The 40873-nt window shown below is 54.2% G+C and carries 38 protein-coding genes and 1 tRNA gene; 26 read left to right on the top strand and 13 right to left on the bottom strand.

Going from position 1 to position 40873, the window contains the following annotated elements; all coding sequences use genetic code 11:
* The coding region (locus tag D5S03_RS06115; RefSeq protein WP_287043027.1) for a nitroreductase family protein at positions 1–547 on the top strand (547 nt) is incomplete at its 5' end.
* Here D5S03_RS06115 and D5S03_RS06120 read toward each other — a convergent pair.
* A complete protein-coding gene (locus tag D5S03_RS06120) occupies positions 534–986 on the bottom strand; it encodes a GNAT family N-acetyltransferase (protein WP_287043029.1) in 453 nt (150 codons plus the stop codon). The two genes, D5S03_RS06115 and D5S03_RS06120, sit on opposite strands and share 14 nt — an antisense overlap.
* Positions 987–1794: 808 nt before the next feature.
* On the opposite strand from D5S03_RS06120, the gene D5S03_RS06125 reads away from it, so the two are divergent.
* The 8 genes from D5S03_RS06125 (at position 1795) to D5S03_RS06160 (ending at position 8395) form a co-directional block, all read left to right on the top strand.
* On the top strand, positions 1795–3051 hold the full coding sequence (locus D5S03_RS06125; protein WP_008869927.1) for an ammonium transporter AmtB: 1257 nt from the start codon (positions 1795–1797) through the stop codon (positions 3049–3051).
* A 141-nt stretch (positions 3052–3192) separates the two neighbouring features.
* Positions 3193–3531, top strand: coding sequence for a P-II family nitrogen regulator (locus D5S03_RS06130; protein ID WP_008869926.1), 339 nt, complete (start codon positions 3193–3195; stop codon positions 3529–3531).
* Between the two features lie 403 nt (positions 3532–3934).
* Positions 3935–4630, top strand: coding sequence for a DUF1538 domain-containing protein (locus D5S03_RS06135; RefSeq protein WP_008869925.1), 696 nt, complete (start codon positions 3935–3937; stop codon positions 4628–4630).
* Positions 4627–5358 carry a DUF1538 domain-containing protein gene (locus D5S03_RS06140; protein WP_008869924.1) on the top strand — a complete coding sequence of 244 codons (732 nt, stop codon included), beginning with the start codon at positions 4627–4629 and terminating at the stop codon, positions 5356–5358. Before D5S03_RS06135 ends, D5S03_RS06140 begins: the two co-directional genes overlap by 4 nt.
* Positions 5359–5363: 5 nt before the next feature.
* Entirely contained in the window at positions 5364–5711 is a 348-nt protein-coding gene (locus D5S03_RS06145) for a P-II family nitrogen regulator (protein WP_008869923.1), read from the top strand.
* A gap of 399 nt (positions 5712–6110) precedes the next feature.
* A complete protein-coding gene (locus D5S03_RS06150) occupies positions 6111–7454 on the top strand; it encodes a glutamine synthetase family protein (protein ID WP_008869922.1) in 1344 nt (447 codons plus the stop codon).
* 211 nt (positions 7455–7665) lie between these two features.
* A complete protein-coding gene (locus tag D5S03_RS06155; RefSeq protein WP_008869921.1) occupies positions 7666–8034 on the top strand; it encodes a hypothetical protein in 369 nt (122 codons plus the stop codon).
* A gap of 4 nt (positions 8035–8038) precedes the next feature.
* Positions 8039–8395, top strand: coding sequence for a gamma-glutamylcyclotransferase family protein (locus tag D5S03_RS06160; protein WP_008869920.1), 357 nt, complete (start codon positions 8039–8041; stop codon positions 8393–8395).
* Between the two features lie 4 nt (positions 8396–8399).
* Here the strand turns inward: D5S03_RS06160 and D5S03_RS06165 are convergent, their stop codons facing one another.
* Positions 8400–9497 carry a GGDEF domain-containing protein gene (locus D5S03_RS06165; RefSeq protein WP_008869919.1) on the bottom strand — a complete coding sequence of 366 codons (1098 nt, stop codon included), beginning with the start codon at positions 9495–9497 and terminating at the stop codon, positions 8400–8402.
* Between the two features lie 479 nt (positions 9498–9976).
* On the opposite strand from D5S03_RS06165, the gene D5S03_RS06170 reads away from it, so the two are divergent.
* The 3 genes from D5S03_RS06170 to D5S03_RS06180 are packed head-to-tail and all read left to right on the top strand — an operon-like array spanning position 9977 to position 16033.
* Complete coding sequence (locus D5S03_RS06170; RefSeq protein WP_008869918.1) at positions 9977–11674, top strand: B12-binding domain-containing radical SAM protein; 1698 nt, start codon at positions 9977–9979, stop codon at positions 11672–11674.
* A gap of 18 nt (positions 11675–11692) precedes the next feature.
* Entirely contained in the window at positions 11693–12820 is a 1128-nt protein-coding gene (locus D5S03_RS06175) for an efflux RND transporter periplasmic adaptor subunit (RefSeq protein ID WP_008869917.1), read from the top strand.
* A gap of 12 nt (positions 12821–12832) precedes the next feature.
* The gene (locus tag D5S03_RS06180; RefSeq protein WP_008869916.1) at positions 12833–16033 is read left to right on the top strand and encodes an efflux RND transporter permease subunit; all 3201 of its coding nucleotides are present in this window, start codon (positions 12833–12835) and stop codon (positions 16031–16033) included.
* A gap of 189 nt (positions 16034–16222) precedes the next feature.
* Here D5S03_RS06180 and D5S03_RS06185 read toward each other — a convergent pair whose 3' ends face one another.
* The 3 genes from D5S03_RS06185 to D5S03_RS06195 all read right to left on the bottom strand — a co-directional run bounded on the left by D5S03_RS06185 (position 16223) and on the right by D5S03_RS06195 (position 17706).
* Positions 16223–16537: a hypothetical protein gene (locus tag D5S03_RS06185; protein ID WP_008869915.1), complete on the bottom strand. Its 315-nt coding sequence runs from the start codon at positions 16535–16537 to the stop codon at positions 16223–16225.
* Between the two features lie 139 nt (positions 16538–16676).
* A complete protein-coding gene (locus tag D5S03_RS06190; protein WP_008869914.1) occupies positions 16677–16988 on the bottom strand; it encodes an AzlD family protein in 312 nt (103 codons plus the stop codon).
* A complete protein-coding gene (locus D5S03_RS06195; protein WP_008869913.1) occupies positions 16981–17706 on the bottom strand; it encodes an AzlC family ABC transporter permease in 726 nt (241 codons plus the stop codon). Before D5S03_RS06195 ends, D5S03_RS06190 begins: the two co-directional genes overlap by 8 nt.
* Before the next feature lie 393 nt (positions 17707–18099).
* Between D5S03_RS06195 and D5S03_RS06200 the strand changes: the two genes are divergently transcribed.
* The gene (locus D5S03_RS06200; protein ID WP_008869912.1) at positions 18100–18573 is read left to right on the top strand and encodes an RT0821/Lpp0805 family surface protein; all 474 of its coding nucleotides are present in this window, start codon (positions 18100–18102) and stop codon (positions 18571–18573) included.
* 40 nt (positions 18574–18613) lie between these two features.
* On the opposite strand, the gene D5S03_RS06205 is transcribed toward D5S03_RS06200, so the two are convergent.
* The 6 genes from D5S03_RS06205 to D5S03_RS06225 form a co-directional block, all read right to left on the bottom strand.
* Complete coding sequence (locus tag D5S03_RS06205) at positions 18614–20032, bottom strand: NAD(P)/FAD-dependent oxidoreductase (protein WP_008869911.1); 1419 nt, start codon at positions 20030–20032, stop codon at positions 18614–18616.
* A 386-nt stretch (positions 20033–20418) separates the two neighbouring features.
* Positions 20419–20697 carry a GIY-YIG nuclease family protein gene (locus tag D5S03_RS13755; RefSeq protein ID WP_008869910.1) on the bottom strand — a complete coding sequence of 93 codons (279 nt, stop codon included), beginning with the start codon at positions 20695–20697 and terminating at the stop codon, positions 20419–20421.
* 198 nt (positions 20698–20895) lie between these two features.
* A tRNA-Asn gene (locus D5S03_RS06210) sits at positions 20896–20971 on the bottom strand.
* A gap of 204 nt (positions 20972–21175) precedes the next feature.
* Positions 21176–22027 carry a glycine betaine ABC transporter substrate-binding protein gene (locus D5S03_RS06215; RefSeq protein WP_008869908.1) on the bottom strand — a complete coding sequence of 284 codons (852 nt, stop codon included), beginning with the start codon at positions 22025–22027 and terminating at the stop codon, positions 21176–21178.
* Positions 22028–22147: 120 nt separating this feature from the next.
* A complete protein-coding gene (locus tag D5S03_RS06220; RefSeq protein WP_008869907.1) occupies positions 22148–22984 on the bottom strand; it encodes an ABC transporter permease in 837 nt (278 codons plus the stop codon).
* The gene (locus tag D5S03_RS06225) at positions 22981–24174 is read right to left on the bottom strand and encodes a quaternary amine ABC transporter ATP-binding protein (protein ID WP_287043034.1); all 1194 of its coding nucleotides are present in this window, start codon (positions 24172–24174) and stop codon (positions 22981–22983) included. The genes D5S03_RS06220 and D5S03_RS06225 overlap by 4 nt, the downstream gene beginning before the upstream one ends.
* Positions 24175–24639: 465 nt before the next feature.
* Here D5S03_RS06225 and lysS point away from each other — a divergent pair, with 465 nt between their 5' ends.
* From lysS to D5S03_RS06270, 9 genes are all read left to right on the top strand, one after another.
* On the top strand, positions 24640–26166 hold the full coding sequence (gene lysS / locus D5S03_RS06230; protein WP_287043035.1) for a lysine--tRNA ligase: 1527 nt from the start codon (positions 24640–24642) through the stop codon (positions 26164–26166).
* Positions 26166–27395 (top strand): lipoprotein-releasing ABC transporter permease subunit, encoded by a 1230-nt coding sequence (locus tag D5S03_RS06235; protein WP_287043036.1) that lies wholly within the window; start codon positions 26166–26168, stop codon positions 27393–27395. The genes lysS and D5S03_RS06235 overlap by 1 nt, the downstream gene beginning before the upstream one ends.
* Positions 27388–28074: an ABC transporter ATP-binding protein gene (locus D5S03_RS06240; protein WP_008869903.1), complete on the top strand. Its 687-nt coding sequence runs from the start codon at positions 27388–27390 to the stop codon at positions 28072–28074. The genes D5S03_RS06235 and D5S03_RS06240 overlap by 8 nt, the downstream gene beginning before the upstream one ends.
* Entirely contained in the window at positions 28058–30730 is a 2673-nt protein-coding gene (gene bamA / locus D5S03_RS06245; protein ID WP_287043037.1) for an outer membrane protein assembly factor BamA, read from the top strand. The genes D5S03_RS06240 and bamA overlap by 17 nt, the downstream gene beginning before the upstream one ends.
* Before the next feature lie 299 nt (positions 30731–31029).
* Entirely contained in the window at positions 31030–31548 is a 519-nt protein-coding gene (locus D5S03_RS06250; RefSeq protein WP_008869901.1) for an OmpH/Skp family outer membrane protein, read from the top strand.
* A gap of 13 nt (positions 31549–31561) precedes the next feature.
* The gene (lpxD, locus tag D5S03_RS06255) at positions 31562–32593 is read left to right on the top strand and encodes a UDP-3-O-(3-hydroxymyristoyl)glucosamine N-acyltransferase (protein ID WP_287043038.1); all 1032 of its coding nucleotides are present in this window, start codon (positions 31562–31564) and stop codon (positions 32591–32593) included.
* Between the two features lie 20 nt (positions 32594–32613).
* Positions 32614–33057 (top strand): 3-hydroxyacyl-ACP dehydratase FabZ, encoded by a 444-nt coding sequence (gene fabZ / locus D5S03_RS06260; RefSeq protein WP_040418377.1) that lies wholly within the window; start codon positions 32614–32616, stop codon positions 33055–33057.
* On the top strand, positions 33054–33866 hold the full coding sequence (gene lpxA, locus D5S03_RS06265; protein WP_287043039.1) for an acyl-ACP--UDP-N-acetylglucosamine O-acyltransferase: 813 nt from the start codon (positions 33054–33056) through the stop codon (positions 33864–33866). Before fabZ ends, lpxA begins: the two co-directional genes overlap by 4 nt.
* Positions 33853–34692: an LpxI family protein gene (locus tag D5S03_RS06270; RefSeq protein ID WP_287043041.1), complete on the top strand. Its 840-nt coding sequence runs from the start codon at positions 33853–33855 to the stop codon at positions 34690–34692. Before lpxA ends, D5S03_RS06270 begins: the two co-directional genes overlap by 14 nt.
* On the opposite strand, the gene D5S03_RS06275 is transcribed toward D5S03_RS06270, so the two are convergent.
* Together D5S03_RS06275 and D5S03_RS06280 are read right to left on the bottom strand one after the other, a co-directional pair.
* Positions 34689–35390 (bottom strand): MerR family transcriptional regulator, encoded by a 702-nt coding sequence (locus tag D5S03_RS06275; protein ID WP_287043043.1) that lies wholly within the window; start codon positions 35388–35390, stop codon positions 34689–34691. The genes D5S03_RS06270 and D5S03_RS06275 overlap by 4 nt on opposite strands.
* Positions 35387–36460 (bottom strand): radical SAM protein, encoded by a 1074-nt coding sequence (locus D5S03_RS06280; RefSeq protein WP_008869895.1) that lies wholly within the window; start codon positions 36458–36460, stop codon positions 35387–35389. The genes D5S03_RS06275 and D5S03_RS06280 overlap by 4 nt, the downstream gene beginning before the upstream one ends.
* Before the next feature lie 246 nt (positions 36461–36706).
* Between D5S03_RS06280 and D5S03_RS06285 the strand changes: the two genes are divergently transcribed.
* The 4 genes from D5S03_RS06285 to glmS all read left to right on the top strand — a co-directional run bounded on the left by D5S03_RS06285 (position 36707) and on the right by glmS (position 40746).
* Entirely contained in the window at positions 36707–36931 is a 225-nt protein-coding gene (locus D5S03_RS06285) for a MoaD/ThiS family protein (protein ID WP_008869894.1), read from the top strand.
* A 3-nt stretch (positions 36932–36934) separates the two neighbouring features.
* Positions 36935–37774 (top strand): HesA/MoeB/ThiF family protein, encoded by an 840-nt coding sequence (locus tag D5S03_RS06290; protein WP_008869893.1) that lies wholly within the window; start codon positions 36935–36937, stop codon positions 37772–37774.
* A 508-nt stretch (positions 37775–38282) separates the two neighbouring features.
* The gene (locus tag D5S03_RS06295) at positions 38283–38909 is read left to right on the top strand and encodes an XTP/dITP diphosphatase (RefSeq protein WP_287043045.1); all 627 of its coding nucleotides are present in this window, start codon (positions 38283–38285) and stop codon (positions 38907–38909) included.
* 13 nt (positions 38910–38922) lie between these two features.
* On the top strand, positions 38923–40746 hold the full coding sequence (gene glmS / locus D5S03_RS06300) for a glutamine--fructose-6-phosphate transaminase (isomerizing) (RefSeq protein WP_287043047.1): 1824 nt from the start codon (positions 38923–38925) through the stop codon (positions 40744–40746).
* Positions 40747–40873: the final 127 nt, after the last annotated feature.

The raw sequence follows: 40873 nt of genomic DNA on the forward strand, positions 1-40873 counted from the left end.
CTCCAGGGATGAAATCATGCAGCTTCTGGAGGCGGCCAGGCTGGCCCCTTCAGCCATGAACGCCCAGCCCTGGAGATTCAAGATAGTAGACGGCAGGGAAGACATCCAGTGGCTGTCGGGCTCCCCCACCCGGGGCCAGAAGTGGGTGGCCGGAGCAGGTGCGGTGCTCATCTGCTGCGCAGACATCACCCGGTTTCTGGAGGATGCCAGGGCAGCGGTACGTTTTCTGCGCGACAGCGCGGTTCTGCCCCCGGAAATGCAGGCCGGTGTGGAAGACTACGTGGAAAAGGCCCAAAGCGCCCCCACCGAGGTGCTGCGCGGGGCAGTTGGCATGAACTGCTCCATCGCCCTGACCCATATCATGCTCCGGGCCACTGAGATGGATCTGGGCACCTGCTGGATCGGCATGTACGATGAAGAGGCCCTGCGCCAGCGCTTCAACCTGCCGCAGCAGGCCGCAGTGATGGCCTTGCTGGCGGTGGGCCGGCCGGCTGAATCCCCAGAGCCCAGACCCAGAAAAGCCATGGAGGAGATCATCCTGGACTGAGACTTTTGACCATTTTGTAATCATCCATAACAAAGCCGCCGCCTATGTCCTGCACCACGGTCTCGGCGGCGGTAAATCCTTCTTGCCGGTAGAAGGCGATTGCTGCGTGGTTGTGCCTGTTCACGGTAAGCCATAAATCCTTGACCCCCATATCCCGGCAAAGCATCTCGGCAAATTCCAGAGTCTTTCTGCCCAGCCCGCACCGCCTTTTATCCTTTAGCACATATATTTTGCTCAGCTTGGCCGATGCCATTTCAGGATCGGGCTCCAGGGCCAGGTATCCGGAGTCCTCACCAGCGCTTACCACAAGGTAGTACACTGCCCCGTTTTGCAATTGGTCACTTATGGCCTCTGGACTCTGAAAATTTTTGAGCATGTACTCCACCTGCTCTGTACCTATGATGGGCGTGTAATGCTCCTGCCATATTTTTCGGGCCAACAAGGAAGTCCTTTTTATCTGTGCCTGGCTCTGTACCTTTTCAAAATTCTCAACCATCATACAACCTTTCACTTATTACGTGCACCATTCACCTGCTTAACCCTGGCAATCCAAACGTCTTGTAGCATATGCATAACTGCATTGTGGTTTTCAAACCATAAAAACCTTCCCATCCAACCAGGCAGTCTTAATTATGCCAAAAGCCTGCCGCCTGCAACCAGCCTTTCATAAAAATCCTGCCGGGATCACGCCGCACACAATCCTTTTTTTACAAAAAAGTATTATAGATATCACAGCGCCAGCACCTCACCTGCCTGCCCGCGAGCTGCACCCTTACCCATTTAAAGCCCTGTAAATACTGATTTTAATGAACCTGCCCCCATCAAAGCATCTCTGTTCCACCCTTTCTGCCAACTATTTTGCCTTACTTTGACTGCATTTTTTATACATCAAGGTCAACCGACAAACAACCATGCCCTGCTATGTTTACATTTTTGTACAGCAATCTTGTCACCTTTTTTTCCTTCAAGCAATAAAGTCCTGAATATACAAATACTTATCCAAAACGGCACTCATATTGCTTTAAACCAACATCAGCAGTTCTTTCTTTTATTTTTATACACAAAATTATCAACCAAGGGAGGAGGTCTATGCACACCCCGAGCCGGACAGGCAAAAAGATGTACTGACTCAGGCATCACTAAGTGACAGGAAGGCTTGCCCAGATTGAGTTTCGGGCAGAACTCGATCTATTTTACAAATTTGTTTTCATGTATTGACTGCCCAGCAATCAAAGGAGGATTAGCAAGTGGAAGGTTTATTGGAACTCAGTTATGCTCTGGATACGTTTTACTTTTTGCTGTCAGGGCTGTTGGTCATGTGGATGGCTGCTGGATTTACCATGCTTGAATCCGGCCTGGTCAGATCCAAGAACACCGTTGAGATCCTGACCAAGAATGTCGCACTGTACTCCATTGCCTGCATCATGTACATGCTGGTTGGCTACAATATTATGTACGGCGATGGCAGTTCGGTGATTCCGGGCATCAGCTTTCTTATAGGCGGTGACAACACCGTGGCCCAGGTGGTGGGCGGCGGAGACGATGCTCCCTACTACTCGGATATATCCGACTTTTTCTTTCAGGTGGTCTTTGTGGCCACGGCCATGTCCATCATATCCGGTGCTGTTGCAGAACGTATGAAGCTGTGGGCTTTTCTGCTCTTTGCAGTCATACTCACAGGCGTACTCTACCCGGTACACGGCTACTGGACCTGGGGTGGCGGATTTCTGGATGAACTGGGTTACGCTGACTACGCCGGCTCAGGCATTGTGCACATGGCCGGTGCCGCTGCAGCCCTGGCCGGGGTCATCCTGCTGGGTGCCAGAAAGGGCAAATACGGCCCCGGCGGAAAGGTAAACGCCATACCCGGTGCCAACATGCCCCTGGCAACACTGGGAACCTTTATTCTCTGGATGGGCTGGTTCGGCTTCAACGGCGGTTCCGAGCTCAAGGTATCGGATGTTGAGTCAGCCAACGCCGTGGCCATGGTTTTCGCCAATACCAATATCGCCGCAGCCTCAGGCTTAGTGGTGGCCCTCATTGTATCCAAACTCTGGTTCGGCAAGGCTGATCTGACCATGGCCCTAAACGGTGCCCTGGCCGGACTGGTGGCCATCACTGCCGAGCCCAGCCTGCCTCCCATGATCCTGGCTTCCTTTATCGGTGCTGTGGGTGGGGCAATAGTTGTTGGCTCAATCGTGGCTTTGGACAAGTTCCTCAAGATAGACGACCCTGTGGGTGCTATATCCGTGCACGGCGTAGTAGGTGTCTGGGGCATTCTGGCAGTGCTTCTCTCCAACCCTGACGCCACCATTGGCGGGCAGCTGGCTGGAATCGGCGTCATTTTCGCCTGGATGTTCGGCACAGCCTTTATAGTCTGGTATGCCATCAAGGCCATAATGGGTATCAGAGTAAGTGAGGAAGAAGAGTACGAGGGCCTGGATATGGCTGACTGCGGAATGACTGCCTACCCGGAATTCGTTGGCTCCAAGGGGACCAAATAGTACTGGCAGGGCACAAGCAGTGCTGATAAGCGGCACCCCGGACAGCTGGCGGGTGCCGCTACCCAGAGGACCTGAAAAAAAAATAGATAGAAGTTACCCACAATTATAAACCCTTAATACCGGCCTACAGGAGGAATACAAATGAAAAAACTGGAAATTATTACCCGGCCGTTCAAGGTTGAAGCAGTCAAAGAAGCACTGGCGGGTATGGGCATAAAAGGCATGACCCTCACCGACGTCAAGGGCTTCGGACGACAGATGGGGCACAAGGAGATATACCGCGGAGCGGAATACGACGTGGACTTTCTGCCCAAGGTGAAAATTGAAGTCATCCTGGATGATGCCAATGTGGACCAGGCCGTGGAGGCCGCCATAAAGGCGGCCAGGACCGACAAGGTGGGCGACGGCAAGATATTCGTCTACAGTGTGGAAAACGCCATCCGCATCAGGACCGGAGAGTCCGGAGACGAAGCCATCTGATTCAACCCTCAAGAACCCAAAGGCCCGGGCACTCGCTTATTTCGGTACTTCCCGGGCCTTCTGCCCGCCCCGGAAAATTTACAGGCCTTTTCCAGGTTGCAAAAAAAATGGATCCGGCCCCTCCTTAAATGACAATAAAGGAAAAGGCCTGTAAACCCTCACCATCTACTGTTCACCCCCCGGTCTCTTCAAATCGCCCTCTCGCTCCCTCTCTTCTTCCCTTCTTCTCCAGATACCGGTGCAAAACGTCCCTGAATAGCACTTCAGCGAAACTTACAAAATAGAATATCGTATCTCAATTGGGGACAGGCACCCCGCACCCCCATGCCCCATGCCCCATGCCTTCTTCCCTGTCCTGTATATTCCAGTTGAAAATATCCCTTCTTTAATGTAAAAAGAACCCATGACCAGTGAATTCAAGGAAGGACTTATTGAGGTAGTTCAGGCGGTGCTGCCCATAACCGCAGTGGTAATCCTGCTGCAGGTGCTGCTTATCTCCATGCCCTGGGAAGAATTCGCCCGTTTTCTCATCGGGGTCCTTTTCGTCATGTCCGGCCTGCTGCTCTTTCTGCAGGGAGTCAAGATAGGTCTTCTGCCCATGGGCGAAGCCATCGGCGCAGAGCTGCCCAAGCACGGCTCGCTTATCTTTCTTCTCTTTTTCGCCTTCATTCTGGGCTATGCCGTAACCATGGCCGAACCCGATGTATGGGTCCTGGCCGGATATGTGGACACGGTCTCCGAAGGAATGGTCAGCCGGTACATCCTGGTGCTTTTCGTGGCTCTGGGAGTGGCCATTTTCGTCACCCTGGCCATGCTGCGTATTGTTTTAAACATACCCATCGCCTATATCTTCGCCGGTGGATACACTCTGATCCTGATTCTGTCCTACTTCACCCCTACTGATTTTGTGCCCATTTCCTTCGATGCCGGAGGGGTGACCACAGGACCGGTTACAGTGCCTTTTATCCTGGCTCTGGGCCTGGGTGTTACGGCTGTTCTTGGAGGAAAATCCTCCTTTAATGACGGTTTCGGACTAATCGGCCTGGCCTCCATTGGACCTGTTTTAAGCGTTATGATTCTGGGGATAATTTACTCATGACCTCGCTTATCCTTGAATTTCTGGACGTAAGTCATGTCCTGGTCAATGTGCTCATGGCTGTTGGCCCGCTTCTGGCTTTTTTTATATTTTTTCAGTTCGCCTATCTCCAACTGGACCGCCAGTATGTCATCAACCTGTTCAAAGGTGTTGTGCTGGCCATTGCCGGACTGACCCTTTTTCTTCAGGGTGTGGAGGTCGGCTTTATGCCGGTGGGCGCTGAGATGGGCGAGATAATGAACAACTTTGAAAACCTCTGGATCCTGATCCCCATCGGATTTGTCCTGGGCCTGGTAGCCACTATTGCCGAGCCAGCAGTCCGTATCCTGTGCTACAATGTCGAAAGGGCCTCCGCCGGCAGTCTGGGCCAGATGTTTATGCTCATAACCCTTTCCCTGGGAGTGGGTGTCTTTGTGGCCATGGGCATGGGTAAAATCATTTTCGGGTTTTCCATCTACTACATCCTGCTGCCCGGCTATATTCTGGCCCTTTTAATGATGAAGCTGAGCGAGCAGTCCTTTATATCCATTGCCTTTGACGCCGGGGGCGTGGCCACCGGTCCCATGACGGTGACTTTTGTAATGGCCATCGCTCTGGGTCTTGCCGAAGCCATGGAAGGCAGAAGCGCCATACACGATGGTTTCGGCCTCATTGCCCTGGTGGCTCTGGCCCCCATCTTATCAGTAATGACCGTGGGAGTATTTCTAAACCTAAAGACCAGGAGGAAATGACCGGCATGGATAATTTTGATCTCATAGTCACTATTGTAAACAAAAATACAAGCGAACCCCTGATCAAGGCCTCCAAAAAAGCCGGGGCAGAAGGCGGCACCATTATCTACGGCCGCGGTACAGGTATCCGGGAAACCAAGACATTGCTGGGCATACCCATCCAGCCGGAAAAAGAAATCATTCTGACCATAGTTTCCCAGGACATCTCAGAAAAAGTGCATCAGGCTATCATGGACGCCGGCCACTTAGACAAGCCCGGGGCAGGCATATCCTTTGTTGTGGAGCTCAAAAAAGTATCCGGAATATGTCACCTGTGCACTCTGGACCAGGCCCCGGACAAGCAGGAGGACTGAGCCGGGTTCGCCGGCAGCACTTTTCCCGGGCAATGCTTTTGTTTGCCCACAAGAGTACTGTGCCGCGGGCAGGGCATTTCTTGCATGGCCTGCCTCCCTGGTGTGCTACGCAGCACATTCATGTTCAAACCTTTTTCCAGCCCTCCCCCTTTTTGAGAAAAAACTCTGTCTCCTGTTTGCAAAAACCTTCAACTCCTCTTTTTTGACAAAATTGCAAACCAGCCCCTGCAATACACCCCCGCACCTTACAAAACTGTAAACACCTGTACCCCCAGCCTGGGCACCTCTGCCCCCTTCCACACATAACACTTCGAAATAAAAGAACAAAAATTACTTGGCCCGAATAATGTAATATCACGGGGAAAGCTTAATGCAAAACACTATTTAAGGAGGCACAAAATGGATGTACCAGTTTTTAATTGCAAAAATCCCGATGATGTTATCAAGGCGGTCAAGGAGTATGATGTAAGCTTTATCCAGTTCTGGTTTGTGGATGTTCTGGGGACACTCAAGAGTTTTCAGGTCACCCCCAGCGAGCTGGATGCAGCATTTGACGAGGGCATGGGCTTTGACGGATCATCTATCGAGGGCTTTTCCAGGATACACGAAAGCGACATGGTAGCCATCCCGGATCCCTGCACCTTTCAGATGGTCTCCTGGCGTCCCGCGGAAAAGCCCGTGGCCCGGATGTTCTGCGACATCAAAAACCCGGACCTTACTCCTTATGAGGGAGACAGCCGCTATGTCCTGAAAAGAGTTCTCAAGAGAGCTGCAGAAAAGGGTTACGACTTTTTTGTCGGTCCCGAGCTCGAGTTTTTCCTTTTCGAGGACTCCACCGCTCCCAAGGGGATAGATGTGGGCGGATACTTCGACGCACCTCCCCTGGACCGGGCCAACGACATCCGCAGGGATATCATATTCGCCCTGAACAAGATGGGTATCCAGGTGGAATACAGCCATCACGAGGTGGCCCCCAGTCAGCACGAAATCGACCTGCGCTACCAGGAGGCCCTGAAGATGGCTGATCAGGCCATAACCTACCGGGTTATCGTCAAGGAGATCGCCCGCAAGCACGGCTGCTACGCCACTTTCATGCCCAAGCCCCTGTTCGGGGAAAACGGAAGCGGCATGCATGTGCACCAGTCGCTTTTCAAAAACGGCAAAAACGCCTTTTATGATCCCAAAGGTGAGTTCAACCTGAGCTCCGACGGCAAGAGCTATATTGCCGGCCTGTTAACCCACGCCAAGGAACTTACAGCCGTGTGCAACCAGTGGGTCAACTCCTACAAAAGGCTGGTTCCCGGATATGAGGCCCCGGTATACGTGGCCTGGGCCAGGCGCAACCGTTCCTCCCTGGTAAGGGTGCCCATGTACAAGCCGGGCAAGGAAGAGGCCACCCGCGTAGAGCTTCGCTCCCCGGACCCGGCCTGCAACCTGTACCTGGCTTTCGCCTCCATGCTGGCCGCCGGACTGGAAGGCATGGAAGCAGGCTACTCCCTGCCCGCGCCGGTGGAAGAGGACATCTTTGAAATGAACGTCCAGGAGAGGGCCAAACACGGCATCGACAGCCTGCCCGGCAGCCTGCACGAAGCTGTAAACGAGCTGTCCAAGAGTTCAGTCATCCGCGAGGCCCTGGGTGATCATATCTTCAACAAGTTTGTTGAAAACAAGATCATCGAATGGGACAATTACCGCATTCAGATCACCGAGTACGAGTTGAATAAATATCTGCCGGTATTGTAAATCTGCATAAATACCTCTGCAACCTCCAAACCCCTGTACACCCTGTGGGCCGCAGCATCCCGTCCCACCTCACCAGGCAAACACCCCGGCCCACAGGGATACAGGACACGTTGCAGCCGAAAGACAACAGAAGACCACGCTGGTCATGCTGTAAAGCCTGGCAGGAAATGGTGGCAAAAAGAAAAATCACACAGTCTTTAGGGAGGCAGACATGCCATACAACTGGGGACCCAATTTCATTGTACCTACAGATGTCCTGGAGAGCTATTCAGGCAAGGTTCTTCTACGCGAAGACCTGGACAAGGAACTCTTGCGCCAGGAGTTATCGGAACTGGGCATTCAGGGCTCAGTGGTCCAGATAGCCAACCCCTGGTACTTTCGCAAGAAGGGGCACAACTCCTGGATAAAGATAGGCGAATCCAGAGACGAAGCCGGCAATTTTCCGGTCCGCTGGGACACAACCCACCTGGAAAACGGACGCTACGAGGTCATGGGCTTTATGCATGTCTATGTGGAGAAGGAAGGAATACAGACAGTGATAGCCCGGAGCAATACAGTGGAAATCAGCATAGAGAACTGAGTTTATGGAATACGTATTCGTATACGGCACGTTAAGGAAGGGCTGCTCCAACCATCACCTGCTTAAAGACGCCAGGGATATTGGGCCGGCCAGAACCAGTGAAGACTATGCCCTTTACGTTCACGATTACCCTTATACAGTCAAAAGCGAAGCGGTAGGCCCCATCCGAGGAGAGGTCTACCTGGTGGACGGTCGCGGCCTGGACAGGCTGGACAGGCTGGAAAACCATCCCCACTGGTATGTACGCGAAAAAAAGCCTGTGCAACTGGATGAAGGCCGGGAGGTACAGGCCTGGATCTACTTCTTCCCGGAACCCAGGGGACACTTGGTAAAAAGCGGGGACTTCGTGTATATGTCCTGAGGGGTTAAGCTTCGGCCACAATCAGATTACGCCCGGATGATTTTGCTTTGTAAAGCAGGTTGTCGGCCCTGGAAAGGACAGTATCGACACTGTCCTTCTCCCTTAGTTCCGTTACCCCGAAAGACATGGTAAGATTAATGCCGGCCACCTGTCTTGAAGCAATCGCACAGCGACAGCGCTCAGCCAGTTCCTTTGCTTCCTGCATATCAATCTCCGGGGCGACTATGAGAAACTCCTCTCCCCCCCAACGGGCCACCAGATCCGTCTCCCGCAAAGAGTTTCGAAGTATCCGGCCCAGTTCCACAAGCACCATGTCCCCTCTGCTATGTCCATATTTGTCATTGACCTGCTTGAATAAGTCCACATCGGCCATAATTACCGAGACTTTCCTGCCATATCGCCTGTTAGCGTAGGCCTGCTTTTCCAGAAAATCTTCCGCCGCCCTGCGGTTGGCCAGGCCTGTAAGCATGTCGGTAGAGGCCAGTTCCTGCAGGGAGTTGTTCCAGATCAGAGCGTCACGGTACTTGTCGCGCAAAGTTGTTGCTGCGGCCGCCAGCCCCAGCAGCAGTCCCAGAAAAAGATGTATCCTGGCCAAGTATATGAGCGCCTGCCCGGAAACTTCCTGATCCTGCAGTTCCCCGGCTATACCAGTTGCGGCAATGCTTATGGAGGCAAGAATAACCAGTGTGCCGGCAATAATTCCTTTCTTGTGGTCCAGCATAACGAATCCGCCCACGATGAGAACGCCCACGGACCAGTAGTGCCCTCCAGCCAGCATCAGCAGGTGATCGTCCAGCTCGCCCCCCAAATGAAAGTGCCAGGCCAGACGGCCCAAAATCATTGCTGACACGGCTGTGAACATGACCGCTTCCAGCTGCTGCAGGGGAAAGCTCCGCCGCCAGACAAAAAAAAGCATCAAAGCCAGCACCAGCGCGAAAAATGGGTACAGCACCAGGATAAAAAGGTCGTCAGGCTCCCGGATAATCCAGCTCAGCAGAAAAATGAGCACGCCACAGGCCAGGGCCACCATATAGGCCAGCCGCTTTCTTTTTTCCAGGCGCTCCATCTCCCTCTGGGCCTGGTTTTTTACTTCCTCCGGCATGTTATCCTTCCGGCGGTTGTTGGACAATTTGCAGTAACATCTTCAAGTGTATAACTTGGGCAACGCTGGTTGACAAGCCCATATATCTTGGTACTATATCGTGATAAAATACAGGGATAACACTACAGCGAAACTTATTTATTGAACTCCGGGGACAGTACCGCACTTATTTTTCCAACGCCAACAGCTGAAAATTGTTCATCAGAAAAAATAAGTGCGGTACTGTCCCCGGGCCGATTGAGGCATCCCCTGAATGGTTACAAGTAACAAAATTTGACTGGGATAAAGGCAGCTCACCTAAGAACGTTGAGTAACCATTAGAGCATGACCATAATCATAGCTCGTCAGGATGGCCAACCTTCTATCCTGCCTTCATGGATAATTTTTTTTCGTGAAAGCTGATCACTTGCTCTGCACGCAAAGTTTAGCTGTAGTGTTATGTATTTCGGATTTTGGATTAAGGGATCAGGACTGCCTTTATGAAAATTATGCTCATATATCCCCGCTGCCTGGAGCCCAGGTCCCATGAGCTCTTTAGCGAAGACGCCGGCGTGACCCCCATCGGGCTTTATTATCTCGGAGCGCTTTTGAAATCCCGGGGGCACCAGGTGGAAATCCTCAACTGGTACCAGCTGGAGCAGACTGACCGGGATATCCGGGACATGCTTCTGGAAAAAAATCCGGACCTGGTGGGATTTTCCATTGTAAATGCCAACCGCCTGGGAGCAACAGACACAGCCGCCCTGGTCAAGGAGATCCTTCCCGGAACCGTAACCGTTCTGGGAGGCATAGGGGCCACTTTTCTATGGGAGCATCTGCTTAAGCATTACCCCCAGATAGATTACGTCCTCCTGGGAGAAGGCGAATTTTCCCTGCTCCAGCTGGTATCCAGGCTGGAAAGCAGGGACCATAGCAACCTGGAAGACCTCAAGGGCCTGGCTTTCAGGCGGGGAGAAGAGACCGTGTGCACCGGTTTTCCGGAACCCATCCAGGACCTGGACCAGCTGCCCTCTCCAGCCAGGTATTTCACCTTCCAGCACCTGGTCTCCTCCCGGGGCTGTCCCTCCAACTGCTCCTTCTGCGGGTCCCCGGAGTTCTGGGGACGCAAGGTCAGGTTTCACTCCCCGGCATACTTCGTGGACATGCTCCAGGAGCTTTACAAAAAAGGCGTAACCTTTTTCTTTTTCTCCGACGACACCTTCACCCTGAAACCGGAGCGGGTCATTGAGATCTGCCGGCTGATAATAAACCGGGGGCTTAAAATTTCCTGGTTCGCCATTTCCCGGGTGAACTGCGTGGATGAAGAAATGCTCACCTGGATGCGCAGGGCCGGATGCATCCAGATAAGCTACGGCATCGAAAGCGGTTCTCCGAAAATCAGAAAAGCTCTGAACAAAAAAACAGGCAATCAGGAGATTCAGACTGCCTTTGAGCAGACTGTGGCCTGCGGCATCCTGGCCCGGGCCTACTTCATCTACGGCTCCCCGGGTGAGACCCGTGAAACCATCCGGGAAAGCATGGACTTAATGGAGCGTATAAAGCCCTTGAGCGCTGTTTTTTATATCTTAGAGATGTTTCCGGGCACTGCCCTGTACCGGGAGCTTCAGCAAAAAAGCACACTGACCGATGATTTCTGGCTGGAAAAAGTGGAGCACATCAAATATTTTGAAACCGATCCCTACATGACCCCGGAAATGGTCCTGGAGTTCGGGCGGATGCTTCGCACCTGCTACTACCAGACCCTGCCCCGGGCCGCCCGGGAGATAAAGCTAAAAGACGAGCCCGGGCTTTATCCCCTGCATGCGGATTTTCTGTCCAGGCTGGGCATGACCTTCAGCCATGGTGACTATTCAGCTATCCAGGAAATCCCGGACAAAGAAAAGACAGCCGAACTTCTGTTTGAAAAATCCCTTGCCTGGTACCCCAATGAAAGGGCATATCTGGGACTTAGCATAATCAGACAGAAACAGGGCAGACACAGGCAGGCCTACCAGTGCCTCGGCCAGGGCCTGAAACATTTCCCCGGCAGTGAAAACCTGGCAGCCTGCCAGTGCATAAGCTGCATGAACCTGGGCCTGTTCCAGGAAGCCCTGGAACATACAGACAGATTCCCGGACTCCTCCCAGATGCAGCAGTTCCGGCAGGCCTGCGTCCAGGCCCTGGCGGGCAGAACATAGGCATACAGGAACACCTGCATGAAAACAGTTCCAGGATTACGGAAAAAGAACTCTTTTGTGAGCCTGGCCTTCCTGGCAGCCCTGACTCTTTTGTCCTGGCCTGGCCTGGACCTGAATACGCCCGCCGCCCAGGAGCCGGACGTCTTTGAGGCCAAAAAATTCCAGGTGACCAACTACTACCAGGCAGCAGGGACCATCCGCCCCTGGCAGGAACCGGTTCTAAGCGCCCAGGTGCAGGCCAGGGTCAAAGAAGTCCTGGTGGCTCCCGGGGATATGGTAGAGTCCGGGGACCTCTTGATACGCTTAGAACAGGATGAATTCAAAAGCAGGCTGGAGCAGGCCCGCCTGGATCTCGAGGGTGCACAAGCCTCCATCCAGCGCATCCGCCGGGAGATAGACGAGGCCGGAGCCCTTCTGGAGGAGACCGGGCCGCAGTTTGAGCGCATGAAACGCCTGCACGGACAGGACGTGGCCACCCAGCAGGAGCTGGACCAGGCCGCATCAAAGTATTTCCAGGCCAGGGCCGGGCATGAGCAGGCTTTGATGGCTCTTCAGGAGGCCGCATATTCCAGGGACGCCCTGCAGGAAAAAATAAGTGAACTCCAGGTGGTCCTGGACTACACCAGCATCCGGGCCCCGGCCCGGGCCCAGGTGGTGCGCAAAATGGTCGATGCAGGCGACCTGGCCGCCCCGGACAAACCTTTGCTAAAACTTCAGACCAGGCACCTCCTGCGCCTGGAGGCCCATGTGCCGGAACGGCTGATTTCCCGGGTCAGCCTGGGGGACGTATTCGATATCCGGGTGGATGCCCTGGATAAAAAAATCTCCGGCCGGGCCGCCGAGATTGATCCGGCTGCCGATGCGGATTCACGCAGCTTTCTGGTCAAGCTGGGCATCGAGGCCGGCCCGGACCTTTACCCCGGCATGTTTGCCCGCATGCTTATCCCTGTGGAGACTGAAGAGATGTTGATGGTGCCTGAAAGCGCCGTACGCATGATCGGCCAGCTGGCAACCGTGCAGGTGGTTGAAAACCAGCAGAAGCAGACCAGGCACGTGCGCCTGGGACGCACTGTGAATCAACGGGTGGAAGTGCTTTCCGGGTTGTCCGCCGGGGAAAAAGTCAAGCTGCAGCACCTGAGTCCATAACCCTGGAAATTTATGCCCAGTCCTCCGGATAATTCCAGAATCGCCTCCTTTGTAGGGCCGTTTTTATCCTCCTATCCGGCTCCTATCCTTCTTTTCCTGGCCCTGGCCCTGGGCGCTTTGGCCATCACCGTCACTCCGCGCGAAGAAGAGCCCCAGATAGTGGTTCCCATGGCCGACGTCATCGTGGATGTCCCGGGTGCCGGCCCCGGAGAGGTGGAAAAACTGGTGGCTACCCGCCTGGAAGAGCTTTTATGGCAGGTGCAGGGAGTAGAATACGTCTACTCCACTTCCAGGAGGGACCAGGCCGTGGTCACGGTACGTTTTTTCGTGGGCCAGGACCTGGAAGACGCCCTGGTCAGACTGCACAACCAGATCATCATGCACCAGGACCAGGTCCCGTCCATGGTCCAGGATTGGATTGTAAAGCCGGTAAGCATTGATGATGTTCCCATTTTGAACCTGACCCTGTTTTCTAATGAGAGAAGTGACTATGAACTAAGGCGCATCGGCAGCGAACTCCTGGCCAGACTCTCTGAGGTGGAAAACGTCTCCCGTTCGCAGATTTTCGGCGGGCGTCCAAGGCAGGTGCAGGTGGAGATGGACCCCCAGGCCATGTCCGGGCGGGGGATCTCGCCTGTGCACATCCAGAAGGCCCTGGAAGAGGCCGACTTTGCCCGGACCCTGGGGGACTTTTCCCGGGATAATCTGCAATTCCAGGTCCTGGGGGATGCGCATCTAAGGACCGCTCAGCAGGTGCAGAGGCTGGTGGTGGGCATGCATGAGGACCGCCCGGTTTACTTAGAGGACGTGGCCCGGGTGCGCGACGGACCGGCCGAGCCTGAGAGCTACACCAGACTGGGCATGTCCGGGAGCTACATGCAGGAAAAGGGCCTGGTCGGACCTTTTTCCATGCCTGCCGTGACCCTGGCCCTGGCCAAAAAGCAGGGCACCAATGCCGTGCAGGTGGCTGACAGTATCCTGGAGCGGATGCAAAAACTTGAAGGGCTTATCCTGCCGGAAGACGTAGAGGTGGAAGTCACCCGCAACTACGGCCGCACCGCCCAGGAAAAGGTCAGCGAACTCTTCAGGTCCCTTTTCTTCGCCGTGGCCACTGTGGTCCTGGTGCTCACCCTGACCCTGGGCTGGAGACCGGCCCTGGTGGTGGGCCTGGCCATCCCGGTGAGCTTTTCCCTGGCCCTTTTCGGCAGTTATCTTCTGGGATACACCATCAACAGAGTCACCCTGTTCGCCCTTATCCTGTCCCTGGGGCTGGTGGTGGATGATCCCATCACCAACGTGGACAATGTCAAGCGCCACATGGGCCTGGGGGGCAAAAGCCCCGGAAATGCCGTCCTGGCCGGGGTCAGCGAGGTGGTGGTGCCGGTGGTCATGTCCACCCTGGCCATAATCGCCTGCTTTCTGCCCCTGTTCTTCATTACCGGCATGATGGGTCCCTACATGGCTCCCATGGCCGCCAATGTCCCCATGACTGTGATTTTCTCCACCCTGTGCGCCGTGACCATAGTGCCCTGGCTCTGTCACCGTTTCCTGAGCCGCCCGGGGATTAAAAAAGGCGGTACTGGTCAGCAGGGGGTGCCGCACTGGATAATGAAAGGCTACCGCGGCCTCATGACACCCTTTTTGCAATCCAGGTGGATGCGCCGGGGGCTTTTTTTGCTGGTCACAGTCCTGATCCTGGCGGCCCTGGCCCTGGTCCTGCTGCGCATGGTGCCTTTGAAGATGCTCCCCTTCGACAACAAGGATGAATTCCAGGTGGTTATAAATATGCCCGAGGGGACCACGCTGGAACATACCGATGCCGTGGTCCGCGACTTTGAGGACTATCTCTCCCGGGTGCCGGAAATCACTACCTATACCACCTACACCGGCAAGGCCTCACCCATGGACTTCAATGCCATGGTCAGGGGATATTATGCCCGACAGGACCCTCACCAGGCGGATATCCGCATCAATCTCAAGCCCAGGCAGAAGCGCGACAAGTCAAGTCACACCCTGGTTCTCTCCCTGCGCCGGGACCTGGAGGACCTGGCCCGCAAACACGGGGCCGCCATGGAACTGGTGGAAGTCCCGCCGGGACCACCGGTCATGGCCACCATAGCGGCGGAAGTCTATCCGGACCCGGACCGGACCTATGCCGAGACCATAGATGCGGCCCGGCATGTCCAAAACATCATGATCCAGGAAGAATTTGTCCGGGACGTGGACATAAGCGCACAGGCCAGGCATAAGAGACTGGATTTCGTTCTGGACCGGGAAAAGGCCTCCCTGCACGGCCTTGATGCCCGGGACGTGCTTGGAGCCCTGGGGCTTTACATCGGCGGGTCAAAGCCTGCTGCCCTGCACAGCCCCTATGAACGCGAGACCGTGCACATCCGCATGAAGCTTCCCTTAGAAAAACGCTCCGGCATCAACAACCTGCAGCAGCTGCACGTCATTGCCGGAAACGGCAGCGCAGTTGCCCTGAAGGAATTAGGCAGGTTTGAAAAAAAACCGGTGGAGCAGCCCATCCTGCACAAAAACCTGCGCCGTGTGGTTTATGTAACCGCTGAGATGGCCGGGCAGCCTCCGGGGGAGGCGGTTTTGGACATGAAATCCAGGCTCAGTGAAGACCCGCTGCCCCAGGGGTTCAGCGTACAATGGAGGGGCGAAGGCGAATGGAAGATCACCATAGACGTGTTCCGGGACCTGGGCCTGGCCTTCGGATTCGCCCTGCTGGCCATTTATGTCCTGCTGATATTGCAGACCGGGTCCCTGAGCCTGCCCCTTTTGATCATGTCCGCCATCCCCCTGACCTTGACCGGGATCATGCCCGGCTTCTTTCTGCTCAACCTCATCACCGGCAAGGAGGTGGACGGATTTGCCGACCCGGTCTTTTTTACAGCCACGGCCATGATCGGTATGATCGCCCTGGGGGGGATAGTTATCCGCAACTCCCTGGTCCTGATAGACTTTATCCGCTCCGCCCTGAATCGGGGGGAGGACCTCAAAGAGGCCATCCTGCAAAGCGGTGCCGTAAGGCTGAGACCCATCGTGCTCACGGCCCTGACCACGGCCATAGGGGTCTGGCCCATCACCCTGGACCCGGTCTTTTCCGGGCTGGCCTGGGCCCTTATCTTCGGGCTCATATCCTCCACGGTGTTCACCCTGGTCCTGGTCCCGGTGACCTTTTACCTGCTTTACCGGGAAAAATAGCTCAGGATTGTAAGCATTCAGGGGGTACTCAGTTGTAGTTCATTGTACTCACGCCTTTGGCGTGACTGGGGACTGTCCCCGCTAAGTACTATCTAAGCAGGCTCACACAACTTTGTGCTTTGTCATATTTTATTCGTGCAGGAAAGGTGTCGCGGGGACTGTCCCCTGGCCGGCTCCCTGAATGGTTACTCAGGATTTATTTTCCAGGTTTTCCAGGCGCTTCATGAGATCCTGCACCACAGGCACATCTTCCAGGTTGACATTATTGAAAAACTCGCCTGATCCCTTGCAGTTTTTGCACTTCATCTCCCGGGGCTCGTAGCGTCCGAAACTCAGAAGGCCCTTTTCAATCAAAAGCTGGTTGTAGTCCTGCTTGCTCAGGTTCTTGAGGTAGTCCTCCCCTACTTCTTCAATAAGTTCCGTCCAGAGGGGATTTTCAACTTTACCGTGTCCATGGCACTTGTCACAGGTGGCGATCTTTTGAATCAGGTAGCGCTCGTTCATGTCTAACTCTCCCTTTTGATTTTATTGAGTTCAGCCTTATTCCCTGGCCAGAAAGCCTGTGGCGGGGACAAATTTCTATAATAACCTCCGGAAGTCAAATCAAATCTGCAGCAGATCAAAAGTTAAGTGAGAAACGCCCTTAGAATACAAAGGCTCTAAGCGCGGATACGCATAAAAGCCCGGCCAGAAGAGAGAGCAGGAGATTGCGGGTGCAGGCTGCGGCAGCCACGGTGACAGCTGCGGAAATAAACTCGGCCGGACCCTTGTCCGCCAGGCTGGGGACGATTATGGCCACCAGGATGGAGGCCGGGACATGATTTAAAAAGGCCCTGACCCGCGGGGTCGGTGTAATCCTGCTGACTACGAAAAGCCCGCCGGCCCGGGTAAAATAGGTGACCAGGGTCATGAGCAAAATGGTGACGGCAAAAAGCAGATCAAAGTTTTCAAGCATCCCTCAATGCTCCCACAATCCCTCCGGCCAGACCTCCCAGAATAATATACCATTTTCCCGGGAAGAGCATGAAGGCAATCCAGGCGACTGCTCCGGCCACCAGCCATACCGGAATCTGGGATCTGCCCCTCCAGAAGAAGATGAGCAGGGCGATGAATACCGCGGTAAAGGCAAAATCCAGGCCCAGTACTGCCGGATCTGCAAAATATCTGTCCACAAGGGAGGACATGGTGGCCCCGACCCCGGTGGAAGCGTTCCAGAACATATAGATGCAAAGTCCCGCCCCCAGGAGAAAGCCGGCGTCTTTTTTGCCTTCGGCCATTTCCCTGACCGACAGGGCCCAGGATTCATCTGTCATGAAAAAAACGCTAAGATAAGATCTGGACGGGGGCAGACGCACCAGCCAGTCCCGCATGGCCGCCCCCATGAGCAGGTGCCTGAGATTGACGGCCAGGGTCGTGGCTGTAATGGCCAGGACAGGCAGGTGGGCAGACCAGAGCTCCAGGGCCATGAGCTGGGAGGCCCCGGCAAAAACAGTCAGGCTCATGATCTGGGCCTGCAGTGGAGACATGCCCGCCTGCACCGCCAGCACTCCAAAGACCAGGCCGTAGGCAAAAACCCCCAACCCCAGTGGAATACACTTCATGAACCCCCGGGCCATGCCCCTGCGGGTGAGTACAACCGGTTCTTTATATGTTGTCTGGTCAGAGTCGTGCATCAGCTGTCCTGAAGGATTGCAAAAGAAAACTCTATCGCCCCAGGGAGGCGATAGAGTAACTGCTGTTTATCTTTGCCCAGGCAGGCGGCAATGTCAATGCACCCATTGTCAGGCAGGCATTATCTGTCCCTGCCAGTCCTGACCTGCAGCGCCTGATCCACATCATTCTGTCCGGCATGATTTTTATCTTTTCAGCAAAAAAGCTAATCACCCCGGGAATTATTAGCAATCTCCAGAACAACAGGCCACATTGGCACATGTAGCGCTTTTGCCCGCATACCCATGACCCGGCTTCCTGGATGGTGCCTGTTTACATGGCCTTCAGACGTATTATTTTTTTGTGGCGTGGATAATGCATGCATTTAATTCAAAAAAATATTCTGGAGGAAAGCTATGCGCACCATAATTTACTTGGCAGTCGTTCTGGCAGCTCTGGCCTTGATCGCCGGCTGCGGAGGACAGAAGCACACTGTGGGCGGAGCCGGCCTGGGAGGCATAGGAGGCGGCGTAATCGGCTCACAGATAGGCAGCGGCACCGGGCAGACTGCTGCAATCATCGGCGGTACCCTTGCAGGCGCGGCCCTGGGCGGATATGTAGGGAGCTACCTGGACCGCATGGACGAAATGGACCAGCAGAAAATGGGTCAGACCCTGGAAACCAAGCCTGACGGAGAAACATCCCAGTGGGAAAACCCCAATACCGACATATCCCACGAAGTAACCCCCAAGGAAACCTATAAAGGCGACGAGGGACAGTACTGCCGGGAATTCACCACTGAAGCCGACATAGGCGGCGAAGAAAAAACATTGTATGGTACCGCCTGCAGGCAGCCCGATGGAACCTGGGAAATCGTGCAGATGGACTGATCAGCCCATAGCGATCCTTTCGGACAACCCCGGCCGGAGATCAGCTATCACCTGCCCCGGTTGCATGCCTCCAGGCGATTTCCTTGGCCGGGATCAGTCCTGTAGCTGAGGCGGAAACTATATTGCCAGCGACTCCGGGGCCGTCTCCGGCCACGAAAAGCCCTTTGACCGCAGTCTCCAGGACATTGCTGGACTGAACCTGGGTGGCGAAAAACTTGATCTCGGGTGCGTAAAGCAGGGTCCCCTCGCTGGCCACACCTGGTATCACCTTATTCAACTTTTCCAGCCCCTCGACAATGTTTCGCAGGATTCGCTCCGGCAGGGCCATGGCGATATCTCCGCAGGTTACATTCTTCATGGTGGGCTCAACAAAGCTGTTGCGCACACGGTTCCATGTGGAGCGTCTTCCGCGCCTGAGGTCACCAAAGCGCTGCAGTATAGGCCTGTGCCCGCCGATGATTGTGGCCAGCCGGCCTATGGATTCACCGTACGCCTGGTTGCTGGTTACAGGATCTTCCAGGACAACCTTGGAAAGAAAAGCAAAGTTGGTGTTGTCCGACTTTTTGTCCATATAGGCGTGGCCGTTGACACAGACAAAGTCCTGGTAGTTTTCCAGGGCCACGAAGCCGCCCTGGTTGGTACAAAAGGTGCGGACCTGGTCATCGTAGGTATTGGTGCGGATAAAAAAGGTCGGATCATAAATCACGTCGCATAGATCGCTCATGATATCCCGGCTTACTTCCACCCGCACTCCCACCTCGATACCTCTTTGAGATATATTCAGACCGTGCCGCCGGGCCAGATCCCCCATCCACTCCGCTCCTACCCTGCCCGGAGCCAGGATCACGCTTGGGGCCCTGTACTCTCTGCGGCTGGTTGCCACTCCCTGCACCCGCCCCTGCTCCACCAGAATATCTTTGACCTCTTCAGAGGTATGGATGTTTACACCCTTGCCCCGGACGTATTCAGCCATAGCGGAAATATGTCCGGGCAGCTTGTCGCTTCCCAGGTGCTTTTGCCGGATGAGCAAAAGGTCAATGCCGTTTTTCAGAGCATCTTTGCGGATTTTTCTGGCTTTTTCCCAGTCCGTGGGGTAAACTTTTCCATCCATGTTGAAACGGTTGTAAATCTCTTCAGTGTCGCGGATGAGCTCACTGGCTTTTGAAACAGGCATAAACTGGGTCAGATCCGTCTTGCCCAGCTTGTGGATGTAATTGAGCTTGCCGTCGGAAAAAAGGCCTGCTCCACCAACACCGGACATTATATTGCAGGGCCTGCAGCGCATGCACTCCTTTTCCCCATTTATTGGACAGAGCCTTTTCCGGGAAGACTTGCCCTTTTCAAGGACCAAGACATTGAGGTCCGTATGCTCGCCCAGATAATAAGCAGCAAAGAGTCCAGCCGGACCACATCCCACGATTATCACATCATATTCTTTAACTGAGTCCTTTTCTGCCATAATTTATCCCATTTTGAATCTCTGTTTTGAGTGTTCGCCCGTCAAAAGCATCAGGTCAGCTCATCACTTCCTTTGCTTTACCTGAAAAGACTGCACTTGTTTATATATGCTTATAGGCTGCTGCACAAGCTTTCAAAATACCTGCAAAACCTGGTGGTTCTACAAAAAATGGACAGTAAAAGACACATTTGAACCTGTGCCTCATGGCTCAGGCACTTTCCTGCCGGCTTCAGGTAATATAACCGTATCTCAATAACTGGACCGCCAGACAATAAAAAAGGGGCTGAACTTATATCGAAGTTCAGCCCCTTTGAAAATTGGCTCCCCGGGACGGACTTGAATCACGCCTCCAGCGTGACAGGCCGCCAGTCACGCCACAGGCGTGATTAATCAGCCCTGTGCTGAAACTGGCTCTTACCAGTATCTGCCAAGTACCGTCCTATGCCACGCTTCTTTATCCTGCGCTCCAAGCGTAGTGCTTCCTGGCGGGTTTCGAGCTCCTGGCTCCATATCAGATCCCATGGACCACGGTGCCTTTTTGTCGTCAGCGTAAGCATCTGGGATGGATCATTATGCTGGGCCAGGCGTTTGGTCAGGTCGTCAGTCTGGCCACAGTAGTAACGGCCGGTACTGCTGCTTTGAAGGATGTAGACAAAATATGGCATGGGAATAAAAAAAGGCCCCTGAATTGCTCCAGAGGCCTTGAAAATTGGCTCCCCGGGACGGACTTGAATCACGCCTCCGGCGTGACAGGCCGCCAATCACGCCACAGGCGTGATTAACAGCCACCTAACGAAAAACAGCAAAACATTTGCTAAAATCCAAAATAAAGGCCTCTGAATTGCTCCAGAGGCCTTGAAAATTGGCTCCCCGGGACGGACTTGAACCGCCAACCTAGTGGTTAACAGCCACCCGCTCTGCCGATTGAGCTACCGGGGAACATAGAGAGTAATCTTATTTTTGAACCGCCAATCACGCCCCAGCGTGATTACAGCCACCCGCTCTGTTACGCCGGAGGCGTAATTGAGCTGCCGGGGAACATTGAGAAAAATTTGTCTTGGAAAAAATATGTCTTTGCAGGGCTTTATTTCGCCCTGCAAAGACATATGATTAACTCAAATGAAATGACACGTCAAGGTTTTTTTATCTTCCCAGCCACTGGTCTACAAGATCAGGATGCTCCTCAATGAAGCGTACGGCGTTTTCATAGGAATCACCGCCGTCTTCGTTCCATTCCATGAGCACAGCCATCTCTTCCTGGGTCCAGGAAAAGTTCTTGAGGAACTCGTATGCTTCGGGAGCATCGTCGGCAAGGCCTTGGCGGGCCATTTTGCTGATATGCTCGGCTTCACCGTATACCTCTTTGGGGTCTTCAAGATACTTGAGATCCCAGCGTCCAAATTTCCAGTGAGGAGACCATCCGGTCACAACAATCCACTCATCGCGGCGGGTGGCGTCTCTCAGGGCGGCACTCATGGTAGCGTCGCTTCCTTCCTGCAGTTCGAATTCAGTAAGTCCGTATTCATCCAGGGCCTCTTCAGTCCTGGACATGATGCCCGCTCCGGGGTCAATCCCTGTAATCCTGCCATTAAATTCATCAGCATAGTCATTAAGATCTTCAATGCTGTCAATGTCTACGTACTCAGGTACAACAAGACCGATCTTTGCACCATCTGTAAGCTTCCCAAGGTCTTCAAGCTGTCCCTCTGTGGCATCCATATAATCGCCGTGGGTAACAGGCAGCCATGCAGCCACATGGGCATCCACATCTCCCGAGGCTACGCCCTGCCACATGGCGGCTGCGCTGACGGACATGCTCTCGACATTGTACCCGAGTTCCTCCTGGAGAACCGCTTTAGCTACATCAGTGCTGGCCACTGCGCAGTCCCATTCCACGTAAGCCAGGGTCAGCCTGTCCTGGGCCCCGGCATTACTGGAAGCAAAACCCATAAGCAACGCCAGCACAGACAATACTGCCAAACCTTTTTTAATCATTGTAAACCTCCTTACATTCTTTTAAGGGTTGAAGGGCTATGGGACCAGTATGCTTAAACCCGGCCATTCAATTTCACAGCCCTCATTTTATTTGACCGGACCTCCAAAGTATCATGAAGATTAATCTTTAGAAGCCAGGCTTTGCAACAACCTGTCTAATATAATTGCCAGAATTACAATTCCGATACCCGCCTCAAATCCGGCACCAGGCTGCAGGCGTTGAATGGCCCGCCATACTTCGCCACCGAGCCCGCCGGCCCCGATCATGGCCGCGATAACCACCATTGACAGAGCCAGCATCACAGTCTGGTTGACTCCCCCCATAATAGTTGTCTTGGCCAGGGGCAGCTGGATCTTGAACAGCTTCTGCCAGCGGTCGGCACCAAAGGCATCTGCACACTCGGTGAGCTCCTTGGGTACCTGCCTGATGCCAAGGTTGGTGAACCTGATGGCCGGCGGCATGGAAAAGACCACAGTGGCAAAAATAGCGGCCACTTTGCCCAGCCCGAAAAAAGGGATGGCCGGGATAAGGTAAACAAAAGCCGGCAGCGTCTGCATAAAATCAAGTATGGGCCGGACAATTCGATAAACCCAGTCACTTAGTCCGGCAATGATCCCCAAGGGGATGCCTATGGCAATGGCGATCAGGGTAGCCACCACCACCAGGCTCAAAGTACTGGCGGTGGCTGTCCATAAACCCATGTTCCATATAAGTCCAAGACCCAGGAATGTAAAGACGGTCACCCCACGCTTTCTGGTCATGAAAAAAACGAGAGCTGTAACAATGACAATTACTATCACAGGATGTACGCCCAGAAGCGATGTTTCGATGAAACGCAGACCCTGGTCAGCCACTGCAGAAAAAGCCCTCGTGGCCAGGGCCAGATGATCAACCAGGAAGTCAAGGGCAGCTTCTATGCCATCGCCCAGAGGAATCCTCGGCAATTCAAAACTCATACGTCACCTCCCCGTTCGGCAATGGCGGAAAAGAGCAGGCCCTTGACTATGATCCCCAGAAGCTTGTTTTCATCGTCCACAACTGCCACGGGGTAGGACATGTCCTGCATAATGGGAAAAAGTTCCTGGGCCGGGGTATCCCGGCTGACCATCTTTATATCTTTGTGCATAGCTTTTTCCAGATCGCTTTCTCCCTCATCCACCAGCCTGCGCACCTCGCCGGCGAAAACAATGCCGGCCAGAGTGCGGTCTTTATTCAAAACAAAAAGCGAGGCAATGGCGTTCTTTTTCATTTTGCGCATGGCTGCATTGGGGCCGTCTGATCCCAGGTAGGCCACATCCTCGCACTTTTTCATAACCGACTCAGCAGTGAGAACCTTGGTGATATCCACCTCTTCCACGAATTTACGTACATACTCCGTGGCCGGTCTGGTCAGAATCTCTTCCGGGGTGCCTATCTGGACCACTGCCCCATCCTTTAATATCACCAGGCGATCCCCGATTTTGAGGGCCTCATCCAGGTCGTGGCTGATAAAGACAATAGTCTTCTGCATTTTCTGCTGCAGGTTGATGAGTTCGTCCTGCATATCCCTGCGGATAAGGGGGTCCAGAGCACTGAAGGCCTCGTCCATGAGCAGGATATCCGGGTCCAGGGCCAGAGCCCTGGCCAGACCGACCCTTTGCTGCATACCCCCGGAAAGTTCACTGGGATATTTGTCTCCCCAGCCCTTGAGCCCGACCATTTCCAGAGCAGTTTCAGCCTTCTGCCTCATTTCTCCCTTGTCTGCTCCCTGCACTTCCAGGCCGAACTCAACGTTATTGATCACGGACCGATGCGGGAAAAGAGCAAAGTTCTGAAAAACCATGCCGAACTTGCGCCTGCGAAAATCCCGCAACTCCTTGGTGTCCAGCTTGCAGACATCCTGCCCGTCTACATATATCTCTCCGGCCGTGGGCTCGAAAAGACGGTTGATGCAGCGCACCAGGGTGGACTTGCCGCTGCCGGAGAGCCCCATGACCACAACGATCTCCCCTTCGTTCACGGTAAAGGAGACATCAGCCACCCCTACCACGTTGCCGGTCTTGTCCAGGATCTGGGAAATGGGCTCACCCTGGCGCAGAAGCTCCAGGGCTTTTTTCGGGTGATCTCCGAAAATCTTGACCACGTTGTTGATAACAATTTTTTCCATAAAAAACCTGCGGTTAAAGGTAACACCACTTTAGTCTACATCTGATCACTTAAATCAACTATCATATGTCAATCGTCTGTCAAGCATTTTCTGTCGACCCTGCCCCCAGTATTTCAGAGTGATTCCATATTGATGCATCACTGCACTTCCGTGAATGCCGCAACAAAAAGGGGGCGGGAGAACAATGCATGGCCAGGGGCATATCCGAACGGAGCAATCAAGCAGTCAGCCCCCCGACAGCAACAACAATGCATATAGTTGCATGCTGCTTTAGCGCCTTTAAAAACTACCCGCAGCAGACTTTTTTCAGCTCGCGGAGAGTGCGTGTTTCTTGACGGAACCATTATTTTAAAATAAATTATAAAGTTTACATCTGGATTGGAGCTCTGCTCCTGGACTTGAGCTCCGGTCCAAAATCTTTTGAGCAGGCCCCTGGAAGGACCAGCCGCAACCAAATACAAGCACATGAAAAAAAACAGTCAGACACCTGAAAACACACCTGATCAAAGCGAAAGCCAGCTTCTGAAAAACCGCAGGCAGAAAATAAAGGACCTGCAGGAACAGCAGGTAGAACTCTTTTCCAACAGCTTTCGCAAGGACACGGACATAAGCCGCATCCTTCAGGAGGCGGGAAACCTTGATGCCGCAGAGCTTGAAGCTGATACACGCTGTTACAGGGTAGCAGGCAGGATCATGGCCCTGCGTTCCTTCGGCAAGGTCATTTTTGCTCACATCCTGGACCACAGCGACCGGATACAGATCTTTGTCCAGAGGGACATGCTGGGCGAGAATGAATTCAAGGTCTTCAAGAAGCTTGATGTTGGCGATATAATCGGAGTCCACGGTGCACTGTTCCGCACCAGGACCGGCGAATTGACCATCAAGGCGGAAGAAATCCAGCTTTTAACCAAGGCTGTACGCCCCCTGCCCGAGAAGTACCACGGTCTTAAGGACGTCGAGACCCGCTATCGCCAGAGGTATGTGGATCTTATTGTCAACCCTTCCTCCAAACAGATTTTTCTGGCCAGAAACCGCATCATAAGGTATATCAGGGATTTTCTCGATGCCAGGGACTTCATCGAGGTGGAAACCCCCATGATGCAGGCCATTCCCGGGGGAGCTACAGCAAGGCCATTCAACACCCACCACAATGCTTTGGACATGAAGCTCTACCTCCGGGTTGCACCTGAACTTTATCTTAAAAGACTGCTCGTGGGTGGCTTTGAAAAAGTTTACGAGATAAACCGCAATTTCAGAAATGAAGGCATCTCCACCCAGCACAACCCGGAATTCACCATGCTTGAATTTTACCGGGCATACGTGGATTACTGGGACCTCATGGATTTTACCGAAGAAATGATAAGCGGGCTGTGCAGGCACATGACCGGCGGCACACAGATTACCTACCAGGGCAACACCATTGATTTTACTCCTCCCTGGACCAGAATACCTTTTTTCAAGTCCCTGGAAGAGATCGGGGGGCTGGCTCCGGAGGATTACCAGGATCCGGAAAAGGCAAAAGCCCTGGTGAAACGCCTCGGTGAAAATGTGGTCCCGGGAGAAAAACAGGCCAAGGTGCAGGCCAAGCTTTTTGACCTTCTGGTGGAACCCAGGTTGCAGCAGCCTCATTTTATATATCATTATCCCACAGAGATTTCTCCTCTTTCCAGGAGAAACGATAAGGACCCCGCCATTACGGATCGTTTCGAGCTCTTTATCGCCGGCCGGGAAATAGCCAACGCCTTCTCTGAGCTTAATGATCCCCAGGATCAGAAAAGCCGGTTCCAGGAGCAGGTGCAGGACAAGGAGGCCGGTGACGTGGAGGCCCATTACATGGACGAGGACTACATCCGGGCCCTGGAATACGGCATGCCCCCGGCGGGCGGGGAAGGCATCGGGATCGACCGCCTGGTCATGCTTTTCACGGATTCCGCTTCAATCCGGGAGGTCATTCTCTTTCCGCTTCTGCGCCCAGAGGCAGGTACTTCCTGATGCGTTTCGAATTTTTAGTGGCTTTGCGCTATCTCCGGGCCAAGAGGCAGCAGGCCTTTATATCGGTCATTTCTCTCTTGTCCGTTTTGGGTGTGGCCCTGGGTGTTGCAGCTCTCATTATTGTCCTGGGGGTCATGAACGGTTTCAGCGAGAACCTGCGGGACAAGATCCTGGGTCTGAACGCTCATATTGTAGTGGGCAGCCACACCGGCACCATAGCCGATTACCAGGATATGGCCGGAGACCTGGAAGAAATAGCCGGGGTCAGGGGCGCAACCCCTTTCATTTATTCCGAAGTCATGCTCAGCACTCCCTCGGGGGTTAAGGGGGTGGTGCTGAGAGGTATAGACCCCCAGGGCGCAAAACAAGTTCTGGGGCTGGACCAGGAAATGGTCCAGGGTGGCGTTCTGGACCTGGAGATAGAAAAGGACTTCCCCGGCCTGATTATCGGACAGGAACTTGCCGCCAATCTCCGTGCAGGCACAGGGGACACAGTGAATGTCATGGCCCCTTCCGGGGAAGGCACTTCAGCCGGTTTCACGCCCAGCATAACCACATTTGATGTCCGGGGCGTCTTCAGGACAGGCATGTATGAGTACGACACCTCTTTTGCCTACACCACAATCAATGACGCCCAGGAACTCATGGGATTTACCCGCGACGTGGTTTCCGGCATGGAGCTGCGGGTCCACGACGCTGACCGCGCCCGGGAGCTGTCCGAGAGGGTGTCTGAAAAACTGGGGGGGTACCCCTACTACGTGCGCAACTGGAAGGAGATGAATGAAAATCTATTTGCCGCACTGGAACTGGAAAAAATCGCCATGGGCATTATCCTGGCCATGATTATCCTGGTGGGTTCCTTCAGTATCATCACCGCCCTGGTTATGCTGGTCATGGAAAAGACCCGGGATATAGCCATACTCATGTCCATGGGCACCACCAGGCGGATGATCCGCAATATATTCGTCCTGCTGGGACTGATGATAGGGGGGCTTGGCACCGCTCTGGGCTTTGCAGTGGGCCTGGGAGGCTGCTATATTCTTGAGAACTACAAGTTTATCCGTTTGCCGGCGGATGTCTATTTCATGGAGTACCTGCCGGTGCTCTTACACACTTCAGACCTGATAATAATAGCTGTAGCCGCCATGGTCCTTTGCTTTCTGGCCACCATATATCCGGCCCGCAAAGCATCGGGGCTCAACCCCTCCGAGGCTCTTAGGCATGAATGAACCCCTTTACAAACTGGAAAATCTGAGCAAGTCTTTCACTTCCGGCCCGGAAACCATCACTGTCCTGGACAGGGTGGATCTGTGCATCGAGAAAAAAGAGACCGTGGCGGTCCAGGGAGCCTCGGGATGCGGCAAGAGTACTCTGCTGCACATTCTGGGCACCCTGGACGACCCCACTGAAGGAAAGGTCTTTTTCAACGGACAGGATCTGTCCACTCTTACTCCTGTACAAAAGGCCGCACTGCGAAGAACAGAGATGGGGTTCATTTTCCAGTTTCACCATTTGCTCCCCGAGTTCAACACCCTGGAAAACGTGGCCATGCCTGCCGTAATAAACGGCATCAACAGAAAAAAGGCCCATGAGGCCGCCCTTGAGGCCTTAGACCAGGTAGGGCTGAAGCACAAGGCCGGCCAGAGCGTTACCACACTGTCCGGAGGAGAAAGCCAGCGTGCGGCAATCGCCAGAGCTATTCTGCCCCGGCCGGGTGTGCTCCTGGCGGATGAACCCACAGGCAACCTGGACGAGGCCAAAGGACGGGAAGTTGGGGATCTGCTTCTGCATTTAAACCGTGAACTGGGCATGACCTTAGTGGTGGTGACCCACAATCTGGACCTGGCTTCGCGCATGAATATAAATTACGAACTAAAATCAGGTGGCATGTATGTCCTTAATCAATAACTCACTGTTGCAACGGGTACTTGTCTTTCTGCCCTTTTTTCTTCTGATGCTGGCTGCCGGCACCTCACATGCCGGACAAAAGCAGATCCTGGTTCTGCCCTTTGAAATAAACGCCCCTGAAGAGCTTGAATATTTACAGACCGGTCTACCTTCCATGCTTACCAGTTCCCTGCGGGACAAAGGCCTGGATGTTGTTGAGCCGGAACTGGGGCAGACCCTTATCACACGGGAAGAAGTAAGCTATCTGGACGTAGAGAAGGCCCGGAGACTGGCCCTTCTGGGAGACGGCCGCTTTGCCCTCTATGGCACCTTCAATGCAGTGGACGAATACATAAGCCTGGATGCAAGACTTGTGGACGGTTATGGTGAAAGGGAAACCGTTCCTTTCTACATAGTCAAGGAAGGAGTGATAAACATCCTGCCGGCAGTGGAGGAGCTGGCGGAAAAGGTCTACCAGGAAATGCTCCGTGAGGAGCGCATCGCCTCCATCGACATTGAAGGCGTTGATATCCTGGACCCGGACGTGGTCCTGCTTCGCCTCCAGGTCCAGGAAGGGGATATGTATGACCCGGAAAAACTCAACCGGGAACTGCGCAATATCTTTGACCTGGGATATTTCGACGACGTACAGTTCCATGTCGAGGACACACCCCAGGGTAAGGAAGTCACCATCGTGGTGGAGGAAAAGCCCCTGATACAAAATATCAACATATCCGGAGCCGATGATATCAGCGAAAGCGATGTCCGGGAAGTGCTCACCACCAGAACAGGATCGGTGGTTAACCCCCAGATCATCAGTGAAGACCTGGGCAGGATCCGGGAGTTGTACCGGGGCAAGGGATATTACAACGCCACAGTTGATTACAGCATTAGTGAAATCGACGAGCGTGAAGCCAACCTGAACATCAATATTGACGAGGGCAACCGCCTGTTCATCCGCGGCATCGAGATCCGTGGGGCGGAGGAAATAAGCGAGCGCACCCTGCGCGGGGAAATGGAGCTTAAAAGACGCGGCATCTTTTCCTGGCTTACCGGCAGAGGAGTTTTAAGAGAAGAGCTTCTGGACCGGGATGTGGCCGCCCTTGAAGCCTTCTACGCGGACAAGGGATATATTGATGCCCGGGTGGGACAGCCGGACGTGGACTACGAAGAGGACGGCATCTACCTGACCTTCCACGTGGAGGAAGGCCACCGCTACAAAATGGGTGAGGTATCATTCCAGGGGGACCTCCTGGTAAGCGAAGATGAACTGAAAAAGCTGACCATCCTGGACGACCTGGGAGAAGAAGGCGAGTACTTCAGCCGCTCTTCCATGCAAAAAGATACCCAGAACCTGGCCGATTTTTACACCGACTACGGCTATGCCTTTGCCGAAGCCGATGTGAACATGCTGGTGGACGAGGATGAAAAAAAGGTCGATGTCATCTACAACCTGAGCAAGGGCGAGAAGATCTACATCGGTCGGGTACTCATCGAGGGCAATACCAGGACCAGGGATAACGTCATCCGCAGGGAAATGCGCCTCACCGACGGAGATCTTTTCCGGGGCAGCGACCTTCGAAGATCCACGGAAAGACTGCAGCGCCTGGACTATTTTGAGCAGGTGGATATTCAGCCTGTACCCACTGAAGACGACAACGTGCTGGACCTGGTAACCCAGGTGGAGGAAAAGCCCACCGGCATGCTTTCCGCCGGGGCAGGCTACTCATCTTATGACCGGGTGTTTTTCACCGGAATGATCCAGCAGAGAAACCTCTTTGGCAAGGGGTACCAATTGAGCTTCAGCGGAAGTTTCGGAGCCCGGACCACCCGCTTTGACCTGGATTTCTGGAACCCCCGGGTCCGGGACAGCAACCTGGGCATGGGAGCCGACCTGTACTGGATAGATGAAGAATATTTCACTTACGACCGGGACACCCGGGGGGGCAGGGCCAAGTTCGCCTACACCATCGGGGAATACACCAGACTGCACTGGAATTACCGCCTTGAAAACTACGAGATCACCAATGTGGACGACGATGCCCACCGGGACATCAAGGACCTGGAAGGAGAAAACTGGTCCAGCGGTGCCTATGTGGCGGCCATTCGCGACACCCGCAACCGGCGCATAAACCCCTCCAGGGGAACCAGAAACCTGCTCTCAGTTGAATATGCCGGTGGTCTTCTGCAGGGTGATGATAACTTCATCAAGTACATTGCCAGCTCAGACTACTATCGACCAGTTTTAAACAGAAGTATATTCCACTGGAAAGGACAGGCAGGTTACGTCATGCGCAACACGGATGAAGACATCCCCAACTTTGAACTCTTCCGCCTGGGCGGGATCAACAGCGTGCGCGGCTATGCGGCGCGCAAGCTGGCCCCGAGGTTCGACGACGGGGAAGTCAAGGGCGGCGACAAGCACTTCTTCACCAATTTTGAGCTGCTGCATCCCTTGAACGAAGAGATCGGCCTCATGGGCCTGGTCTTTTTCGATGCCGGCAATGTCTGGGATAAAGGGGAAAGCGTGGATTTCGACTTGTACAAGAGTATCGGGGCCGGTGTACGCTGGTATTCTCCCATGGGCCCCATCCGGGTTGAATACGGTTATGCCCTGGACGATCTGGAGGACAGCAGCCGCAGCCAGATCGAGTTCTCCATGGGGCATGAATTTTAAATAAAAAAATGATCATCAGCATGGTCCGGGGACTTTGCAAACAGGACGTAAAAACTCACTCCAAGGAAGCGTAAATCAAAACCTATACACTGCTTTGATAACCAGGATATATTCTGCAACATGCTTTGAATCAGGTTCGGTGTTGTTACGGTTTTGATTAACGCTTCCTACGTCGTTCAGACAGTTTACGCCCAGTTTGCAAAGCCCCCGGACCATGAATCCGCAACTAGACTAGACGGTTAATTTATCCAACTGAAGTAGATGGAGAATAGTTACAAAAAATCAAGGAGTGATATAAAATGAAAAAAACAGTTCTTTTACTTATTATCTGCCTGCTGGTTCCGAGTATGGCCCTGGCGGAAAACAAAATCGGCATAGTGGAAGTGCAGCGCATCCTGGAGTCATCGGAACCAGGCAAGCAGGCCCTGGGCCAGCTGACCCTGCGGTTCGAGGAGATGCGTGATGACCTGGAGGAAGAAAGGGCCGAGGTGGAAAGACTGCGGGAAGAACTGCAGAAGCAGAGTATGGTCCTGAGTCAGGAGGCCCAGCAGGACATGGAGGCGGAACTGCGCCAGAAGATGCAGCAGTTCCAGCAGAAATACCAGTCCTACCAGGCCAGGATGCAGCAGGAGGAACAGGAACTCTCGGATCCCATCATCGACCTGCTTTTCGAGGTCATAGATGATTTTGCCGAGAAAAACGGGTTCGACATGATCCTGGATGCGCAAGGAAGCGGAATAATCTACGCAAAGGATGCCATGAACGTCACCGACGAACTCATGGATGAAGTGAACCAGGCCTGGGAAGCCCGGAATTAAGGGGCAGGGTACCATGCTTCTCTCTGAAATCGCAGCCCGCCTCAAACTTGAATACACAGGTGAAGACCTGGACATAACCGGGGTAAACACCCTGGAGCAGGCCGGACCGGACGAGCTGTCCTTTCTGTCTGATTCCAGGTACCTGCCCCGGCTTGAAACCACCTCGGCCGGGGCGGTAATTGTTCCCCCGGAAAAGGCGGAGATGGTGTCCAGGGCCATAAAAAGCCCAAACCCCTACCTGGATTTTGCCCGGGTCATGCAGCTTTTTCATGAACCTCAGGGCATGCAGGAGAGTTTTCCAGGGCAGGAAGGCATCCACTCCACTGCCACCATTGACCCTACAGCTATTATTCACCCCATGGTCTTTATCGGGGCCAATGCCCGCATAGGACCTGGATGCCGCATCTTTCCCCACTGCTATATCGGGGAGAATGTGGTTCTTGGCCGGGACTGCCTGGTTTACCCCCAGGTGAGCATTATGGCCGGCTGCCGCATAAATGACCAGGTCATTATTCACCCGGGTGCGGTCATAGGCAGCGACGGCTTCGGCTTTATCCAGGACGGTGAAGAGCGTGTTAAGATTCCCCAGGTGGGCAGGGTGGTCATCGAGGACGATGTGGAGATAGGCTCCTGCACCACCATTGACCGGGCTACTCTTGGGGAAACCAGGATAGGAAAGGGGACCAAGATAGACAACCTGGTCCAGATCGCCCACAATGTGCAGACTGGTGAAAACTGCGTGCTCATATCCCAGGTGGGGATATCCGGAAGCGTACGTCTGGGCAGCAATGTCATCCTGGGGGGCCAGGTGGGTGTTGCCGGACATCTGGAAATCGAAGACAACTGCCGGGTGGCGGCCAAGTCCGGGGTGGGAAAATCTTTGCCCGCCAACACCGATGCCGGCGGCATCCCGGCCATGGATCACACTACTTTCCTGCGCAACGCGGTTCTTCTGCCCAGGCTCTCCCAGATGAACAAAAGGATCAAGCAGCTTGAAAAGCAGATACAGTCCAGTAACAGACCGAACCAAGGAGAAGACAAGTGAACCAGGTCCCGGGAACTGAAATGTCCATTCAGGACATCTTGAACTTTCTGCCCCATCGCTATCCATTTCTGCTGGTGGACCGGGTGGTGCAGCTGGAGCCCTTTAAAAGCCTTAAGGCCCTGAAAAACGTCACCATAAACGAGCCTTTTTTCCAGGGGCATTTCCCGGATTACCCGGTTATGCCCGGTGTGCTCATTCTGGAGTCCCTGGCCCAGGCCGGAGGGCTTCTGGTGGCTGGAAGCGTTCCGGACCAGATGCAGGGCAAGATTTTTCTTTTTACCGGTGTGGACAAGGTGCGCTTTCGAAAGCCCGTCTTTCCAGGGGACAGCCTGTATATGCATATAACTTACGACCGGCACCGCATGAACCTGTGGCGCATGCACGGCCAGGCTGTGGTCCAGGACAGGGTGGCCGCCGAAGGTATGTTTTCAGCAACCATCGTAGACAGGGAAGACCAGGCGTGAAAACACAAGTCCATCCAACCGCCATAGTCCACCCTGAAGCCGAGCTGGGGCCTGGAGTGGTCATCGGGCCTTATGTCATCATCGAGGAGAGTACCAGCCTGGGCGAGGGAACCAGGGTGGACGCTTTTGCCCAGATCAAGAAGTTCACCAGCCTGGGACGAAACAACCACGTCTACTCCTACGCCTGCATCGGTGAAGGCCCGCAGGATATCAAGTACCAGGGCGAGGAAACCTGGCTCAGGCTGGGGGACGACAACAAGATCCGGGAGTACACGACCCTGAACAGGGGTACTCCTGACGGCAGGGGTGTCACCAGCATCGGTTCCGGGTGTTTTCTCATGGCTTACACCCACGTAGCCCACGACTGCATCCTGGAAGACGGGGTGATTATGGCCAACGGGGCCACCCTGGGCGGGCACGTACACCTGGGACAAAAAGCGGTCATTGGCGGCCTCTGCGCTGTGCACCAGTTCGTGCGCATAGGCGAGTACGCCTTTATCGGGGGCAAAAGCGGCATAGCCCAGGATGTCCCTCCGTATATGCTGGCTGTAGGAGAAAGGGCCAGGCTGGTGGGACCCAATCTCATCGGACTGCGCCGGGCCGGATTCCCCAGGGAGGAAATCTCGGCTCTGAAAAAGGTATTCAATCTTATCTGGAAGTCGGACTTAAGCCATGTTCAGGCCCTGGAAAAAGCGGGGCAGGATTTTTCCGGCTTAAGGCTGACAGACAACCTGGTCTCCTTTCTCAAGTCCAGCAGCAGGGGAGTGGTGTCCCTGGAGCGAAACCCGGAGCGAAATGGCCGGCAGTAAAAAACTGGGGATAATAGCCGGAGGAGGCAGCTTTCCCCTCCTGGTGGCTCAAAACGCCCGCAAACAGGGCTACCGCGTGGCGGCAGCAGCTTTTGAAAAGGAAACCCTCCCGGAAATCCAGGCCTATACCGACCAGCTTGTATGGCTCAAACTCGGCCAGCTGGGCAGACTCATCAGGTTTCTGCACCAGGCCGGGGTTTCCCATGTGGTTTTTGCAGGCCCAATAAATAAGCCCAGGGCCTTTGATCTACGCCCCGACTTCAGGGCCATCAAGCTGCTGGTAAACCTGCGCAGCCGCAACGACAATGCTCTTTTAAGCTCTGTGGCCGATGAACTGCACCGGGAAGGCCTGGAGGTGATATCCGCCATAGAGTTTGTCCCGGAACTCATATCTCCTGCGGGCCTTCAGTCCAGACGAGCCCCTTCATTTGCCGAAAAAAAAGATATCCTGTTTGCCTGGCCCATCATAAAACAGATAGGCAGCTTAGACATAGGCCAGTGCATCGTGGTCAAGGAAAGGGCGGTGGTGGCGGTAGAAGCCATAGAAGGCACCGACAGGGCCATTTTGAGAGCAGGCGAGCTGTCCGGGTCCAGCCTTACAGTGGTCAAGATCTTCAAGCCGGGCCAGGACCAGCGCATTGATCTGCCGGCACTGGGCAGCCAGACGGTAAGAACCATGATTCAGGCCGGTGCCACCTGCCTGGCTTACGAATCCGGAACCAGCCTGTTCTTTGACCGCGCAGAAGCCGTAAGCCTGGCGGATGAGCACAAAATCTGCCTGGTGGGCATTGACCCGGACAACCCCGAAGCTGTGCAGAATCTCTAAGTACCCGCTTGAGATTCCTCCCCTTTATCAGGTTCAGTCTTTTCCCGGGCAGACTGCATAAGCAGCCTTTTGGTCCAGAACTGACATTTCTGCAGTTCCTCACGCATGGACTTTAGTTCTGATTCAAGCTTTTCTTCCAGCTCAGTCTGCCGTGTCTCCAAAGACTCCACTTCCTCCCTGAGCTTTTCTACCTCCCCGGGCTGGTGCCCGTCTCGGTCCCGGGACAGGCTTTTCTGGTAACCTTTCCACAAGAGGTATACGGCCCTTTTGAGCCTGTCCTGCCTGGACTGCATCTGCTGCAGGTCCGCAAAAAGGCCCCGTTCAAGCTGCATGGCCCGGGAAAGCTTGTCCAGGGCGCGGGACTGGGTCACAAGTGCTTCCTGCAGATAAGTAGCATCGCTTCCACTCTGTGCGTAAGCCGCGGGACTCAAGCTATCCTGCTGCCAGGTCACCTGGCTTGGATTCTGGGAAAAACGGGCGGCAAGAACCTCTTCGATCTCCTGGGTGGATCTGCTTTGGCCAAGCTCTTCCACTATGCACCTGAAAACTTCCACGGCCTCGGGCTTGTACCTTTTTTTTCGCCCATGGCCCACACTGGGCAGAAACCGGTCAAACCTGTCCCGGTAATAGCGGATGTTGCTTTCAGGCAGATCAAGTCTCCTGGCTATTTCCTTGATGGTCAAAAGCTCCTGGTTCATGCCGGTCCTGTGTAATCCACCCGTATGGGCTCGGGGTCTTCATGGGTCAGGTCGTCTATGAAACGCTTGGTGCAGGTGGCGCACTCCTCCGGGCACTCCCCGGCACTGAACCTGCCCCTGAACTTGCGGTACTGCCTGCTTTTCCAGATGCTTTTCAGGGAATCATCCGGGACATGCCCGAAATCAATGGGGTAGACCGGGTGCGGCCGGCCCTGGAAATACCTGTAGACCCTGTCTTCTGCACTCACGTCAGTGTATACGCAGGGCAGCACCCTGCCGTCCACGTCAACATAGCAGGCGCGATGGATATTTTCCGAACAGGGGCCGTCGGGCAGGTACGGATTGTAGACATGGAAAAACACTTTTTCCTGCCCGTCAACCTGTGATTTCATATCCAGAAGCTCGGCCTTGAATTCCTCGAAATCATCTTTGTCCCTGGCCGGATACATTTCTTTGTCCATTTCCTGATCCAGGGCCAGGGTCAAAGTGCTCACCACCACCTGGTCCGGGGCCAGGGCATTGAAAAATCCAGGCATCCGCCGGATATCCCCGCGTCTGGAACCAAGCAGCATATAGGCCAGGTGCAGGGCGGGAGTGGAACTGCCCATAAGGGTCCGGATGCGGTGCACATTTTCCACGGCCTGACGTACCTTCTTTATGGGGCTGCCCGGCCTGATGCGGTCATTGGCCTCGTCCACTCCGGCCACGGACAGTCCAAGGACGTCCAGTCCCTGGTCCACCAGGCGTCTGATGCGCTCGTCCGTCAGCAGGCTGGCATTGCTGGTCACCCCGGCCTTTGTCCCCTTGTCCTTGACCATTTTGAGCATGAACATAAATTCCGGGTGCATCATGGGTTCACCCCATCCCTGGAGATACACCAGGCCGGCCCTGGGAAAGGCCCTGGACAGTCCGGTAAAGGTCTGCATGGACATGTGTCTTCCGGGATCCTTTTTCCTGAATACCGGACTCGGGCAGTAAATACACTCTGCATTGCACCTGGTGGTTATTCCCACCTGTATCCAGTCCAGAGCAGGATAACCCCAGGACCCCAGGATCCGCATCAGACCCATTTGTCTCCTCCCTTGAAATTGGGCACCAAAGCGAAACTAAAGCGACACCTTTGCCGATTTACAGCTGATGAGCATACTCTGTCTCTGCTCTTTTCCTGAAAATCAGGTCCAGGCGGGTACCGGTTCCGGCATTGCCATGGATTTTCTTTACATTCTATTATGCTCTTTGCTAAAAGGCAAACCATACTTATACGGCAGGTAAAGTATACATTGCCTGACGCCACCTTAAAAACAGCAGAGGAAGTTATGCAGATTCAGGTAACATGTTATGCAACCCTTTCTCCATACACCCCCGGTGAAGGCCTGGTGAACATGGATCCCGGTTCCACTCCAGGGGACCTGATCAAGCACCTGGGCATCCCCATGGATGAAGTAAAAATCATCTTTGTCAACGGCAAGAGTGCGGATCCCTCAGCCCCCCTGAATGACCAGGACCGGGTGGGTATATTTCCCGCTGTCGGGGGAGGCTGATCCATGCATACAAAAGGCCTCGTCCAGGACCTGGCCGGGCACAGCCATGCCCTGGATAATTATCCCTTTGCCTGCATCCTTGATGCACCGCTTCTGGACCTGGCCGGCAAATACAATATTCAGCCCTGGCAGGCCCAGGTCGTGGCCCTGGAAAACCAGGTCTGCCCCGAGAGATATATCCGTAATTTCAAAACCATGAGCCTGGACATGCAGCTGGACCTGGCCCGTTCTAAGGTGCTTGTAGTGGGTGCCGGCGGCCTGGGGGGATACGTTATTGAACTTTTGGTTCGAAGCGGGGCAGGGCGGCTTTTTGTTGCCGACGGAGACGTATTCGAACTGAGCAACCTCAACCGCCAGCTCCTGGGCACCACGCATCTCACCGGCCGGCCCAAAGTGGAGGCGGCCCTCCAGAGGGCAAGAGATATAAACCCCTTTGCCCGGGTGGAGACTTTCGGTACATACCTGCAGCCGGATGATCTGCCCGGGCTGTTGCCTGAAACCGACCTGGTCCTGGACTGCCTGGGGGGAGTGGAATTCAGGCAGGAACTGCTTCAAGCAGCCCAGGGCCATCACTGTCCCCTGGTAACCGGATTCGTGGCCGGCAATACCGGGCTGGCCAGCACAGTATTTCCAGGGGACAAAAGCCCAGCCGCCTTCTGGCAGGCAGACAATGACCAGGGAGCAGAGATCACCCTGGGCAACGTATCTTACACTGTGAGTATGATAGCCACCCTGCAGGCCAGGGAAGCCATACATATCCTGACCGGGCAGGCCCCCTGTCTTAGAAACAGGGTGTTTCTGGCGGATATGCACACATGCAGCTTCCAGTCCCTGGAACTTTAAACTTTGCCATTATTTTCCACCGAATTTACAAACAAATCAAGTTATTGGACTTGCTATCTGCTTGAGAATTATATTAAAGAAAATAGACAGTATAAATCATGCCGGTCCCGGAATCTTGCTAAAGGCCTGAACATACGTGCCAAGACGTTCAAAATTAGTAACTAATCAGCATCTGCGGACGAAAAGCCAGGGGCCGGGGGTTCGGCAAACTGTGTCCCGCACTTACTTTCTTAAGTCTGACCAACTTTCAAGGCAAGATTTACCAGAAAGTAAGTGCGGGATCTGAGCGACGTAGGAAGCGTTAATCAAAACCGTTAAACACCCAACTTAATTCAAAGCATAATATAATTGAAGCTTTACTGGTTGAAAAAACTTGAAGAGGTTTTGATTTACGCTTTCACGCCATGGCGTGAGAGCGAGTTTTTACGTCCTGTTTGCCGAATTTCCGGACCACTGGAGGTCATATCATTAAGGTGAACAATTACCAAATTTATAACAGGAAACTTTTATGACCAGAGAAAAACTCACTGTGGTCCTTGCCACCCGCAACTCAGGCAAGGTCGCTGAACTCGAAGAAATCCTGGCCGCCGTGCGTCCCGACCTGGTGGTCAAAGGACTTGACAGCTATCCCGGGCTCGCCGATATCCCGGAAACAGGCTCTACCTTCGAGGAAAACGCATTGATAAAGGCAAGGGCAGTGGCCGGGCATACAGGGCATCTATCCGTGGCTGACGATTCCGGCCTGGTGGTCCCGGCCTTAGACAATGAACCGGGAGTTTATTCAGCCAGGTATGCCGGGGAAAAAGCCAGTGACCTGGAAAACAACCAGAAGCTTCTCAAAAGAATGAACCACCTTTCGGGAGACTCCAGGCAGGCCAGGTTTGTATGCGTTCTCTGCGCGTGCACCCCCCGGGAAGAAACCTTAGTGGTCCACGGGGAATGGCCCGGGATTATCCTGGATGAACCCCGTGGACAGGGCGGTTTTGGTTATGACCCGCTTTTTTTTGATCCTCAGGCCGGATTGAGTGCAGCAGAAATGGAGTCAGGGCAGAAAAACAGCCGCAGCCACAGGGGACGCGCCCTGCAGAATCTCATGCAGCAGTGGGAAGAGTTCATGTCCAGGATAAACAAGTAAGGAGCCTGATCTCATGTGCGGAATTATCGCCTATACCGGGCACAGACCTGCTGTTCCCGTTATCATCCAGGGGTTGAAAAGCCTGGAGTACCGCGGCTACGATTCGGCCGGACTCTGTTTCGGCCATTCCGGGAGACTGCACCTGTTCCGCGCCGCAGGCAAACTGAACGCCCTGGAGCAGAAGCTCGAAGGCGGCCGGGTGCTGCACGCCACCTCGGGCATAGGACACACAAGGTGGGCCACACACGGACTGCCCAACGAGACCAATGCCCACCCGCACCTGGATGTGCACTACAACCTGGCCCTGGTGCACAACGGCATCATAGAAAATTACCAGGAGCTCAAGTCCATGCTCCAGGACTGCGGCTGCACCTTTCGCTCCCAGACTGATACCGAGGTACTGGTCTGCCTCATTTCCCACGCCCTGGAGCAGCACGATTCCATTCTCAATGCCCTGGCATGGAGCATGTCCCAGGTGCGCGGCTCCTATGCCTTTGCCCTTTTAAGTAAGGACCACGAGGGCCGCATATGGGCGGCCAGGAAGGCCAGCCCCCTGATTCTGGGCGCTGGAACCGGGGAAAATTTCGTGGCCTCGGATATCCCTGCATTTCTGCCCTTTACCCGGGACGTGGTCTTCCTGGAAGACGACGAACTGGTGGAGATGGATGCCGGTCAATGGACTGTTTACGACGCCCGGAGCTTAACACCCCTTTCCAAACAGATCCAGCGCATCAACTGGGATGTTCAGGCCGCCCAGAAGGGCGGCTACAGGCATTTCATGCTTAAGGAAATATTTGAGCAGCCCCAGGTGATTACCGACTGCCTGGCCGGACGTATGGACCGCAAACACAACAGGGTGACCCTTACAGAGCTGGAGGCTCTGCCCACTCCTTCCAGGCTGCACATAATGGCCTGCGGCACATCCTATCATGCCGGACTGTGGGGCAAATACGTCCTGGAAAGCCTGGCCCGCATACCAGTAAATGTAGAAATCGCATCCGAGTTCAGATACAAGGAGCTGGTGGAAGAACCGGGCACACTTTACTTGAGCATAAGCCAGTCCGGGGAAACCGCAGACACCCTGGCCGGGCAGCGTATGGTCCGCCAGAAAGGACTTCCTGTATTGGGACTTTGCAATGTGGTCGGCTCCAGCGTGGCCCGGGAGGCGGACAGTGTTCTCTACACCCAGGCCGGGCCGGAAATAAGCGTGGCCTCCACCAAGGCCATGTGCAGCCAGCTGGTTATGCTCTACCTCCTGGGCCTGTACTGGGGACAGAACAGGGGCACCCTGTCAGCCCGGGAAATGTCCCAGAACCTGTTGACCCTGGAAACTCTGCCCCAGACGCTGACTTCGCAGCTGCCGGACATGCAGAAGAGGGCCAGACAGCTCTGCCCTGAATATTCCAGGGCCCGGAGCTTCTTTTTTCTGGGACGGGGCATCTATTATCCCCTGGCCCTGGAAGGAGCACTCAAGCTCAAGGAGATCTCCTACATCCACGCCCAGGGGTATCCAGCCGGCGAACTCAAGCACGGACCCATCGCCCTTATCGAGCAGGAACTGCCCACTTTTGCCCTGGCCATGCAAAACCATCTCCTGGATAAAATCGGGTCAAATCTAATGGAAGTCCGGGCACGCAACGGAAAAATTATTGCCTTGACCAATCCCGGTGTTGAATTAGATATAGATGAAAAATGGGAAATACCGCAGCTTGGAGATCCCTTGAACAGCTTCCTGGCCTTGCCGGCCCTGCAGCTTTTCGCCTATGAAATGGCTGTATATCTGGGTAAGGACGTGGACCAGCCCCGCAACCTGGCCAAAAGCGTAACCGTGGAATGACCATGAACATAAAAAAAACTTTTTTCTGCCTGCTTGCAGCGTTACTGCTGGCTCTTTGCACTCCGGGCCTGCTGCCCGCCGGAATGCAGAGTGCAGTGCAGGACCTGGAAAATCTTATAGCCGATGA

Source organism: Desulfonatronospira sp. MSAO_Bac3, from assembly GCF_003838035.1.
In the GTDB taxonomy this organism is placed as follows: Bacteria; Desulfobacterota; Desulfovibrionia; order Desulfovibrionales; family Desulfonatronovibrionaceae; genus Desulfonatronospira; species Desulfonatronospira thiodismutans.

Excerpts from the sequence above, each read along its gene's own strand:
- D5S03_RS06170 (WP_008869918.1), top strand. The coding sequence starts at position 9,977 with ATGAAAATTATGCTCATATATCCCCGCTGCCTGGAGCCCAGGTCCCAT.
- D5S03_RS06130 (WP_008869926.1), top strand. The coding sequence starts at position 3,193 with ATGAAAAAACTGGAAATTATTACCCGGCCGTTCAAGGTTGAAGCAGTC.
- fabZ (WP_040418377.1), top strand. The coding sequence starts at position 32,614 with ATGTCCATTCAGGACATCTTGAACTTTCTGCCCCATCGCTATCCATTT.
- D5S03_RS06200 (WP_008869912.1), top strand. The coding sequence starts at position 18,100 with ATGCGCACCATAATTTACTTGGCAGTCGTTCTGGCAGCTCTGGCCTTG.
- D5S03_RS06145 (WP_008869923.1), top strand. The coding sequence starts at position 5,364 with ATGGATAATTTTGATCTCATAGTCACTATTGTAAACAAAAATACAAGC.
- D5S03_RS06175 (WP_008869917.1), top strand. The coding sequence starts at position 11,693 with ATGAAAACAGTTCCAGGATTACGGAAAAAGAACTCTTTTGTGAGCCTG.
- D5S03_RS06165 (WP_008869919.1), bottom strand. The coding sequence starts at position 9,497 with ATGCCGGAGGAAGTAAAAAACCAGGCCCAGAGGGAGATGGAGCGCCTG.
- D5S03_RS06205 (WP_008869911.1), bottom strand. The coding sequence starts at position 20,032 with ATGGCAGAAAAGGACTCAGTTAAAGAATATGATGTGATAATCGTGGGA.
- D5S03_RS06295 (WP_287043045.1), top strand. The coding sequence starts at position 38,283 with ATGACCAGAGAAAAACTCACTGTGGTCCTTGCCACCCGCAACTCAGGC.
- D5S03_RS06190 (WP_008869914.1), bottom strand. The coding sequence starts at position 16,988 with ATGCTTGAAAACTTTGATCTGCTTTTTGCCGTCACCATTTTGCTCATG.
- D5S03_RS06270 (WP_287043041.1), top strand. The coding sequence starts at position 33,853 with ATGGCCGGCAGTAAAAAACTGGGGATAATAGCCGGAGGAGGCAGCTTT.
- D5S03_RS06195 (WP_008869913.1), bottom strand. The coding sequence starts at position 17,706 with ATGCACGACTCTGACCAGACAACATATAAAGAACCGGTTGTACTCACC.
- D5S03_RS06285 (WP_008869894.1), top strand. The coding sequence starts at position 36,707 with ATGCAGATTCAGGTAACATGTTATGCAACCCTTTCTCCATACACCCCC.
- D5S03_RS06275 (WP_287043043.1), bottom strand. The coding sequence starts at position 35,390 with ATGAACCAGGAGCTTTTGACCATCAAGGAAATAGCCAGGAGACTTGAT.
- glmS (WP_287043047.1), top strand. The coding sequence starts at position 38,923 with ATGTGCGGAATTATCGCCTATACCGGGCACAGACCTGCTGTTCCCGTT.
- D5S03_RS06225 (WP_287043034.1), bottom strand. The coding sequence starts at position 24,174 with ATGGAAAAAATTGTTATCAACAACGTGGTCAAGATTTTCGGAGATCAC.
- D5S03_RS06220 (WP_008869907.1), bottom strand. The coding sequence starts at position 22,984 with ATGAGTTTTGAATTGCCGAGGATTCCTCTGGGCGATGGCATAGAAGCT.
- D5S03_RS13755 (WP_008869910.1), bottom strand. The coding sequence starts at position 20,697 with ATGCCATATTTTGTCTACATCCTTCAAAGCAGCAGTACCGGCCGTTAC.
- D5S03_RS06240 (WP_008869903.1), top strand. The coding sequence starts at position 27,388 with ATGAATGAACCCCTTTACAAACTGGAAAATCTGAGCAAGTCTTTCACT.
- D5S03_RS06280 (WP_008869895.1), bottom strand. The coding sequence starts at position 36,460 with ATGGGTCTGATGCGGATCCTGGGGTCCTGGGGTTATCCTGCTCTGGAC.
- D5S03_RS06185 (WP_008869915.1), bottom strand. The coding sequence starts at position 16,537 with ATGAACGAGCGCTACCTGATTCAAAAGATCGCCACCTGTGACAAGTGC.
- D5S03_RS06290 (WP_008869893.1), top strand. The coding sequence starts at position 36,935 with ATGCATACAAAAGGCCTCGTCCAGGACCTGGCCGGGCACAGCCATGCC.
- lpxD (WP_287043038.1), top strand. The coding sequence starts at position 31,562 with ATGCTTCTCTCTGAAATCGCAGCCCGCCTCAAACTTGAATACACAGGT.
- lysS (WP_287043035.1), top strand. The coding sequence starts at position 24,640 with ATGAAAAAAAACAGTCAGACACCTGAAAACACACCTGATCAAAGCGAA.
- D5S03_RS06180 (WP_008869916.1), top strand. The coding sequence starts at position 12,833 with ATGCCCAGTCCTCCGGATAATTCCAGAATCGCCTCCTTTGTAGGGCCG.
- D5S03_RS06135 (WP_008869925.1), top strand. The coding sequence starts at position 3,935 with ATGACCAGTGAATTCAAGGAAGGACTTATTGAGGTAGTTCAGGCGGTG.
- D5S03_RS06235 (WP_287043036.1), top strand. The coding sequence starts at position 26,166 with ATGCGTTTCGAATTTTTAGTGGCTTTGCGCTATCTCCGGGCCAAGAGG.
- D5S03_RS06140 (WP_008869924.1), top strand. The coding sequence starts at position 4,627 with ATGACCTCGCTTATCCTTGAATTTCTGGACGTAAGTCATGTCCTGGTC.
- D5S03_RS06150 (WP_008869922.1), top strand. The coding sequence starts at position 6,111 with ATGGATGTACCAGTTTTTAATTGCAAAAATCCCGATGATGTTATCAAG.
- bamA (WP_287043037.1), top strand. The coding sequence starts at position 28,058 with ATGTCCTTAATCAATAACTCACTGTTGCAACGGGTACTTGTCTTTCTG.
- D5S03_RS06250 (WP_008869901.1), top strand. The coding sequence starts at position 31,030 with ATGAAAAAAACAGTTCTTTTACTTATTATCTGCCTGCTGGTTCCGAGT.
- D5S03_RS06215 (WP_008869908.1), bottom strand. The coding sequence starts at position 22,027 with ATGATTAAAAAAGGTTTGGCAGTATTGTCTGTGCTGGCGTTGCTTATG.
- D5S03_RS06155 (WP_008869921.1), top strand. The coding sequence starts at position 7,666 with ATGCCATACAACTGGGGACCCAATTTCATTGTACCTACAGATGTCCTG.
- D5S03_RS06160 (WP_008869920.1), top strand. The coding sequence starts at position 8,039 with ATGGAATACGTATTCGTATACGGCACGTTAAGGAAGGGCTGCTCCAAC.